Here is a 55258-nt window from a genome sequence, read left to right on the forward strand (position 1 = left end):
ACTTCCGGATGCAGCGCCTTGAAATCCTTCAGCAGCTTCAGCGAGTGATGATAATCCGAGCCCGGACGCGCTTCCTTATAGAGACGCGGCACCGTTTCAAGATTGTGGTTCATCACGTCGGGCGGCGCGGCGGTCAGAATGTTGATCGCGCGGTCCAGACGCCCGCGGAAATCGGGCGTCAGAATCTCGATGCGCGTTTCCGGCGACTGCTCGCGCACTTGCCGGATGCACTCCACGAAGTGCGCCGCGCCGCCGTCGCGCAGATCGTCGCGGTCCACGCTCGTGATCACGACATACTTCAGCTTCAGCGCGCCGATGGTGCGCGCGAGATTCAGCGGCTCCTCGGGATCGAGCGGATCGGGACGGCCGTGGCCGACGTCGCAGAACGGGCAGCGGCGGGTGCACTTGTCGCCCATAATCATGAACGTGGCCGTGCCCTTGCCGAAGCATTCGCCGATATTCGGGCAGCTCGCTTCCTCGCAAACCGTGTGCAGATTGTGCTCGCGCAGAATCTGCTTGATCTCGTTGAAACGCGAATTGCCGGTCGCCGTGCGCACGCGAATCCACTCCGGCTTCTTCAGCTTCTCGATCGGCACGACCTTGATCGGAATGCGCGATGTCTTCGCCTGCGCCTTCTGTTTCGCGGTGGCGTCGTAGGGCGCGGGGATCGTCGGGGAAGCGGGAGCGGTGTCGCCTGCCAGGTTTGCGGTTGCGTCAGTCATTCGGTTGATCCGGTAGATGCAGCGGGACGGCTCGCGCCGTCTTGCGGTTGAGCGGCGGCGCTCGGCGTGCCGTCGATCTGATGCGCCAGTTTTTCGGCGAGCGTGAGTGCGACATCGCGCCAGCCGGCCACGACGCCGAGCGTCGCCATGTCGACCGTTTCGAGTCCCGCGTAGCCGCACGGGTTGATCGCGAGGAACGGCCGAAGGTCCATCTTCACGTTCAGGCTGACGCCGTGATAGCTGCAGCCGTTGCGGATCTTGAGCCCGAGCGCGGCGATCTTCGCGCCCTGATGCCGTTCGTGCAAACGAACGTTCGCGCCCCGTTGCGCGTGTAGCGCTCTCGGCGCGGCGACGTAAATGCCGGGCGCGCCCGCCTTGCGGTCGGTCGCGAGATTATACGTGGCGAGCGTTTCGATCACGGCCTCTTCGATGCGCCGCACCAGCTCGCGAACCATCAGCTTTCGGCGGCGCAAGTCGATCAGCAGATACGCGACGATCTGCCCCGGCCCGTGATACGTGATCTGCCCGCCGCGATCCACCTTCACGAGTGGAATGCCGCTGTCGGCCAAGAGCAGATGCGCGGGATCGCCCGCGAGACCGAGCGTGAAAACCTGCGGATGTTCGACGAGCCAGATTTCGTCAGGCGTATCGGGCGTACGGGCGTCCGTGAACGCGCGCATCGCGTCGAAACTCTCGCCGTACGGCTCGAGCCCGCGCCAGCGCAAAATTACGTCGCCGGGCAAGTCTATGGCAGGCTCGGAGGAAAGCTCGGTAGAGAAGGCAAGCGGCGTGGCGGACATGGTTTCGGTAGTTTACCGAAATCGCTCCAAGCCCGCCCGCCGTGAAGACGAAGATAGACGGTCGCGCACGCTCACACGGTGCGCCAGCCGGCGCGAAAACGCAGCGCAAGGCGCTCGATGCGTGTGGACAGCCAACGAATCGCCCGTTCATCGCGACGCGGCACGATGGTGAACACGACGCGCGCGGGCTGGTCGCCTTCCGCCGAAAGCCATAGCCGTTCGCGCTCGCGCAGCTTCAGCCGGTCGCCGGGCGCGAGCCAGTAGTCCTCGATGTCGTTGCTGCGTGTCGCCCAGACCGGGCTACCGTGCACGGTGAGCCGCGTGCCGCGCGCAATGCGCATCGGCACGGTTTCGCCGGGATTGATTTCGAACGTGACGCTTGTTGATATTTCTCGCATGATCGACTCCGCCAACGGAACGTTTCGATGACTAGAATCGTAGGCGTAGCAAGGCATCGGACAAAACGATCAATTTTCACCGCTATGTGAGCCGAATTGACAAACGCACCCGTGAATATCCACATGGACCTCCGCCAGCTTCCCGCGCTGAACGCGCTGCGGGCGTTCGAAGCCGCCGCCCGTCACGAGAGCTTCTCGCGCGCCGCCGACGAGCTTTTCGTCACGCACGGCGCGGTCAGTCATCAGATACGCGCGCTGGAGGCGGAACTCGGCGTGGCGCTTTTTGCCCGCGACGGCAAGCGCGTTCGCCTCACCGACCGCGGCCGACAGTACGCGGCGGACGTGCGCGCGGCGCTCGTCGCGCTCGCGGAATCGACGCGGCGCATCCGCTCGGGCGACCGGGACCGGCGGCTCGTCGTGTCGATGCTGTCGTCGTTTTCGGCGCGCTGGCTCACGTCGCGCGTCGGCGGTTTCATCGAAAAACATCCGGAATTCGATCTCGAACTGCTGTCGACGAACGCGCTCACCGACTTCAGCCGCGACGACGTGGACGTGGCCATCCGCTTCGGCTATGGCAAGTATTCGGGCGTGCACGCCGAGCCGCTGCTCGACGAAGTGTTTTTTCCGGCGTGCTCGCCACGCTTCAACGGCGGCGCGTTGCCGCGCGCGCCAGCCGACCTTGCGAACATGCCGCTTTTGCGCTCCGGCGATGAGCTATGGCGCCCGTGGTTCGACGCGGCTGGCCTGCCGGACATGCCGGAGCCAAAACGCGGCGTCTTGTTCGAGGATTCGTCTAATTTGCTGCAAGCGGCCATCGACGGCCAGGGGATCGCGCTCGTGCGGCGCTCGCTCGCAATGCGGGAAATCATCGACGGGCGGCTCGTGAGGCTTTTCAACGTGGATGGTCCGAGTCCGTGGACCTACTACTTCGTGTGCCCGCCGGAGTTGCTCGCGACCAAACGCGTGCAGGCGTTTCGGGAGTGGATTTTCTCCGAAGCGGAGAAGTTCAGGCAGCTCTACGAGCGCACGCCCGCCGTGTGCGATGCGCCCGCAGCCTCAGGCAATCTCAGAGCACTACCTTGACCATCGGGTGCCCGGTGAGCGCGCGATAGATGTCGTCCAGATGCGCGCGGTTCTGCGCGCGCACCGTGCACGTGAGACCCGTGTAGTTGCCGCCGGACGAAGGCCGCGCTTCGACGCGCGAGACGTCGAATTCGCCGTCGAACTCGCGGATCACGGTGACGATGGTGTCCTGAAACTCGGGATGCGACTTGCCCATCACTTTGATCGGGAAATCGCAGGGGAAGTTGAACAGCTCGTCGGTGCTGCTGGCCTGCGTCGGATCGGCCGACTGCGGCTTGGAATCGAATGAATCGGACATGACTTTCTCCTTAACCGGCGCGGCTCGCCCATTGCGCGAACTCGCGCGACTTCGCCCGCTGGTAGGCGTCATACAGCGCAGCATAGACCGGGCCGGGACGGCCGTTGCCCACGGCCTGGCCGTCGAGCGTCGTGATCGGCATGACTTCCTTCGTCGCGGAACTGATCATGATTTCGTCGGCGGCGCGCAGTTCGGCCTCGGTGATGTCGCGTTCCTCGAACCGGATGCCCGCCTCGGCCGCGAGTTCTTCGACGAGTCCGTAACGAATGCCTTCGAGGATGCGCGGGCCGCGCGGCACGCCCAGCAGCGCGCCGTTTTTCACTATCCACACATTTGAGGACGAACCTTCGGTAAGCAAGCCGTCGCGCAACTGGATGGTTTCGAGCGCGTCGTTTTCCGCCGCGTGCTGCGCCATCAGCACGTTGCCGAGCAGCGAGACCGCCTTGATGTCGCAATGCAGCCAGCGCTTGTCCTCGGCCGTCACCGCGACCGCGCCTTGCGCGCGGCTCGCGGCACTCGGCAAGACGAGCGGGCTCAACATCACGAAGACGGTCGGCGTGATGCCGGCCGGAAACGCGTGCCCGCGCTTCTTTGCGACACCGCGCGTGACCTGAATGTAGACGAGCGCGTCGCCGGGGCCGGCGTTCGCGTCGATTGCGCGGGCGATGAGCGCGCGCCAGTCCGCGTCGTCGAACGGATTCTCAATGCGGATTTTGCCGAGGCTCCGGTTCAGCCGCGCCAGATGCTGCGTGAGCCGAAACGGCAGCCGCGCGCCGTCGCTTTGCGCGTAGAGCGGCACGACTTCATAGACGCCGTCGCCGAAGATAAAGCCCCGATCCAGCACGGGAATGCGCGCTTCGGAGAGCGGTCCCCACTCGCCGTTCAGATAGACCGTCGGGTTGAAGTCGTCGGCTTGGCTCTGGTTCATCGAAACCGCTCCGTTGGGACAGAAAGAACGCGATTACTTCTTCTTTTGCCACATCAGCAGCGCGGAATCCCACAGGCGGCCGAAGAGGCCGGCTTGCGGCACGTCCTGCAGCGCGACGAGCGGGAACTGCGCGACGTCCTTGCCGTCCGCCACCATGCGAACGGTGCCGATCTGCTGGCCCTTCTTGATCGGCGCGATCAGCAAGTCGTTGCGCGTGATAGTCGGCTTGACCTTGTCGCCCAGGCCTTTCGGCACGGTGATGTACTGATCCGTCTCGACGCCCGCCTGCACGTTGTCCGACGCGCCCTTGTACACGCGCGGCGATTCGATCACCTGATTCGCCTTGTAGAGGCGCAGCGCGTCATACGCGGTGTAGCCGTAGTTCAGCATCTTTAGGCTGTCCTGCACGCGCAGCGATTCCTTCGGCTCGCCCATCATGACCGCGACGAGACGCCGGCTCGCGTCCGGCGTGCCCGCCAGCGAACGCTTGGCCGTGGCGATCAGGCAGTAGCCCGCCGCTTTCGTGTGGCCGGTCTTGAGGCCGTCCACGCTCGGGTCCAGCCACAGCAGGCGGTTGCGGTTCGGCTGCTTGATCTTGTTGTACGTAAATTCCTTCACCGAGAAGATGCTGTAGTACTCGGGGAAATCGCGGATCAGGCGCGTCGACAGCACGGCGAGGTCGCCCGCCGTCGTGTAGTGCTGCGGATCGGGCATGCCGTTCACGTCGGCAAAGTGCGTGTGCTTCATGCCGATGCGTTGCGCCGCGCCGTTCATCAGCGTGACGAAGTTGGCCTCGCTGCCGCCGACGAGTTCCGCCAGCGCAATGGCCGCGTCGTTGCCCGACTGCACGATCATGCCGTACACGAGATCGTGGACCGTTACCGGCTTGTCCGCTTCGATGAACATGCGCGACTCGTCCGTCCGCACGCGGCGCACGGCCTCGCTCGGCGTGACCGTCTGGTCCATGTTGATCTTCTTGGACTTGAGCGCGTCGAAAACGAGGTACGCGGTCATCAGCTTGGTGAGCGACGCCGGCTCGACGCGTTCATCCGGATTGCCGGATGCGAGCACCTGATTGCTGGTGGCATCGACGAGCACCCACGAATGCGCCGTCACCGCGGGCGGCGGCACCTGCGCGAACGCGCTCGCGGCGGCGAGCACGGTCGGCAGCACGATGGCGGCCTTGATGGCGCGGCGTTGAATGGTGACAGTCGAATCGGAAGCGGAAACGGACGAGACAGAAAAGCCGGAAGGGAAAAAGCGCATAGGATCGGTCGGCAGAAAGAGCATCGGCGCCACGCCCGGGATGATCCGAAAGGCGGCGAAGCGCGGGTTGAACAGGCAGACCGTTCATGCCGGTCGCGCTCTTCGCCTCTGGTGGCAAACCGGCACCGGGGTGCCGCGGCGAAGGAGCGCACATTCGACAGACGGCCGCGCCATCGGTTCTCAAACGTTTGTTTTCGAACGTCGCGTGGGCCGGCATGGAGCCGGCGCGCTGGCGTCGGGCTTTTCGCCGCGGCGTCGGGTCACAGCGTGGGAAAGCAGCGTTGCAACACGAAGTGCGGCGAAAAAATTCTGCGCCATTATACGCGCGGCCAACAGCGCGATTGCGTCAAAACTGCGCGAATCCAGCGCCCATCCGCGCTTTTCAGGCGATGCCTTAAGCGAGAAGTCGATTTGGGGAGTTCGGTGCGTCCGCGCGCGGCGAAAGCCTTCGGAAGCCTAACGCCACGCGTCGACGATCACGCGCTTGAGGATATGCAGCTTGCGGTGAAAGAAATGCTCGCCGCCGGGAATGACGACGACCGGCAGTTCCTGCGGCCGCGCCCAGTCGTAGACGGAACCGATGGGCACGGTGTCGTCGACTTCGCCGTGGATGACGAGCGTGTTCTCGGGCACCGGCGCGACTTCCCAGCGGCTCGCGGCCGTGCCGACGAAAACCATGCGTTCGATCGGCTGCCCGCTTTCCTGGATGCGCTTCGCGACATGCGACAGCACGAAAGTGCCGAACGAAAAGCCCGCGAGGACGATCGGCACGTCGCGCTGGCCGGGCTGCGCGCGCATGTGTTCGATGACCGCGAGCAGGTCTTCGCGCTCGCCGATGCCGTTGTCGTGCTCGCCTTCGGTCTGGCCGACGCCGCGAAAATTGGAGCGGTACGTCGTATAGCCGAGTTGCAGGAAAGTGCGCGCGAGCGTCTGCGCGACCTTGTTGTCCATCGTTCCGCCGAAGAGCGGATGCGGATGCGCGACGAGCGCGATACCGCGCGGCGCGGACTCCGTGCGATCGAGCGCGACTTCGATCTTGCCCGCCGGGCCGTCGATGAGGAATTTTTCCGTTTGCGCGTTCATGAGGCGAGCGTCAGGCGGGTTGATCGATCAGAAGACGCTCGACGATTTTCCCGTTTGCGAGATGCGAATCGACGATTTCGTCGATGTCGGTTTCATCGACATACGTGTACCAGGTGCCTTCCGGATACACGACGACGACCGGCCCTTGCTCGCAGCGGTCGAGACAGCCTGCCTTGTTGATGCGCACCTTGCCTTCGCCTGCGAGGCCGAGCTTCTTCACGCGCTTTTTCGCGTGCTCCTGCATGGCCTGCGCGTTGCAGTTGGCGCAACTCGGGCGGGAGGCGTCGGGTTCGCGCTGATTCAGGCAGAAGAACACGTGGTACTTGTAGAAGGAGTCCATGAGCGTCCGGCGATGAGGGTGTCGGTCGATTATAGCGAGCGATGTGGTGGGGCGTGTCGGCGGGAGTTGGCGCTTCAGCGCCTTACTCCCGCCCCATGCAGAGCGGTCGGCGGGAGTTGGCGCTTCAGCGCCTTACTCACGCCCCATGCAGAGCGGTCGGCGGGAGTTGGCGCTTTAGCGCCCAACGTCCGCCCTATCTCCCCCACCTCCCCGCCTCCCCATCCAAGCCCTCTCCGCCGCCGACGCCAGCCACCCCAACGCCGCATACGGCCACACCCACGCGAGCCAGTGCAGCAACCCATTGAAGTGCAGATACCGCCCCTGACGCCAATCCGCGAGCACGATATCGAAATACGGATTCACTGGCAGCAGATTCACGAGCGCAAGCCCCACGACGAGCGCCGCGCCCGCCAGCGCCGCCCGCAGCGCACGCGGCAGCGATACCGCCAGCACGCCCGCCACGGCGCCGATCCCGATGCCTTCGAGCGCGCCGTCCGTCGCCCAGTCGAAAGTCAGCCCGGCGCGCGATTGCACGAACGACGCGGCCGCCTTCGCCACGAGCGTCGCCACGATCAGCGCCATCATCAGCCGGATGCGCGGCGCACGCTCGCGCGTGAGCAGCGTCACGAGCACGAGCGCCGCGAACAGATTCGACGACGTGATCATCGCCTCCCACGATTCGTCGGGCAGCAGCGCGCCCAGCCGGTCCGGCCACGTCTCCACGTCCCACGCGGCGGGCGTCCACGCGAGAATCGCGTCCTGCATCGCCGGATCGAGCGCGTCCCACAGCACGCGCGGCAAGTCGCCGCCGCCGAAGAGATACGGCGCGGGAAACATCGACGAGAACGGCCACAGCGCCGACAGTCCGATCACGTAGGCCGCGTGCCGCTCGAACCACGTGAAACGAATCCGCCGCAGCAAGCCGCGATCGAGCAGCGCGCTCGTCGCAGGCGCTGCGAGCACGCCGCCGATGAGCGCGCCGAGCGCATTCGCGGCGAGATCGAGGTTGGACGCGACGCGCGTCGGCAGATACGTCTGGATGGATTCCATCGCGCCGGACAACAACGCGCCGCCCGCGAACGCCGCGCCCACCGCGAGCGAGCCGCGCCAGCGCGGATACAGCGCGAGCACGATCAGCGCGCCGAGCGGCATATAGCCGAGCACGTTGGTGACGACATCGAAGGCCGTCAAATAGCGCGGGAGCGGATCGGTGAGAAACGCGAACGGCCCGATGCCGAGCGAGCGCCAGCCGGAAAACGGATACAGCGAGCCGTACACGACGAGCACTGCATACGCGACGAGCGCCTGCCGCGAAAACGCCGACGGGCGGCGCTGCCATTGCTTGATCGTCATGAGCCGCCCAAGCGCGTCCGTTCGAGCGGAAGTGCGATGAAACGCGACGTCATCGCGATGCGGTGAGCGGCTGCGCGCCGAGCCATGCGCCCAATTGCGCAATGAGATCGTCCGATGCCGCCGCGAGCGCGCGTGCGCCGCCCGCCGCATCGGCGCTCGGCGCGCCCGCGCTCGCCGTGAACATGCGCTGCGCGATCACGCGGCCTTGCTGCGTGAGCGTCGCGCGCACGGATACGACGCCGTGGCTGCTCGCCGGCGCGTCGAAGACCTGCTCGAAGCCGGTCAGCTCGATCTCCAGCAGCGGCGCGCGCACAGTGTCAGCGCCGGTCAGCACGGGGCCGCGCTGCGAAAGCGTGTCGCGCAATCGCTGCGTCAGCAGTTGCGCGGGCGGCATCGTCCAGTGGCTGTTCGCGTAGCTGCCGGTGCGCTGCGCATCGACGTAGCTCAAGCGATAGACGAACGCATCGGTTTCCAGATTGCGCGACGCGCTCACCGCCAGCACTTTGACCGGCGGCAGCGGCGTTGCAGTCGGAGGACTAGCGGCGGGCCGTGCGCCGAGGTCATAGCGCGCATCCGGCGTCGCGGGCGGGCTCGTCGTGCAGCCCGCCAGCATGGCGATGCAGGCGATCACGAGCGCCCGCGGTCGTTTGAACTCTGCAAGTGACATGGGATTCCTTCGTTGTCCTGTTCTCTGACTGCGCTCAGCGTGCCGGTTGCGCCGGCCACGCGAAGCCTGGCTCGCCCGGCCCCGGCGGCATGGACGGCGCGCCGAACAGCACGCTGCGCGGACTCGTGCTGAAGGTATCGGCGGCGCGGTCGACCGAGCGCGCGGCAGCGGCGAGATCGTCGGTGAACGAATAAAGGCGCGGCAGCGCCTCGAACCCGACGCGCGCCGATACATCGCGCAGCGATTCGTTCATGTCCGCGAGCGCGGCGGCCGCCTGCTGCGCCGCGTCGCCCGCCTTGTTCAGATTGCTCACGAAAGGTCCGTTCTCGCGATTCAGGTTCTGTATTAGCGCGTTCGTCGATGCCAGCGTGCGGTCGAGCTGACTCAACGTCTGCGGCAGATGCGCGGTCGCAGGCGCCGCCTGACTCGCGAGCGACGCAATGCCGTCCGCCGCGCCCTTCAGGCTTTTCGATGTGTCGAGAAGCTGGTCGCGCACATCGTCGGAAAGGAACTTGTCTGCGTCTTCGGAAAGACGTTCGAACTTGCGCAGGATCACATCGCCGCGTTCCTGCAACTGCTCGAAAAGGCCCGGACGCATGGGCACCTCCGCGACGTGCTGCGGCGACGACGCGAGCGCGGCCGTGTCCTTGCCCGTGTCGTCGAGTTGCACGAACGCGATGCCCGTCACGCCCTGAAAGCCGAGTGTGGCGAACGTGGAGTGCGTCATCGGCGCGTTCTGATCGACGAGAATGCGGATGCGAATCTGCCCCGGATGCGCCCGGTCGAAGCGGATCGACTCCACCTTGCCGACGCCGAGGCCGCGATAACGCACGGCGGCATCGGTGAAGAGGCCGGTCACGTTGGTCCGCGCGATCAGGTCGTACGGCACGCGCACCGTGCGGTCCACGTTGAAGAAGAACGCCGCGAACGCAATGGCCAGCACGAGCACGATGGTGAACAGCCCGGTCCAGAACGCGTGTGATTTGTTTTCCATCGGCAGGTTCCTTATCCCTATCGGGCCGGGCTACTTCACGGTGATGGTGGCGTCGTCGAGCGCGGCGGCGGGCAGCTTCGCGCGGCGTTCAGGCGGCAGCGCCTGAAGCGCGCGCCGTCCGCGCCGCCCGAGAAAATACTCGCGGATAAACGGATGATCGACCGCGACCGCTTCTTCCACCGGCGCTGCGACCAGCACGCGCCGGTCCGCGAGCACGGCGACGCGCGTGGAAAGCGCGACCATCGTATCGAGATCGTGTGTGACCATGACGACGGTGAGACCGAGCGCGCGATGCAGCGTCGCGATCAGATCGACAAATTCGTCCGATGCCTTCGGATCGAGGCCGGCCGTGGGTTCGTCGAGAAACAGCAGTTCCGGTTCGAGCGCGATGGCCCGCGCAATGCCGACGCGCTTGACCATGCCGCCCGAGAGCGCCGACGGCATCTTGGTCGCGTGCTTGCACGAGAGCCCGACCATTTCGAGCTTGAGCATCACGAATTCGCGGATCAGGTCTTCGGGAATCTTGCCCAGTTCGCGAAACGGCTGCGCGATGTTGTCGTACACCGAAAGCGACGAAAACAGCGCGCCTTGCTGGAACATCATGCCGGAGCGCGTGCGCAGCATCTTCGCGGTTTCGGCGTCCATGCGCGCCCATTCCTCGCCGAGCACTCGAATCACGCCCGAGGTCGGTGATTCGAGACCGAGAATCTGCCGCACGAGCGTGGTCTTGCCCGAGCCCGAGCCGCCCAGCAGCGCGACGATCTCGCCACGGCGCACCTCGAAATTCAGATGTTCGTGAATGACCGTGCGGCCGTAGCGTTTCGTGACGTCGCGCACTTCGATCACCGGCTCCGCGATCACGGGCGGCGGCTGATGGCGCACGGCGGTGGCGAGCGTCGTCGACATGGCGTCAGAGCCCCACGTTCTGGAAGAGGATGGCGAACACCGCGTCCGCGAGAATCACGACGGTGATCGACGTGACGACGGACGTCGTCGTGCCTTCGCCGAGGCTCTGCGAATTCGCCTTGATACGGAAACCGAAATGGCACGCGGCAAGCGCGATCAGCATGCCGAACACGACGCCCTTGCCGAGCCCGATCCACAAATTGGCGATCGGCACGACGGACGGCAGCGAGCGGATGAAAAACGAAATGTCGATGGACAGCACGAGCTTTGCCGCGAGCGCGCCGCCCGTCAGCGCGATGATATTCGTCCACATGACGAGCAGCGGCATCGCGACGCCGAGCGCGATCACGCGGGGCAGCACGAGACGCAGGCCGTGAGGAATGCCCATGACCTGCATGGCGTCGAGTTCCTCGGTGACGCGCATCACGCCGATTTGCGCGGTAATGGCGGAACCCGAACGCCCCGCGACGAGAATCGCGGACAGCACCGGCCCCAGCTCGCGAATCACCGAGAGCCCGAGAATATTCACGATGTACTGGTTCGCGCCGAACATGCGCAGTTGCTGCGCGGACAGATAACTGAGCACGATGCCGATCAGGAAGGCGACGAGCGCCGTGATCGCGAGCGCCTGTGCGCCGGCGCTATAGATGTTGGCGGAGATCTCCGTCCACGGCGTGCGCTGCGGGCGGCGAATCAGCCCGATGAAATCGAGCACGAAGCCGCCGAACATCGCGAGGCCGCCTTGCAGATGATCGAAGAACGCGAAGATCAACTGTCCGAGCCGCGTGACGGGACCGACGCGGTCGATGGCCTCCGGCTCCTCGCGCTCGGCATCGAGCAGCGCGACGCGCTCGAAGATTTCGCGTTGTGTGTCGGACAGCGCGACTGTCGCGGGCATCTTGCGGCCCCAGATGCGCCAGAGCGCCTGGCCGCCGACGTGATCGAGCCGCTCGATCGACAGCAGGTCCCACTGGCCGATGGCCTCGCGCCCGATGGCGCGCAGCCGCCGCGTGACGCCGGTTTTCGAGCGGTCACGCGCGAGCGCGAGCGCCGTCCACTGGCCCGAGAGACGGACCACCTTGCCTTGCTGACCGGCTTCCACTCGCAGGCGGGGCGGCGTGTCGAAGTTCAAGGATCGAAGGGGCGTTGGAACGCGGTTTGAGGGAGAGGGACATTGTAGCGAAGGATCGTTGCACGGCGGCGCGATCCCGAGCGCGAAGGTTCAACCACGCCCGCTACAATACTCCGATGACCCCGACCCCCTCCTTCGCCCCCGACGCGCCCTGGCGCATCGACCGCACCCGGCTCGCCACGCTCGCCGAGCGTCCCGTGCGGGACTGGACCATCGAGATCGTCGATGAAACCGGCTCCACCAACGCCGATCTGGTCGAGCGCATGCGCGCGCTTGCCCGCGACGTCGCGCAACGCACGCCGCCCGCGCCGGTCGCGCGCGTCGCGTATGCGCAGACGGCCGGGCGCGGGCGGCGCGGGCGCGCGTGGCTCGCCGAGCCGGGCAACGCGCTTCTGATGTCGGTCGGCTATGTGCTGCGGCGGCCTATCGAAGGGCTGTCGGGCCTGAGTCTCGCCATCGGCACCGCCGTGCTCGACGCGCTCGCGCGCCTGCCGCTCACGCCGTCCGCGCGGCCCGCGCTCAAGTGGCCGAACGACGTGCTGCTCGACGACGGCAAGCTCGCCGGCATCCTCATCGAGACGGCGTGGAATGCGCCGGGCGCGACGGCGGTGGTGATCGGCATCGGCATCAATCTGCACGGCGCGGAGCAGCTCGCCGCGCAAGTCGACGAGGCAAATCGCCAGTCGCCGTCCGCTGCCGCTCCCGGCGCGGCGCCCGCCGCGCTCGCCCGCGCGTGGCCCGACGCGAATCTCACGGACACGCTCGCCGCGCTGCTGAATGCGCTCGACACCGCGCTGCCTCGCTTCGAAGCGGACGGCTTCCGGCCGTTCCGCCAGCGCTGGACCGACGCGCACGCCTACGCGGGCCGCGAAGTCGTGCTGATGGACCAGGGGCAGGAAGTGACGCGCGGCGTCGCGAGCGGCGTCGACGACAGCGGACACTTGCTGATCGACGCGCCCGAAGGACCGCGCGCCGTCGCGACGGGCGAACTGTCGCTGCGGCTCGCGAAGGAGCGTCCGTGAGCGACGCGCCGATGCTGTTGATCGACGCGGGCAACAGCCGCATCAAGTGGTCGCTGGTGGATGAAAACGGCGCGGCCATCGCGAGCGGCGCGCTGGAACACGAACGTGAATCCGCGCCGGGCGATGCCGCCGATCCGGCGCTCGCCGCATGGTCGGCGCTGCCTCGGCCGGGAAGCGCGTGGATGTCGAACGTGGCGGGCGCGGCGGTGCAGGCGCGCATCGAACGCATGATCGACGCGCGCTGGCCGGCGCTGCCGCGCACCGTCGTGCGCGCGAAGCGTGCGCAATGCGGCGTGACCAACGGTTACACGGAACCGGAGAAGCTCGGCAGCGACCGCTGGGCGAGCCTGATCGGCGCGCGCGCTGCATTTCCCGGCGAGAACGTGCTGATCGCCACCTTCGGCACCGCGACGACGCTCGAAGCGTTGCGCGCCGACGGCGTCTTCACGGGCGGATTGATCGCGCCGGGCTGGTCGCTGATGATGCAATCGCTCGGCAGCCACACCGCGCAGTTGCCGACACTCGATGCCGCCGCCGCGCGCCGCGCGCTCGGTCACGCGCAAGCGCCTGCGCCCAGCTTCTTCGCCACCGATACCGCCGCCGCGCTCTCCGCGGGCTGCCTGCTCGCGCAAGCCAGCCTGATCGAACGCGCATGGCGCGATCTGCGCGCCGAGTGGCAGTCCGACGTGCGCCTCGTGCTCGGCGGCGGCGCGGCCAACGAGATTGCGGGCGCGCTCGCGGTGCCGCACACTCGCCACGATTCCCTCGTGCTTGCCGGCCTCGCGCTCATTGCGCGCGAATCGGCCGCGCATCGAACTGACTGATGATTACCGAATCGACTGACGGAGCCCCAAGAATGCTGCGCTGGCTCATTGCCTTTCTCGTTTTGGCCAACGTGCTGGTGTTCGCGCTCGTACACGGCATGTTCGGCTCGTCGCTGCCCGCCGCAGGCGCGCGCGAGCCGCATCATCTGTTGCAACAGGTGCGGCCGGAAACGCTGACCACGCGCCCGCTGCGCCCCGAAGATGCGGCCGATCAGCCTCAAGTCGGCGGTCCCGCGCCCGCCGCGAACGTAGAGACGAAGCCGCTCGGCCAGTAACGCGCGGCCCGTTCAGGACTGCGCGCGGACCTTCTTCAGCAGCGCGGTGGTCGAGCGGTCATGCTCGAACGCAATCGCCAGCGCCTTGCCGCCCCAGCCGCGCACGAGCGCCGATTCCGCGAGCTTGTCCATGTCGTAGTCGCCGCCCTTGACGAGCACGTCGGGGCGCAGCGCGTCGATCAGTTGCAGCGGCGTCGATTCCTCGAACTTCACCACCCAATCCACGCTTTCGAGCGCCGCGAGCAGCGCCATGCGGTCGTCTTCGCGATTGATCGGGCGATCGTCGCCCTTGCCGAGCGTGCGCACGGAGGCATCGCTGTTCACGCCGACGATCAGCGTCGCGCCGAGCGCCTTCGCGTCCGCGAGATACGTCACGTGTCCGCGATGCAGGATGTCGAACACCCCGTTGGTGAACACGACCGGCCCGGCGAGCGTCGGGCGGAGCGCGGCGAGCGCGTCGCGCGTGGTGATCTTGCGTTCGAAAGTGGCGGGCATGTCGGTGCTCTCGCGGATAGTTCGGAAAGCGCGCATTGTGCCACGGCGGTTTGCGCGCCAATCGTGATGAAAAGGCGGCCTGGAAAGCAAAACGGCCCGCCGCTGAAAGCCGGCAGGCCGTTTTTCATTCACGCGATACGCTTTTACGCAGGCTGTCCGCTTGAACCGCCGGACGCGGCTTGCAGACGCTGCACCACTTCCTTGCGATACCGGTTCAATTCCTGCGCCGTGACGAACGACCGCTCGAAAAGAATCGAGAGGTTGTGCAGAATGCGCTCGACGACCTTCTTCTCCCAGCTATCGTCGAAGCGGATTTGATCGTCCAGCCAGCGTTCGAGCCATTCCGGGTCCGGCAGACGCGATTGCACGGTATCGCGCGGAAAGAGCGCCTGATTCACGTGCAGGTTCGTGGGATGCAGCGGCTTCTCCGTGCGACGGGCGGAGGCCATCAGCACGCCGATTTTCGCGAATGCGGCGCGCGCGGTATCGCCCGCAGTCGAGAGCGCCTTCTTCATGTAGCGCAGATACGCGCCGCCATGACGCGCCTCGTCACGCGAAATGGTTTCGTAGATATGCTTGATGACCGGCTCGGTATGCCATTCGGCCGCGCGGCGATACCAGTGATTCAGGCGGATTTCGCCGCAGAAATGAAGCATGAGCGTTTCGAGCGGCGGCGCGGGATCGAACTCGAAGCGCACGGCGTGCAGTTCTTCTTCCGTCGGCACCAGTTCGGGCCGGAAGCGGCGGAGATATTCCATCAGCACCAGCGAATGCTTCTGCTCCTCGAAAAACCACACGCTCATGAACGCGGAAAAGTCGCTGTCATGATGGTTGTCACGCAAAAACATTTCGGTTGCGGGAAGAGCGGACCATTCGGTGATCGCGTTCATCTTGATGGTCCGGGCCTGCTCGTCGGTGAGCAGGGACGCATCGAACTTGTCCCAAGGGATGTCCTTCTCCATATCCCAACGGACGGATTCCAGCGATTTATAAAGTTCCGGATAAAGCATGGTGTTCATAGTCCACCCCTGAAGCCACTTATGCGACGTTATATCTGTATGACGTTCGGCCAAGCGTGCGCACGAACCGCTGCACACGAGCAACCAAGCTTTCAATTTTACGCGGGATTTGGGCGGCCGCTGGCGAAATCCGACAAGGAAGCGCCCGGTTTAGCGCCGTGGCAACGCGCCCGACGCGTTTTCGCGTCGAACGTCTTGCGCGGATGCCATGTAATGTGCGCCCTGTTCTTTCGTGCGCGAGAAGCGAAACGTATGCCTGAGCTTGATCGAGGCTTTCGCCGCACCGCCGGTGCTGTGGATCAGCAGGACGACGCTTACGCCGCGCGACGGTTTCCGGCCCACTGAGACCCACGTTCCGCCGATGCCGCGACGTTCGCAGGCCCGCTCGAGCCCGCGCTAGCAAGCCTTCTGGATCATAGCATGGCGCCTTCGCGCCAGGCCGCCACGAACTCTTCGATGGGCGTAAGGCCCTCGACGTGGTCGACCCCTTCGTTCGGTTTGCGGCGCAGCGCCGGGCTGCTCCCGCCGGCCCAGATGCGCATTTCCTGCGGCAACATGCTGCGCAGTTCCGTCAAACCGTTCGAGATGACCTGCGCGGGGAGCACCGCAGTGAACGACAGCGCGACGACATCGACCTTATGCGCGACCGCCGCGCCGACGATGTCGTGCAGCGGCGTTTGCAGTCCCAGTTGCACGCATTCGCACTCGCAAAGTGTGAACATGGCTTCGGCCATCAGAATGCCGAGGCCGTGGCCTTCACCGGACAGCGTCGTCAGCAGAACGCGCGGCCGGCCGCCGCGCCCGCGCAACGCCTCGGACAGCGGGCGCATCAGCGTGCGCAGCGTGAACTGGATCGACTCGCTGAACAAATGCTCGTGATAGACCTGAAGCGTACCTGCCGCCCACGCGTTGCCCACGCGCGCGGCAAGCGGCGCGGCGACATCGATGACGAAGCGTTCCAGGCCGTCGCGCGTCGCGCGTCTCAGGAGCCCGAAGCGGAAGTCCTCGTATGCGCCGTTGCGCAGCAGCGCGATGAAGTGGTCCAGTTCGGCGTCCGGCGCGTCCTGCCCGACGCCCGACGACTCCGCGAGTTGCTGAAGCGCCTCGATGGGCTGCGCGAGCACCTTGCTCGGCCGATGCCCCGCGTCCAGCAAGCGTTTGACGAGCCGCAGCTTCGTCACCTGCTCCTGCGGATACAGTCGCTCGCCGCCGGGCGAGCGCATCGGCTGCGGAAAACCGTAACGCCGCTCCCACACGCGCAGCGTGTCCTTCGTCAGACCAATCTCCTGCGCAATTGCGCCGATGCCGACGCCGCTCAGCCCCGAGCCCACGGGACGCACGGCCGCCGCTGCGGACGCCGCGTTTTCTGGTTCTTCTTGGCCCGGACTCACGTCGGAACCCAGATTATCTTCGGATGAATTTGTCATGGACAAAACGGTAATTGAACACGCAGACAGCCGCATTGCACAATGCGTGCCTGCGGCGGCAGGTGGACAAATTCGTCGCTAAATCAGCGCAACTGTTAGACAGGATAGATCAATACGTGGCGGTCAGGGACGCGGCGCGCGTGCAAAAGAAAACGCCCGGCGACCACGTGACCGCCGGGCGTTTCGTTCCAACCGATGCCGCACCCGCGCGACACCGGCCGCGATGCTCACTCGGGTTTCTTGCGCGCCGGCGCTTTGCGCGCCGCAGCCTTCTTCGCTGCTGCTGCGGCGGCGGACGTATCGTCGCCGGCGTTCCTGCCGGTGGCCGGCGCGGGCGCGGGTGCAGGCGGGCCCTCACTGGCGGGCGATGTCGCTTGCCCGGCGGGCGCGCCCGCCATGCCGGGCTGAATCATCGCCAGTTGGGCGAGCTGATTGAACTGCGATTGCAGCGCGTTCCACCAACCGCCCGGATCGAAGCCCGGCGGCAGCGGCGCATCCGGCTGCGCGCCCGGTTCCGGGTTGTCGCTTTCCGTGGGCGAGGCGCGTTCGCCCGGCGCGGCATGCGGCGCGTCGTTCTGCGCGGCGCCGCCCATCGGCCAGCGGCCCGCCGCCTTCGACGTTTCCGCCGCCGCATTCTGCGCGCTCTCCACCGACGTCTGCGCGAACGCGCCGAACGCGCGCAGCGTGGCGAGCGTGGCGCGCTGCACTTCGAGCGCCTGAATCGCGGATTGCAGCATGTTCAGATTGAGCTTCAGCCACTGCTCGACGGCGCGCATGTCGGTCACGCGCTTGTCCAGTTCCTCGATGTTCGTGAGCGGCGCGAGCATGTCCGACATCATCGAAAGCGACGGATTCGCGCCCTGCGCGCCGCCCGACATCGCGGCCGCGAACGGATTCAAGCGCATCATTTCCCACATCTTGCCCATCATGTCGGCCTGGCCCAAGCCGGAGAAACCGGGGAAACCGGGAATGGAAAACGGCGAGTTGCCGCCTGAGGTGTCCGTCATTCGTCGCTCCTCTTGATTGGTTGATCGCGCTTGGCTGCAAGCGCCGCGTTCGTCAGAACGGCGCGCCGCCGGGGAAATCCGGCGCGCGGCGCTCGCGCAGCGAACGCATGCCTTCGTGCACGTCGGGGCCGGCAAAGCCCATGAATTCCAGCGCGAGCGATGTGTCGAAAGTCGGCCCCGCCATGCGCAGCCAGTTGTTCAGCGCGTACTTCGTCCAGCGGATGGCCGTCTGCGATCCGGCCGCGAGGCGGTTCGCGACCTCGATCGCCTTCGGCATGAGTTCGCTTTCTTCCACCGCGAGCGATACCAGCCCGATGCGCTCCGCCTCTTCGCCGCTCACAGGCTCGCATAGGAGCAGATAGTACTTGGCCTTCGCCATCCCGCACAGCAGCGGCCAGACGATCGCCGCATGATCGCCCGCCGCGACGCCGAGCCGCGTATGTCCGTCGATGATGCGCGCCGACTTCGCCGCAATGGAAATATCGGCGAGCAAGCCCGCGACCAGCCCCGCGCCGACCGCCGGACCGTGCATGGCGGAGACGATCGGTTTGCTGCAATTGATCACGTTGTACACGAGATCGCGCGCCTCGCGCCAGACACGCGCGCGCACGTCGAAGTCGTTCGCCATCTCTTCGACGAGCGCGAGGTCGCCGCCCGCCGAAAAGCCCTTGCCTTCGCCGCGAATCAGCGCGACGCGCGTGTCCGGATCGCGGTCGATATCGCGCCAGATATCCGCGAGTTCGCGATGCATGCTGGCGTCGGCGGTGGAGAGGCCGCTCTTGTTCGCGCCCGCGCCCGGCATGACGACTTCCAGCACGCCATGCGCATGACGGCGCAACTGCAGCGACGTGTAGTGCGAATACAAGGAGAGATCGCTCATGTCGGTTCCATGTGGTCTAGCGCGGCTGATACGCCCACTTGCCGTCGCGGATCTCGACCATCACGCGGGCGCGCTGGTCGAGACCGATGTGATCGTTGGGCGTCATGTTGACGACGCCGTTCGTGTCCGCGAAGTTCTTCGTGCCTTCGAGCGCATCGCGAAGCGCGCCGCGAAACGCGGGCGTGCCGGGCGCGCCGGCTTTCATCGCAATGGGAACGGCGCGTTGCAGCAACATCCCCGCGTCCCACGCATACGAGCCGAATGCTGAGACCGTGCCCGCGCCCTGCTTCGCTTCGTACAGTTTGATGTAGTCGAGCGCGAGGCGCTTGGCCGGATGATCGTCCGGCAACTGGGCGGCGACGAGCACGGGGCTCGTCGGCAGGAAGGTGCCGTTGCAATCCGCGCCGCATACGCGCAGGAAGTCGCGGTTGCCCACGCCGTGATTGTGATAGACCTTGCCCTTGTAGCCACGCTGCGCGAGCGTCTTCGGCGGCAAGGCGGCGGGCGTGCCGGCCGCGCCGACCACCACTGCATCCGGCTTGGCCGCGAGAATCTTGAGAATCTGCCCGGTCACGCTCGGGTCCGTGCGATTGAACCGCTCGTTGGCGACGACCGTGATCTTGTGCAGTTGCGCGAACTTGGCGACTTCCGCGTAGAAGGTTTCGCCGAGCGCGTCCGCCTGGCCGATGTACGCGAGCGTCTTCACGCCGTGATTGCTCGCGTGCTCGGCAATCGCGGAGGCCATCATCGCGTCCGTTTGCGGCGTCTTGAAAACCCAGCGGCGCTTCTCGTCGACAGGCTCGATGATCTTCGCCGACGAAGCGAGCGAGATCATCGGCGTTTGACCTTGCGCGACGACGTCGATCATCGCGAGCGAATTCGGCGTGATCGACGAGCCGATAATCGCGTCGACCTGATTCTCGCTGATGAGCTTCTTCGTGGTCTGCACGGCTTGCGTGGTGTCGGAGGCGTCGTCGAGCACGATGTAGTCGACGCTCGCGCCGCCCATTTCCTTCGGCAGAAGCGCGACGGTATCGCGGGCGGGAATGCCGAGCGACGCAGCCGGCCCCGTCAGCGACAGCACGAGCCCGATCTTGACGTGCGGCGTTTGCGCGAACGCCGCCGTCGTCGCGGCAAATGCCGTCACCGCTGCCGCCACCCACTTGCTTATGCGCATCGAAGTCTCCGTTTGTATTTTTGTCGTCGTGCGGCGCGTGAGCCGCAACGCCCGGAGAGTGTACGGTCGCCGGCGCCCTCGACGCATCGGGCGAAACCCGTTGCGCCGTTTGTTTCATCGCGCGTGGTCAGTGCTCGAGTTGCACGACCGCCTGATCGATCGCGCCGAAGATGGACTTGCCCGCGTCGTCGAAGACTTCGATCTTCACGCTGTCGCCGAACTTCATGAACTCCGTCTGCGGCGCGCCGTGCTCGATGGTCTCCAGGCAACGCTTCTCCGCGATACAGCAGTAACCGCGCTTCGTGTCCTTGTTCGATATCGTGCCTGAGCCGACGATCGACCCCGCGCGCAAGTTGCGCGTCTTCGCGGCGTGCGCGATCAACTGGCCGAAGTGAAACACCATGTCCACGCCGCAGTCCGGCTGGCCGACCTTCTTGCCGTTCCAGTGCACGGTCATCGGGCGATGCACGCGGCCTTCGCGCCACGCGTCGCCGAGTTCGTCCGGCGTGACGGCCACCGGCGAAAACGCGGTCGCGGGCTTGCTCTGGAAGAAGCCGAAGCCCTTCGCGAGTTCGGCGGGAATCAGGTTGCGCAGCGAGACGTCATTGACCAGCATCAGCAAGCGCACGCTCTTCAACGCTTCGTCGGGCGTGGGCGCCATCTGCACGTCGGACGTAATCACCGCGACTTCCGCCTCGAAGTCGATGCCATACGATTCCGACGCACACACGATGTCGTCGGTCGGTCCGAGGAAGTCATCGCTGCCGCCTTGATACATGAGCGGATCGGTCCAGAACTCGGGCGGCATCTCCGCACCGCGCGCGCGGCGCACGAGTTCCACGTGATTCACGTAGGACGAGCCGTCGGCCCACTGGAACGCACGCGGCAACGGCGCCATGCACGACTTCGCATCGAACGAGAACGTGTGGCGCGCGCGGCCCTGATTCAATGCTTCGTAGAGGTCGAAAAGCTGCGGTGCGTAGAACGTCCAGTCGTCGAGCGCGCGTTGCAGTGTCGAGACGATTCCATCGGGAATGACCGCCGTGCGCAGATCGCGCGAAACGACGATGAGCTGGCCGTCGCGCGTGCCGTCCTTCAGCGTGGCAAGTTTCATAAAGCGGAGTCGGGGCTGAGATGACGTTGAGGGAAATGTATTTTACGATGGTGAATCCATCGCCTTCCCGCTTTCCATGCCATCCAACGCGCCCGCCACCGGCGACGAACTCGACCTCGACGCATCCGAAGAGAAACTGCGCTCGGGCATTCAGTCGATCGAAGTCGGCTTCCGTCTGCTCGATGTGCTGACGCACGAGCCGCGCGCCATGATGCTGCGCGATCTCGCGCAGCGCGCGGGCATGAGTCCGGCGAAAGCGCATCGGTATCTCGTGAGCTTCGTGCGGCTCGGGCTGGCGTCGCAAGACCCGCTCTCCGGGCGCTACGAACTCGGCGGTTTCGCTTTGCAGATGGGCCTCGCGAGGCTCGCACGTGTGGATGGCGTGAAGCTCGCGCGCATCGCGCTCGCCGAACTGCGTGACCGGATCGACCAGACGGTTGGCATCGCGGTGTGGGGCAATCAGGGTCCGACGGTCGTGCACTGGATGGAGTCGAGCTACCCGGCGAAGGCATCGCTGAAGCTGGGCGACGTGATGCCGCTTCTTTCGTCGGCCACGGGACTGCTCTTCGCCGCGTATCTGCCGCGCAGCAAGACGCAGCCGATGCTCGAACGCGAACTCGCTGCGAGCAAGCAGACGCTTGCCGGCGTCGAGCCGCTTTTCGCCGATGTGCGCGAACACGGCGCGGCGCGCGTCGAAGGCATGCTGCTGCCGTCGATACACGCGTTCTGCATGCCCGTTTTCGATTCGACCGGTGAAGTCGCGCTCGGCCTGATCGCGCTAGGACACGAAGGCGCATTCGATACGCGCTGGGGCGGCGAGATCGATGCGGCGCTTCGGGAATGCGCGCGCGCACTGTCGTATGAACTGGGATACAAGGCGGGCGAACGGTGATCGCCGGTCTTTGCGGAACATCGTTGCGAGCGCGGGTGTCATAACCGGTTCTGCTGTCGCGCACTTTTTTCTCCTCGTTCGATGCCCCTGTTTTCGTTTCATCGTCCGCCTGCTGCGCCGGGCGAGTCTCCCGCTGCCGCGTCCACGCCACACGCGTCTCGCCGATGGGGGCGCTGGGTCGCGGCCGCGTTGATCGTCGCGGGTCTGCATTGGGGCGCGATGCGCTGGATCGAACACGCGAGGCAGCCCGCGAATCAGGTTCCGGAGCAGAAGCCGCCCGTGCAAGTGGAATTGCTGACGCCGAAGCCTGTCGCGCCGCCTGCGCCTGCCAAACCGCCCGCGCCTGTCCACGCGGATCGGCCCGCGCCGCCCAAGGCCGTCCGCGCGCCAGCGCCGACTCCGGCCGCGGTCGCGCCGGTGTTGAGCGCGGCCACGCCGCAGCCGGGCGATCCTGTGGCGGCATCAAGCGTGGCGGCTTCCGGCGCGGCTTCCGGGAGCGCGTCCGCGCCGCCCGCCGCCGCAGCTGCGACGCGACCCGCTTCCGGCGACAAATTCAGCGTCCCGCCGACCGGCGACCTGCGCTACGACACGCTCGTCAACGGCGTGATGAACCAGACCGGCACGATCCACTGGACCAACGACGGCCAGCACTACGAGATGGTCGTTTCCATTCCGCTGCCGTTCGTCGGCCCGTATGTGTATTCGAGCAAGGGTCACATCGATGGCTTCGGCATCGCGCCGGAACAGTACTCGGAGAAACGCGGCCGCCGCGCCGCCGACATCGCCGTGTTCAATCGCGAAACGAAGCAAATCGTCTATACGCGCACGCCGAACAGCCAGCCGCTGGCGGACGGCGCGCAGGACCGCTTCAGCGTCGTCATGCAGTTGACGAGCCTCGTGCGCGGCGCGCCCGACGTCTACAAACCCGGCGTCACGCGTCAGTTCAGCGTCGCGGATAACGACAGCAGCGAAATCTGGCCGATGGAAACCGTCGGCGATGAAACCGTGCAGACGCGCGAGGGCTTCGTCACCGCGCGGCACTTCACGCGCCTGCCGCGCCGCGAAGGCGACCGCCGCAAGCTCGACATCTGGCTGGCTCCGGCGCTCGGCTGGCTGCCTGCCCGCATCCTCCAGACCGAGCCTTCCGGCATGCAGATCGAAATGCTCTGGGCGGGCAAGCTGCAAGCGCCTTCCGCCCGAACGGACGCGCCGGGCACGACGGATGCGTCAGAGGAAACCGCACCCGCCGCCGACGACGCCTCCGTCAGGCCGTAGCGGCGGCGCGTCCCACGGCCTCACGGGACGCACGGAATCTCAAAGCGACCTCCACGGAGCGGATATGCAGGTGAACATCAAAGGCATCGAAACCCGATACGTTCTTGACAACGAAGGCGGCGGTCCCTGGCTGACCTTCATTCATCAACTCGGCGGCGACTTGTCCGTGTGGGACCAGATGGCCGGTTACTTCCGCGACGATTTCACCGTGCTGCGTTACGACATGCGCGGTCACGGCTATTCGGCAGTGTCGCCCAATGCGTTTAGCGTGGACGATCTCGCCGACGATCTCTCCGAATTGCTAGACAAGCTCGGCGCGCCGACAACGCATATCGTCGGCTTGTCGCTCGGCGGCATGGTCGCGCAGAAGTTCGCCATCAACCATGCGGACAAAGTGGATTCACTGACGGTCGCGGGCGCACCCGCGTTCATTCGCGAAGAAGCGCGTCCGGCGTTTTTGCAACGCGCGGCTTCCGTGCGCCAAAACGGCATGGAGAGTATCTTGGAGTCGACGCTGGAACGCTGGTTCACCGAAGGGTTTCGCAAGGCACATCCCGAAGTGCTCGAGCAGATCGGCGAAACGATTGCGCGCACGCCTGCGGAAGGTTTCGCGATGGCGGCAGAAGCCCTCAGCCGTTTCGACGCGAAGAGCCAACTGGCGTCGATCCGGAAACGCACGCTCGTGGTGGCCGGCGAACACGACAATGGCACGCCGCATGCTGAATCTAAAGTGATCGCCGACACGGTGCCGGGCGCGCAATTCGAACTTCTGGATGCGGCACATCTGTCTCCGGTCGAGGCGTCGCAACGCTTTTGCGCATTGCTCGATGCGTTCTTGCGTGGGGCCGCCTGAGTACGTTTCACAGAAAAAAGCCTCGATAACACGGCATCACGTCGAGGCCACCCCTTGAATTCCCACCCAGTCGCTCCAACTACGATGCAGGTTGCGGGAGCAACAGGAATAAGGAGTGTCGCCATGCAAATGATCTACAACAGCCCTAACTATTGCGTCGTCGAATTTCCGCCTCAGGCCAATCATCTCGCCATGATGTCGGGCGGGTATGAAATCGTCGACAAGAACACGCAACGGGAGATCTTCATCGACGGTGAACTTGCCGCGAAGTTTCGCGAGCACGTGCAGAAGCTGATCGAAGAAGAGCCATCGCTCGAGGATGTCGATGAATTCCTCGGCCAGTTCGATATCTTGATGACCCAGCCCGTGGTGCTGCACTAAAGCTACGTTTCGCGCGGGCGCCCGGAGTCTCGAGCCCGCGCCGCCACGCTCACCGGCGAATGAGGCGAGCCACGCAAGACGGCAAACGAGCGACACGCCAGAAAAGACCCCGCCAGAACATTGGCGGGGTTCTTTTTTTGCGCGGGCGCATCGCCTCCGCGCCCCATGCGCCGGGAGCGACCGCCCCGCGCTGCGGCTACAATGACGGACTATTTCCTATCCGGTGCAGGGCCTGTCCGTCATGAACCAGAACGCCAATCCGAGTCTTTCGATCTCCGCGCGAGAATACACGCGCGGCGCCGCGCTTCCCGCGCTGTTGCAGCAGCGCATCCTGATCCTCGATGGCGCGATGGGCACCATGATTCAGCGTTACAAGCTGGACGAAGCCGCTTATCGCGGTGATCGCTTCAAGGACTATGGCCGCGATATCAAGGGCAACAACGAGTTGCTCTCCATCACGCAGCCGCAGATCATCCGCGAGATTCACGACAAATACCTCGCGGCCGGCGCGGACATCATCGAGACGAACACGTTCGGCGCCACGCGCGTGGCGCAGGCCGACTACGGCATGGAAGACCTCGCCGCCGAGATGAACTTCGCGTCGGCGAAGCTCGCCCGCGAAGCCTGCGATGCGTTCTCGACGCCGGACAAGCCGCGCTTCGTCGCGGGCGCCATCGGGCCGACGCCGAAGACCGCGAGCATCTCGCCGGACGTGAACGATCCCGGCGCGCGCAACGTGAGCTTCGACGAATTGCGCGACGCGTACTACGAGCAAGCGAAGGCGCTGCTCGATGCGGGCTGCGATCTCTTTCTCGTCGAAACCATTTTCGACACGCTCAATGCAAAAGCTGCGCTCTTCGCGCTCGACGAGTTGTTCGAAAACACGGGCGAACGCCTGCCGATCATGATCTCCGGCACGGTCACGGACGCATCGGGGCGCATTCTGTCGGGTCAGACCGTCGAGGCGTTCTGGAACTCGCTGCGTCACGCGAAGCCGCTGACGTTCGGGCTGAACTGCGCACTCGGCGCGGCGCTCATGCGCCCGTATATCGCCGAGCTGGCGAAGCTCTGCGATACCTATGTGTCGTGCTATCCGAACGCCGGCTTGCCGAATCCGATGAGCGACACGGGCTTCGACGAAACGCCCGACGTGACATCGGGACTGCTCAAGGAGTTTGCGCAAGCGGGCCTCGTCAATCTGGCGGGCGGATGCTGCGGGACGACGCCCGAGCACATCGCGGAAATCGCGAAGGCGCTCGCGCAAGTGAAACCGCGCGCCTTCCCCTCGCAATATCGCGACGCCGCCTAAGCACTGCCCGAATCGACCAAGAGAAACACAAGAGAAGCGAACGACCATGACCGATCACACGATGCGTCTTTCCGGCCTCGAGCCGTTCAACGTCACCGAAGGCTCGCTCTTCATTAACGTCGGCGAACGCACGAACGTGACGGGCTCGAAGGCGTTCGCGCGCATGATCCTGAACGGCCAGTTCGACGAAGCGCTGGCCGTCGCGCGGCAACAGGTGGAAAACGGAGCGCAGGTCATCGACGTGAACATGGACGAAGCCATGCTCGATTCGAAAGCGGCCATGGTGCGCTTCCTGAATCTGATCGCGTCCGAGCCGGACATTGCGCGCGTGCCGATCATGATCGACTCGTCCAAGTTCGAAGTAATCGAAGCCGGGCTCAAGTGCGTGCAGGGCAAGGCGATCGTCAATTCGATTTCGCTCAAGGAAGGCGAAGACGCGTTCCGTCACCACGCGAAGCTGATTCGCCGCTACGGCGCGGCGGCTGTCGTCATGGCGTTCGACGAGCAAGGTCAGGCCGACACGTTCGAGCGCAAGACGCAAATCTGCAAGCGTTCGTACGACATTCTGGTGAACGAAGTGGGCTTTGCGCCGGAAGATATCGTCTTCGATCCGAACATCTTCGCCATCGCGACGGGTATCGAAGAGCACAACAATTACGCGGTCGATTTCATCAACGCGACGCGCTGGATCAAACAGAATCTGCCGCACGGGAAGGTGAGCGGCGGCGTGTCCAACGTGTCGTTCTCGTTTCGCGGCAACGATCCCGTGCGCGAAGCCATTCACACGGTGTTCCTCTACCACGCGATTCAGGCGGGCATGGACATGGGCATCGTGAATGCGGGGCAGCTCGGCGTCTATGCCGATCTCGACCCCGAACTGCGCGAGCGCGTCGAAGATGTCGTGCTGAATCGCCGCGAAGACGCCACCGACCGTCTGCTTGAAATCGCCGACAAGTTCAAGACCGGCGCGGCGAAGAAGGAAGAGAACCTCGAATGGCGCAATCAGCCGGTCGAGGCGCGGCTTTCACATGCGCTCGTGCACGGCATCACGACCTTCATCGTGGAAGATACAGAGGAAGTGCGCGCGAAGATCGAGCGGGCGGGAGGCCGGCCGATCAATGTGATCGAAGGGCCGCTGATGGACGGCATGAATATCGTCGGCGACCTCTTCGGCGCCGGCAAGATGTTCCTGCCGCAAGTGGTGAAGTCGGCGCGCGTGATGAAGCAGGCGGTCGCGCATCTGATCCCGTTCATCGAAGAAGAAAAGAAGCGTCTCGCCGATGCCGGCGCGGACGTGCGCTCGAAGGGCAAGATCGTCATCGCCACCGTCAAGGGCGACGTGCACGACATCGGCAAGAACATCGTCTCGGTCGTGCTCCAGTGCAACAACTTCGAAGTGGTCAACATGGGCGTGATGGTGCCGTGCGCGACCATCCTGCAGAAGGCGAAGGAAGAAGGCGCGGATATCATCGGTCTGTCGGGGCTCATCACGCCGAGTCTCGAAGAAATGGCGTACGTCGCCTCCGAAATGCAGCGCGACGAATACTTTCGCGGCAAGCAGACGCCGCTTCTGATCGGCGGCGCCACCACTTCGCGCGTGCATACCGCCGTGAAGATCGCGCCGAATTACGATGGTCCGGTCGTGTACGTGGCGGACGCGTCGCGCTCGGTGTCGGTGGCGTCGAGCCTCTTGTCGGACGAGGGCGCGGCGAAATATCTCGACGAACTGAAGACGGACTACGAGCGCATTCGCACGCAGCACGCGAACAAGAAGGCGCAGCCGATGGTGAGCTACGCCGAGGCGCGCGCCAACAAGACGAAGATCGACTGGAGCGCGTACCAGCCCAAAAAGCCGAGCTTTATCGGGCGGCGCGTGTTCAGGAACTACGACCTCGCGGAACTGGCGAACTATATTGACTGGGCGCCATTCTTCCAGACATGGGATCTCGCCGGACCGTACCCGGCCATTCTGAACGACGAGATCGTCGGCGAATCGGCGCGGCGCGTGTTCTCGGACGGCAAGTCCATGCTCTCGCGCATCATTCAGGGCCGCTGGCTCACGGCGAACGGCGTGATCACGCTGCTGCCCGCAAATACGGTGAATGACGACGACATCGAAATCTATACGGACGAGTCCCGCTCGAAAGTGGCAATGACCTGGCGCAATCTGCGTCAACAGAGCGTGCGGCCGGTAGTCGACGGCGTCATGAGGCCGAATCGGTCGCTGGCCGACTTCATCGCGCCGAAAGAATCGGGCGTGGCCGATTACATCGGTCTCTTCGCCGTGACGGCGGGTCTTGGCGTCGACAAGAAAGAGCAGCAATTCGCCGCCGACCACGACGACTACAGCGCGATCATGCTGAAGGCGCTCGCCGACCGTTTCGCGGAAGCCTTCGCCGAGGCGCTGCATGCGCGCGTGCGCCGCGAACTGTGGGGCTACGCGGCAAACGAAACGCTCGACAACGAAGCGCTCATTGCGGAGAAGTACAGCGGCATCCGTCCCGCACCCGGCTATCCGGCGTGCCCGGACCATCTCGTCAAGCGCGATATGTTTCAGGTGCTTCAGGCAGAAGAGATCGGCATGAGCCTCACCGAATCGCTCGCCATGACGCCGGCCGCAAGCGTCTCGGGGTTCTATCTCGCGCATCCGGAAAGCACGTACTTCTCGGTCGGCAAGATCGGCGACGATCAGGTGCAGAGTTTCGCTGAACGCATGGAAATTTCATCGGCGGATGCGGAACGCGCGCTTGCGCCGTTGCGGTAAATGCGCAGCGCTCACGTTGCGGTCTACGTACGCTGCATGTGATACGCAAAAAAAGCGCCGTGCGATGGGCGCGAAATTTTTTATTTCCGTAGACTTGTCGCTGCGATAAGCCGCCATGACGGCGGCCACGCACTCGTTAGCCACGGAGAAAGTCGCATGAAGAAGATGACGTCCGCCGTAACCATCGCGATCGCCGCGGCAGTGCTCGCAGCGTCGAGTTCGGCTGCGTTCGCGCAGGCCAGCACCACGCAGGCATCGTCGTACTCGCCGCCGCAGGCCGAACACAAGAAGAAGCCGAAGACGCCGAAGAAGCCGAAGAGTCCGGGCAACGGTCAGTCGCAGTAAGCGGCGCGACCCGAGTGAGCCAGCAGGAAGACAACCCCGCATCGTCGCCGGTGCGGGGTTTTTCGTTTGAGCCGCGGGGTGCTCATACGCCCAATCACACGCCCCAGAGAATGTCCTTGTTCTCTTTCTGCGCGAGACGCAGCATGTCGAGGAACGGATACGCCCGTTGCGCGAGCCCAATGGGGATCTCGTGCGGATCGTGGCCGTCTTCGCCTTCGTGGAAATGGCCGTCGTGCTCGGCGCGCTCTTTCTTGTCGCTGACGACCGCCGCCTCGAGCTTTTCGATGGCGGCCGGCAATTCGTCATGCGTGATGACGCCGCGTTCGGTTAACTGCTTGCCGATGATCTGAAGCAGATACTCGGCGAGGTTGTCGAGCATCATGACATCCGGTGCAGCCATGGTCTTGAATGTGATCAGCATGGGAGAGTCCTTTTCCTTTTGTTGGATGACAGCCGGGGCGAATGCGAGACGCGCCGACAAGCCGATCTTTGCAGAACAACCACCCTGAATAGACAGTTTAGCACCTGCTAAAATCCCGGTTTCAGCCATGACCGGCCTAAGGCGGGTCGCGGCAAACGGCTCATCGGCCACGTCAAAATCGGCGCCCGCGTCGCCCGCACCTGTCGCGCATTACTCCGCACTCGCTCCACTGGATCACATTCAGCATGCTGCCTGCACACAAAGAAACCCTGGAAACGCTCCTCTCCGACGCGGTCAAAGAGGTCGCGCAAGCCACGCAAGGCGCAACGGAAGCCGCTTTCGTCGCGCCCGCGATCGTGCTCGAACGGCCGAAGGTCGCGGCGCACGGCGACGTGGCGTCGAACGTCGCAATGCAGCTCGCCAAGCCGCTGCGCGCGAACCCGCGTCAGCTCGCGCAGCAGATCGTCGATGCGGTGCTCGGTCATCCGTCGGCGAAGGGGCTGGTCGAGAGCGCGGAAGTCGCCGGTCCCGGCTTTATCAACTTGCGTCTCGCGGCGAAGGCAAAGCAAGACGTGATCCCGGCGGTGCTCGGTGAAGGCGCGGCGTACGGCCGTTCGGCGCGCGATGCAGGCAAGCGCGTGCTGGTCGAATTCGTGTCGGCGAACCCGACCGGTCCGCTGCACGTCGGCCACGGCCGGCAAGCCGCGCTCGGCGACGCGCTTTCGAATCTGCTCGCGACGCAAGGCTACGCGGTGCATCGCGAGTTCTACTACAACGACGCCGGCGTGCAGATCGGCAATCTCGCCATCTCGACGCAGGCGCGCGCGCGCGGCTTCAAGCCGGGCGACGCCGAGTGGCCGGAGGCCGCGTACAACGGCGAGTACATCGCCGACATCGCGCGCGACTACATGGCGGGCGCAACGGTGGCGGCCAAGGATGGCGAGCCGGTCAAGGGCAAAGGCGACGTCGACGACCTCGAAGCCATCCGTCATTTCGCGGTGGCGTATCTGCGGCATGAACAGGACATGGACCTGACCGCGTTCGGCGTGAAGTTCGACCAGTTCTATCTGGAGTCGTCGCTGTACAAGGAAGGGCGCGTCGAAGAGACGGTGAAGGCGCTGGTCGACGCCGGCAAGACCTACGAGCAGGACGGCGCGCTGTGGCTGCGCACCACCGACGACGGCGACGACAAAGACCGCGTGATGAAGAAGTCCGACGGCACGTACACGTACTTCGTGCCGGACGTCGCCTATCACGTGACGAAGTGGCAGCGCGGCTTCACCAAGGTCATCAACGTGCAGGGCTCGGACCATCACGGCACCATCGCGCGCGTGCGAGCCGGGCTGCAAGGGCTCGGCATCGGCATTCCGAAGGGCTATCCCGACTACGTGCTGCACAAGATGGTCACGGTCATGCGCGACGGCCAGGAAGTGAAAATCTCCAAGCGCGCGGGAAGTTACGTGACGGTGCGCGATCTGATCGAGTGGTCGGGCGGCATGACGCCGGGCAGCGAAGCCGCGCCCGATCAGCTCGACGAAGCGATGATCCGCCGCGGCCGCGACGCCGTGCGCTTCTTCCTGATCTCGCGCAAGGCAGACACCGAATTCGTGTTCGATATCGACCTCGCGCTCAAGCAGAACGACGAGAACCCGGTGTATTACGTGCAGTACGCTCACGCGCGCATCTGCACGATTCTCAACGACTGGAAGGAACGCTACGGCGGCGACCTCGCGCTGGCGGCGAAGGCGGATCTCGAACCGCTGTCGAGTCCGCGCGCGATGGCGCTGCTCAACAAGCTCGCCGAGTTCCCCGACATGCTCGCGCACGCCGCCGACGAACTCGCGCCGCACGCGGTCGCGTTTTATCTGCGCGACCTCGCTGGCGAATTTCACTCGTTCTACAATGCGGAGCGCGTGCTGGTGGACGACGAGAAAGAGCGCACGGCGCGCATCGCGCTGCTGGCCGCGACGCGTCAAGTGCTCGAAAACGGGCTCGCGACCATCGGTGTGTCGGCGCCGCAGAAGATGTGAACAAAGCGCTGCGTCGTGTGTGTTCCGTCGTGCGCGCGCCTGTAACTTTGTGAACCTTTCGGCGTGCGCGGACGGCAGCCTGGCGCGGGCTTGCATCACGCGGCGGCTATAATCGTCGGCCAACTCGAAGACTTTTTGCAGGTGATTCATACGATGGCAAAACCAAGCCGCACGTCGAAGCAATCGCAGTCGAAGCAAACGGGGGGAACCTTTCTCGGCATCGTGCTCGGTCTGATCGTCGGACTCGCGATCGCCGTGATCGTCGCGCTGTACATCACGCGTGCGCCCACGCCATTCGTCGCGAAGGTCGCGCCGCCAGCGGAGTCGTCTTCCGCGCCCGCCGCGCAGCCGTACGACCCGAATCGCCCGCTGCAAGGCAAGTCGCCGGGGCAAGCCGTGCCGCAAGCCGCGCAGCCCACGCCGCCGAATACCGCGCCCGGCCAGAGCACGAATCAGACGCAATCGTCGGGCGTGCTGGACGAACCGCAAATCGTCGAAGTTCCGCCGAGCGGCGGCACGGCGTCCGCGCCGCGCACCGCGAGTCCGACTATCGCGAAAAAGCCTGAAGCCGCGCCTGGCACGGCCGGTTCGACGAGTTCGACCACCGCCGCCACGCCGCCCAAGAACGGTTCCGCGCCGCCCGCCACCGCCAAGACCACGCCGCCCGCACCCGGCGACGTGAACACCGGCTATTTCCTGCAAGTGGGCGCCTATAAGACGCAAGCCGATGCCGAACAGCAGCGCGCGCGTCTGGGCTTCCAAGGGTTCGAATCGAAGGTGACGCAGCGCGACGCGGGCGGTGTGACGTACTATCGCGTGCGTATCGGTCCGTTCGCCAAGTTCGAGGACATGAATACGGCGCGGCAGCGTCTGTCCGACGCAGGCGTCGATACGGCGGTCATTCGTTTCTCGAAGCAATAAAGCGTGCAGGACGGCGCCCGCGTGCTCGCGGCGCGCCTTAAGTCTTGCTTAAGCGTCGTGTGTCCCACTTGAGGGCCGCCGCGCGTCCGCCACGCCAGCCTTCACGTTGCTCCTTCGCACTACTTTGATCATGAAAAAACTCTTTAGCGCCTTCGCCCTTTCCTTCGGCATCGCCGCCGCGTCGTTCAGCGTCGCAGGCACGGCAACAGCCGCGCCCGCCGCAGGCAAGGACTACACGGTCATGCAGGCGCCGCAGCCCATCGGCGCGCCGGCGGGCAAGGTCGAAGTCATCGAGTTCTTCTGGTACGGCTGCCCGCACTGCAACGAATTCGAGCCGTATATCGAGGCGTGGGAAAAGAAACAAGGGCCGGACGTCGTGTTCAAGCGCGTGCCCGTGGCGTTCCGCGACGACTTCATCCCGCATTCGAAGATGTACCACGCGCTCGTTGCGCTCGGCGTCGCGGAAAAGGTCACGCCCGCCGTGTTCAACGAAATCCACGTGAAGAAGAACTATCTGCTGACGCCGCAAGCGCAGGCCGACTTCCTCGCGACGCAGGGCATCGACAAGAAGAAGTACATGGACGCATACAACTCGTTCTCGACCCAGAGCGACGTCCAGCGCGACGCCAAGCTGCTGCAGGACTACAAGATCGAAGGCGTGCCGACCGTCGTCGTGCAGGGCAAGTACGTGACCGGCCCCGCGCAGACCAACAGCTTGCCGGGCACGACACAAGTGATGGACTTTCTCGTCCAGCAAGTGCGCGACAAAAAGATGTAATCGCCTGACGCCGGTATGAACGCAGTTCCGTTGAAGGTCTTCATTACCGGCGCGTCGAGTGGAATCGGCCTTGCATTGGCCGAAGAATACGTGAATCGCGGGGCCGTGCTCGGCCTCGTCGCCCGACGCGCCGAGTCTCTCGCGGCATTCGCCGCACGCCATCCCGAGGCGTTCATTTCCATCTATCCCGCCGATGTGCGCGACCCCGACGCGCTCGCCGACGCCGCGCGCCGGTTCATCGCGGAGCACGGCGCGGCCGACATCGTGATCGCCAACGCGGGCATCAGTCAGGGCGCGCTCACGGGCCACGGCGAACTGGATACGTTCCGCGCCGTGATGGAGGTGAACTACTTCGGCATGGTCGCGACGTTCGAGCCGTTCATCGCGTCGATGACGGCCGCGCGGCGCGGCACGCTGGTCGGCATTGCGAGCGTCGCGGGCGTGCGCGGGCTGCCGGGCTCGGGCGCGTACAGCGCGTCGAAATCGGCAGCGGCGAAGTTTCTCGAAGCGCTGCGCGTGGAGATGCGGCCGCAGGGCGTCGCGGTCGTGACCATCGCGCCGGGCTACGTGCGCTCGGAAATGACCGCGCACAATCCGTATCGCATGCCCTTTCTCATGGATGCGGACCGCTTTGCCGCGAAAACCGCCGACGCCATCGCGCGCAAAGTGCGCTACGCGACGTTTCCGTGGCAAATGCGCGTCGTCGGCATGCTGCTCCATGTGTTGCCGCGATGGCTCTACGATCCGCTATTCGAGCGCGCGCCGCGCAAGCCTCGCCCGACGCAGTGACACGCAAAAAAAAATCCGGCCGAGGCCGGATTTTTTTTCTCATCCATGCTGCGTGCGTCAGAAGGCGACGTACGGTGAGCTGCCGTAGCCGACGTACACGTGGCGCCCGTAGAAGAACGGCACGCCGAAATCGAACTGGCCGGTCAAACCCAACTGGCCGCCGAGGCTGTTGAACGCGTACTTTCCGGTGCCGGATGTCAGCGTGCGCGCGCTCACGAGACTGAACGGCACGGTCGCGGTATTTCCTTCGCTGCCGGAGACCGTCGCCGTGAGCGACTGCTTGGAGCTCGGGCAATAGAACACGCTCGTGCTCGAACACAGCGGGAAATTGTCCTGGAAGAAGTTGCCGTTCGAACCCGTGTCGAAGAATGTCTGGTAGCTCGTGCCCTTGTACGTGCCGGCGAGATTACCGTACGCGTCCGTGCCCAGCTGCGTCACGCCGCTGAGCGTGTTGTTGCTCTGCGTGCCGATGCCGAATATCAGCGTGCCGCTCGCGCTCGCCGCGCCGGTATCCGCAACCGGCGGCAACTGGACGATGACGCCGTTGTTGTCGACCGGGAATTTCTGCACCGGATTTGCCACTTGCTGCGCGACCGGCACCGCCGTGCCCGTGCAGTTAGCGCCATTGGTGCACGAGAAGTACATGCCGTTCGCGGCGGCCGTCGCGCAATTGGTGCCGCAATCCTGCGCCAGCGTGCCGATGCCGAGAATACCGTTGGCGCCGATTTCGCCCGTGGTGTTTTCGTCGTTGCCGGACGGACAGCCGTTCAGGCCGGTCGGGGCCGCGGACGCGTCCAGATCACCGACGATCTGCACCGGCAAGCCGCTCGCGACTTCAGACCCGATGCGCACGTCCGCCTGGCGCACGGTGCCCCACGTGTAGCCGTCCGCGAAGCCGGCGCACTCGGCAAGCTGCCCGCCGTTCGGCGCCTTCGCGACCGGCAGCGCGCCGATAACCGACTGCGCCGCCGAGCTCAGAATGCGCAAGCCGAAGGAAGCGGTGTCGATCTGAATGTTGTCGATGGTCTGGCAGACGTTCGAGTTGGGCGCACAAACCGTCACCGAGACATTCGGGATATTGACGAAGTTCGCGACGCCGCCGTTCACCGTAATCGGAACCGCGTTGGTGCCGTTGGGCGTGATCGGCTGGGCATTCGCGGTGCTGGACGAGCCGCTGGAACTGCTGCCGCCCGACGAGCCGCCGCTACTGGAACTGGAGTTGTTGTCGCTGCCGCCGCCGCATGCGGCAAGCGTGAGGGCGAGAAACAGCGCGCCGAACCAGCGCGCGGCGTTGCCGGTGGGCCGGGAAGATGCCGCGCCGAGGCCGAGTGTCGTTCTAAGCATTATCGGATTCTCCCGTCGCTTACTGGATGTCGCTGGCGGAAACGCCGGCGGGCAAAGACTGCGGCAGGTACGCGCTGCCCGAGAATGCGCCCATGTGGCCGCCCGAATGCACGACGAGTCCCGACGCTTCCACGCTCACCGGCCCGCGTCCGCCTCGTGCGGCGCGCTGCGCGAGCAGGCCTTGCTGATACTGCGGGAAATAGCTGCCGAGCAAGGTGGCGAGATCCGGCACGCGCGGCCCACGCCAGGCAATGCCGAACACCGTGCCGCCGGACGACACGTATTCGTTGATGACGGTGCCGCTCGCGAGCGTCGTCGAGCGGACGGTGAACGTCGATGCCGTGGATGCGCCGGACGCGCCGGACGCCCCGGTCGCGGCATGCACGACCGCATTCGCGGCGGTCGCGCCTTGCGGCGCGGTCAGCGGTTCGCCGCCGAGCGCCGCGCGCGCCGGTCCGGCTGTGCAGACGCTGAGCGCGCCTGCGAGAAAGGCCAACGATAGCCTGAGATGCCCATGACGGGGTTGCTTCGGTACCTTCACTGGGCCTCCTGTCGATTCCAATGGATGGTTGTCTGCCGGGGCCGCGCGCCGTTTTCGGGGCTGCGGCCCGCTTGCCGATTGAAGCATCATAGGGATGCTATAGCCATCAGTATGCCAAATCCCGAAAAACGGCCGCGTCACGCGCACGTCGCGCGCCGTTGGGACGGAAGAATCGAACAGTAAGTCAGGCAGAAGTTCCCAGTCGATAGATGCCTTGCTAAAACGGGAGTCGAGGAAGGAATTCGGCGCAAACGCAAACGCGGAACGCATCCGAAGAGGCGCTCCGCGTCTGTGCTGCATGCCGTCAGGAAGCCCGAAGGCTCAGAAGCCGAGGCTCGCGAGCAGATCGTCTACTTGCGACTGATCCTGCACGACGTCGCTGCGCCCTTCCGGATTGATCTGCGGTCCGTTGAGCAGACTTTCCGTACTGCCCGTCGATGACGACATCAGCGCCGCCGCCGACGCCGCGAACTGCTCGCGCCGCTCGGGCGCGATGTTTTCCAGCAGCACGCCCAGCAGTTGCTGTTCGATCAGATACACGACGTCCGTGATCTTCTTGATCACCTGACCGGTCAGATCCTGGAAATCCTGCGCGAGCATGATTTCCAGCAGTTGCGTGTTGGTCGCCTGCGTCTTTTCCGGCACGCTTTGCAGGAAGCTGCGCGTCTGCGCGAGCAACTCGCCCGCTTCGCCCTGCGCGAGCGGCGCGCCGTACCATTGCGCCCAACGATCGTCGAGTGCCTGCGCTTCGCGCTGCATCGCTTCCTGCATCGGCTTGGCGAGTTCGATCGCGTTGAGCGCGCGGTCGGCCGCCTGCTCGGTCATCGTCGCGACGTACTTCAGGCGGTCGCGCGCGTCGGGCACGGCCTGCGCCGCGGCTTCCACTTGCTTGTCGAGACCCAGTTCGCGCATCGAGTCGCGCAGCGTGCGCGTCAATTGGCCGATGCGCGCGAGAATGCGGTCGCTCGAGAAATCGTTATCGGCCTCGGCTGCGACAGCGGAAAGTTCAGTGGTCAGATCGTTCACGATCAGCTCCCGGCTTTAGCCATCTTCTCGAGAATCTTGGTGAGCTTCTCGTCGAGCGTGGCGGCCGTGAAAGGCTTCACCACGTAACCATTCGCGCCCGCTTGCGCCGCCGCGATGATGTTCTCCTTCTTCGATTCCGCCGTCACCATCAGCACCGGCAGATGCGACAGCGTCGCGTCCGCGCGAATCTGCTGCAGCATCGACAGGCCGTCGAGGTTCGGCATGTTCCAGTCGGAGATCACGAAGTCGAAGCCGCCGCCGCGCAGACGCGCGAGGCCCGCCGCGCCGTCTTCTGCTTCGTCGACGTTCGAGTAGCCGAGCTCCTTCAGCAGATTACGCACGATACGTCGCATCGTCGGAAAATCGTCGACGACGAGGATCTTCATGTTCTTGTCCATCATTGCTCCCGTGTGTTCTCAGTGCGGCGTGACACCGCGTAATTCAATTCAGTTAAATCAGACGCGCTGCACGCGTTCGCCCATCGATGCCAGCCGCGCCATCACGCGCCGGCTCATTTCAGAAAGCGGCGCGATCTCGCTCGCACCGCCCATTGCAATTGCTTCGCGCGGCATGCCGAACACCACGCAACTCGCTTCGTCCTGCGCGAGCGTGTAGGCGCCCGCCTGCTGCATCTCGAGCAGCCCCGCCGCGCCGTCGCGGCCCATGCCGGTCAGAATCACGCCGATCGCGTTCTTGCCTGCATGCTGCGCGGCCGAATGGAACAGCACATCCACCGACGGACGATGCCGGTTCACCGGCGGCGCATCCGACAGATGCGCGACGTAGTTCGCCCCGCTACGCGCGAGCACGAGGTGCGCGTGGCCCGGCGCGATATACGCATGGCCCGGCAACACGCGCTCGCCGTGCTCCGCTTCCTTCACCGTGATGCGGCACAGCCCGTTCAGGCGCTGCGCGAACGACTTCGTGAAGCCCGGCGGCATGTGCTGCGCGATCAGCACCGCAGGCGCGTCCGGCGGCAGCGGCACGAGCACTTCGCGGATCGCTTCCGTGCCGCCCGTCGATGCGCCGACGATCACGAGCTTTTCCGTCGACACGAGCGGGTTGTTGATGAGCGGCGCGGGCTTCGCGCCAGCGTGACCTTGCGCGCTCGGCGCGCTCGCCGCGTGCGCGATTTGCCGCACGCGCGCCCGGGAAGCGGCGCGAACCTTGTCGGCGAGCTTCTCGGCGTAATCCAGCATGCCCTCGCGGATGCCGACTTTCGGCTTCGTCACGAAGTCCACCGCGCCCAGTTCCAGCGCGCGCAGCGTGATTTCGTTGCCGCGTTCCGTCAGCGACGACACCATCACGACCGGCATCGGCCGAAGGCGCATCAGCTTCTCCAGAAAGTCGAGGCCGTCCATGCGCGGCATTTCGACATCCAGCGTCAGCACGTCCGGGTTGTGCAGCTTGATCAGTTCACGCGCGACGAGCGGATCGGGCGCGGTCGCGCACACGTGCATGTCGGGCTGCGAGTTGATGATCTCGGTCATCAGGCTGCGCACGAGCGCCGAATCGTCGACGCACAATACTTTGATCTTCGGCGCGGCTTCTTTGCCGCCATTCGATGCATTCAACATGCTCACGCCTCCTCCACCGTCTTCGCGATGCGCGCCGTCCGCGCCATCGCGCTGGTCGCACGCGCCGCGGCCGTCGATCCCGACGCGCCGAACAGCTCGACGCGCGGCTTCGTCGCGGGCGCCGCGGTTTTCGCGCGCTCCACGCCGAACAGTTCCACACGCGCACGCGCCCTTGCGAGCCGTTCCGCGCGCTCTTCCGGCGTGCGCTGCACGAGCGCCTGCTCGCGCTCGACGACGACCGGATCGTGCTGCGTCTTCAGCTTCTTGACCATCACCTGTCCCGTGCGCGGCATGAACGCGACCTTACGCGGATGCATACCCTGCAAGTCCTCGGCGACGATGCGAATCTTCTCCAGCGCGAGATAGCGCCGCACGAACTCCGAATTGCGATCGCCGATGTTGATCGTCGTCATGCCGGCGAGCACCGCGCCGCCGCCGAACACCTTCGCTTCGAACCGCTCGCGGCGTCCGCCACGCTTGATGAGCTCGTTGATGAGCACTTCCATCGCGTAGGCGCCGTAGCGCATGGAGTCGGACGACGCGTGCGACGGGTCCGAGCCGTCATCGGGCAGCATGAAGTGATTCATGCCGCCGATGCCCGCCGTGCGATCGTTGATGCACGCCGCCACGCACGATCCGAGCACGGTCACGAGCACCATGTCTTCGCTCGTCATGTAGAACTCGTTCGGCAGCAGCTTCACGCCGGGCTTCTTGAAATGGTTGTCGAAATACAGGTTCGACGCGATCGGCAGTCCGCTCATGCAGGCTCTCCCGCGAGCGCGCGCTTCGGCGCGCCCGCCGCCTTCGTGTCACGCGTGAGTTCGTACACCGTCTGACCGCGCAGCCGGAACGCCTGCGACACATACGTGAAGTTCTCCGAATGACCGGCGAACAGCAGGCCGCCCGGCTTCATCAGCGGCTCGAAGCGCGAGAGCACTTGCCCTTGCGTCGGCTTGTCGAAATAGATCATCACGTTGCGACAGAAGATCACGTCGAACGGGCCTTTCACGTCGTAGCGCGCATCCGTCAGATTGACGCGGCCGAAGCTCACCAGCGAGCGCAACTCCGGGCGCACCTTCACAAAGCCCGCGTGCGAGCCGGTGCCCTTCAGGAAGAACCGCTTCAGGCGTTCCACCGGTATTCCCTTCACCTGATCGAGCGAATAGACGCCCGCGTCCGCCTTGGCGAGCACCTGGCTGTCGATGTCGCTCGCGAACACCGTGCAGTGACGCGCGGCCTGCTCGCCGAGCGCCTCGACGAGCGTCATCGCGATGGAATACGGCTCTTCGCCCGTCGATGCCGCCGAGCACCACACCGACACCGGCTGCTGGCGGCGCTTCACGAAGTCCGCGAGCAGCGGGAAGTGATGCGACTCGCGGAAGAACGCCGTCAGGTTGGTCGTCAGTGCGTTGACGAAGGCTTCCCACTCGGCGTTGTCGTCGTTGGCTTCGAGACGGTCGAGGTACTGCTTGAACGTGTCCATGCCGCAGGCGCGCAGGCGTCGGGCGAGCCGGCTGTAGGCCATGTCGCGCTTGTGGTCGGACAGCGAAATTCCTGCGCGCCGATGAATCAGCTCGCGGATCCGGGCGAAGTCCGCCACGGTGAATTCGAAATCGCGCTCGACTTCCGGACCGCGTATGCCGCCGGCCAGTTCGACGCGTGCGGTGGTTGCATTACGCGTTGCCATTCTGGTGCCTCTTGCTCTATTTGCGCCTGCTTGCGTGCTTGCTTTCGCTGCTGCGCCGGTCGTGCGCCGGGTTGTTTCGGAGTCCGCGCGCTCGACCGGTGCCGGCCGATGCGCTTAGAACGTTTCCCAGTCGCCGTCGTCGGCGGTCGTGGCCTTCGCGCGCGCGGCGGGTGCCGCCGCCGGTGCGCTCACGCGGGGCGCGGCTTTCGCTGCGCTTGCCGGCTTCGCTGCATCGCGGGCCTTATCCTTGATAACGGCCGTTTCCGGCGCGACGTTAGGCTGCTCTGCAACTTTCGCTGCGCTCGCGGACGATGCGCGCGACGACGGCTCGACGCGCGTGTCCTTCGCCACGGCGGGCGCAAGGCGCGCGACCGCGACCGCCGCGCTCGGCTTGGATGCCACCGCAACCGTGCCCGCGATACGCCATTGCCCGACGATCTCCTTCAACTGCCGCGTCTGGTCTTCGAGCGATGCCGCCGCCGACGCCGCCTGCTCGACGAGCGCCGCGTTCTGCTGCGTCACGCTGTCCATCTGCGTGACCGCGCGATTGACCTGCTCGATGCCGTCGGACTGCTCCTCCGAGGCCGCGCTGATCTCGCCCATGATGTCGGTCACGCGGCGCACCGCCTGCACGATTTCGCCCATGGTTTCGCCCGCGCGTGTCACGAGGTGCGAGCCGCTTTGCACCTTCTCGGCGGAATCGCCGATCAGCGTCTTGATCTCCTTCGCCGCCGCCGCGCTACGCTGCGCGAGCGAGCGCACTTCGCCTGCCACGACCGCGAAGCCGCGTCCTTCCTCGCCCGCCCGCGCCGCTTCCACGGCCGCGTTCAACGCGAGAATGTTGGTCTGGAACGCAATGCCTTCGATCACGCCGATGATGTCCACGACCTTGCCCGAACTCGACGCAATCGCGTTCATCGTATCGACGACCTGCTCGACGACCTGGCCGCCGCGCGACGCGATATCCGATGCGTTTACCGCGAGCTGGCTCGCCTGGCGCGCGTTGTCCGCGTTCTGCTTCACCGTGCTCGTGAGCTGTTCCATGCTGGAAGCCGTTTCTTGCAGCGACGCCGCCTGCTCTTCCGTGCGCTGCGACAGATCCGTGTTGCCGCTCGCGATTTCATGCGCGCCGACATCGATCGATTCCGCGCCGCGATGCACCGCGCCGACCATCGCGGTCAGGTTCGTGCGCATGCGCTCGATGCCCGAGAACAAACGGCCGATTTCGTTCGTGCTGTCCGTGTGCGCCGACTTCGTGAGATCGCCGCGCGAGATGCGCTCGAAGTGGTCCACCGCGTCGTTGATCGGCAACACGATCAGGCTGCGCAACGCGAAGCGCGTGGCGATCAGGAGCAGCACGGAAAGCGCGAGCAGTCCGCCGATGACCACGCTCAGCGTCGCGTTCTGCGAGGCGGCGCTGGCGCGCGATTGCTCCGCGTGCTTCTGCTGGAACGCGACCGCCGCCGTCACCGCCTGATCGAACGAGACGAACATCGGGCTGATCTTCGTGTCGGCAATGGCGTGATACGCGGCCATGTCGTTCGCGCGCATCGCGGCGAACTCGGGCTCGACGCCGGTCTTCATCAGCGTGTCGTGCTGCGCGACGAGCGTGTCGAGCGTCGCTTGAGGCAGCATCGGCTTCTTGGTGTCCAGATAGAGCTTCCAGTTCTCGTAGCTCTTGTCGAGCAGGAACTGGCCGCGCTCCATCGCCTTCTTCGCTTCGTCGGCGCTGCCCGCTTCGGTGAGCGACCGCACGCGGTCAAGCGTGATGCGCGAGCGCAGCAAGTACGACGACGTATCCGTCAGCGCGCGCATCGCCACCATGTCCTCGTCGGCGAGCGACGTGAGCGAGGCGCTCGCGGAATTCAGGCCGACGAGCGAAAGCGCGCCGATGACAGCCGCGCAACCGACGAACAACAGACCGACGAGCGTGAGCGCCGTGCGGATCGACAACTTTTTGAACATGGCTTCCTTTCCTTGGCTCGCGACGCGTGCTTGGTGCTTCTGCGCGCCTGTTTAAGCGGCAACCGAGTCGATCAGCTCCATCTCGCGGCTGGTCATGAGCTTCTCGATGTCCATCAGAATCAGCATGCGGCCATCCACCGTGCCGAGGCCCGTGAGATATTCCGACGTGAGCGTCGCGCCGAATTCGGGCGCGGGCATGACCTGATCCGTCGTCAGCGTGAGCACGTCGGACACGCCGTCCACCACCATGCCGACCACGCGATGCGCCACGTTCAGGATGATGACGACCGTCTGGTTGTCGTACTCGACGCGGCCGAGATTGAACTTGATGCGCATATCCACGATCGGCACGATGATGCCGCGCAGATTGATCACGCCCTTGATGAACGCGGGCGCGTTCGCGATGCGCGTGACGCTGTCGTAGCCGCGAATTTCCTGCACTTTCAGGATGTCGATGCCGTACTCTTCGGCGCCGAGCGTGAAGACGAGGAACTCTTGTCCGGCGGCTTCGGCGTGCTGCGCATCGCGGCGCGACAGTGTTGCGTTTTGAATCGATTGGATGTCTGCCATGAGAAACCCCAGTTTCGGTCGATGTGTTTAATGGGTGTGCGAGTGCTGCACGCGCGATTCGCGGTTGAGCGCGGCCACGTCGACGATCAGCGCGACGCTGCCGTCGCCGAGAATCGTCGCCGCCGAAATGCCGTGCACTTTGCGGTAATTGGTTTCGAGGTTCTTCACGACCACTTGCTGCTGGCCGACGAGTTCGTCGATCAGCATGGCCATGCGGCGGCCTTCCGTTTGCAGGATCGTGACGATGCCCTGCGTCGGCTCCGTGCGCGCACCTTCGACTGAAAACACCTGGTGCAGCGCGATGAGCGGCAGATATTCGCCGCGCACGCGCACCACGCGCTCGCCGTTGGCGACCGTGTAGATATCCTCGGCGACCGGTTGCAGCGACTCCATCACGAAGTTGAGCGGCAAAATGAAGATTTCGTTGCCGACCTTCACCGACATGCCGTCGAGAATGGCGAGCGTGAGCGGCAGCACGATCTTCGTGGTCGTGCCCGCGCCCTGGCGCGACATGATCTCGACGTGGCCGCCCATCGACTGGATGTTGCGCTTCACCACGTCCATGCCGACGCCGCGGCCGGAAATGTCCGTCACCTGTTCGGCGGTCGAGAAGCCCGGCATGAAGATGAGTTGCCAGACTTCCTCGTCGGTCATCGATTCCGAAACCTGCATGCCCTGCTTCTGCGCCTTCGCGAGAATCTTGTCGCGGCGCAGTCCGGCGCCGTCGTCGCTCACTTCGATCACGATGTTGCCGCCGTGATGCGCCGCCGACAGCACGAGCTGGCCGGTCGCGGGCTTGCCCGCCGCGCGGCGCGCTTCCACGGTCTCGATGCCGTGATCGAGCGAGTTGCGCACGAGGTGCGTGAGCGGATCGATGATGCGCTCGATCAGGCTCTTGTCCAGTTCGGTCGCCTGACCGAACGTGACGAGTTCCACGTCCTTGCCGAGCTTGCCCGCGATATCGCGGACGAGTCGCGGGAAGCGGCTGAATACGTAATCCATCGGCATCATGCGGATGGACATGACGGCCTCTTGCAGGTCGCGCGCGTTGCGCTCGAGCTGCGCCATGCCGTTGAAAAGACGGTCGTGCAATGCAGGATCGAACGTGCTCGTGGTTTCGGCGAGCATCGCCTGCGTGATGACCAGTTCGCCGACCAGGTTGATGAGCTGATCGACCTTCTCCACGCCGACGCGAATGGAGCTGCCTTCCGCCGATGCTGCTGCGGCCGGGCGCGCTTTCTTCTCGGCGTCGCCCGTGGCGGCCTTCGCTTGCGTGTCGCGTGACGGGATGGCGGCAGCAGCTTGCGTTTCCGCATTCGCCGCCGCCTTCGCCGCTTCTTCTTTGTGCTGCGCCGCGGATGCGGGCGCTTCCTGCGCCTGCGATACGGGCGGCTCTGCCTGTAGCGTGTGTTGCTTGACCTGCGCCGGCTCGGGCGCTGCCGACGGCGCAATGTGATGCGCGTCGCCGCGGCCGATCGTGATTTGCGATTCGTCGATCACGAAGCAGCACACGGCCACGATGTCGTCGGATGAGACGTCCGAATCGAGCCAGAGCACGAGTTCGGCGTCGGTCTTTTTCTCTCCGACGATACTGCCCAGGTTCCCCAGCTCCTCGGTCAAGGTCGCCAGGTCCTTCTCGCCCACCCCCCGTAGCGTAATTTTCAGGTGGGGTCCTGCTTCCGCCGCCGGCGTGCCGGCCGCGGTTCCCGCATTCGTTGCATTCGTTGCGCCGTCGGTGACTTCGAAGGCGCCGTCCCAGTTGCCGTCGTCCTCGATGGCTTCGGCGGCTTGCGCGATCACGTGCGCGGGCGGCGCGTTCGGGCCTTCGTAGGCCGGCGTCACGTCCACTTCGCCGACGACCGGCAGCGTGACCGGCTCCTCGACGACAGGCGCGCTCGCCGGCGCGGCGTCTTCGTTCTTCAGGCGTTCGAGCTTCGCGCAGATCGCGGCGGCGGCGGCCGCATCCGGCTCGGCGCTCGCGCGATACGCGGCGAGCTGGTCCGAGAGCACGTCCTTCGTCGCGAGGAACGTGTCGATCATGTCGCGGCGAAGCACAAGCTCGTTGTTGCGCGCGCGATCCAGCAGCGATTCGAGAATGTGCGTCGTCTCGGTGAGCGCGGTGAAACCGAACGTCGCGGCGCCGCCCTTGATCGAATGCGCGGCGCGGAAGATGGCCGCGAGATCTTCGGGGTCCGGATTCGCGATATCCAGGACGAGCAGCAGTTGCTCCATCTGCGCGAGCAGTTCATCCGCTTCGTCGAAGAAGGTTTGATAGAACTGGGTAATGTCGAGTGTCATGCTTGATTCACCGTCGGCGCGTGCGCGCGAGTTATCTTGGCTTTGGCTGTTCGCTTCAGTGCTGCGTATCTTCGGAGAGCGCGGCGACCACTTCGGTCAGCAGGTCCGGATCGAGCGGTTTCTCGATCCAGCCCGTCGCGCCCGCTGCGCGCGCCGCTTCCTTGAACGGCTCGCCGTCTTCCGTGGTCAGCACGAGAATCGGCGTCGCGCGGTAGGCGTGGTTCGCGCGCAGCTCCGCGATCAGGTCGAGGCCGCTCTTTTGCGGCATGTGCTGATCCGTGAGCACGAGATCGAAACGCTCCGCGAGCGCCCATTCGAGCCCTTCGTTGCCGTCGGACGCCACCGTCACCTCGTAGCCCGCCGTCGTCAGCGTGGCGGAGAGGATCTGCCGCATGGCTGCGGAATCGTCGATTGCCAGAATGTTCTTGATCATGTGTCGCCTTTGGGTCTGCGCGTCGCTGCCTCTTGTCCGGATGACGGCGCAAACGTGTGGAGTCTTGAGCGTTTTTTATGCGGATTTGCGCGGCACTTGCTTATTGCTTCGACGCGCCGGGCACGATCCGGCCCAAAAGCGGCTTCGCACCGGGCGAGAAGTCGTCCGTCGCGTTGTCGAGCGTGGCGGCCGAGCCGCCGTCGTCGCGCAGCATCGACGCTTCCGCGCGGTGATTCAGCACGATGATGCTGATGCGCCGGTTCTCGGGATCGAGCGGGTTTTGCTTGTTCAGGTTTTGCGTGGACGCGAGGCCGAGCACGCGCAGCACTTTGGCTTCGTCCATGCCGCCCGCGACCAGTTCGCGCCGCGACGCGTTCGCGCGGTCCGCGGACAGTTCCCAGTTGCTGTAGCCCTTCTCGCCGCCCGCGTACTTCACGGCGTCGGTATGGCCCTGCACCACGATGCGGTTCGGCACGTCGTTCAGCGTCCGGCCGATTTCGCGCAGGATGTCGCGCATGTATGGCTGCACGCTATTGCTGGACAGCGCGAACATCGGGCGCTTCTGCGTATCCACGATCTCGATGCGCAGGCCCTGCTGTGTCGATTCGATGCGAATCTGCTGCTTGAATTGATGCAGCGTCGGATTGGCTTCGAGCGCGGCCATCAGCTTCACCTGAAGGTCGTGAAGACGCGCCTGTTCGCGCCGCTCAAGCTCGCCCTGCGCGGCTTTCAGCAGTTCCTCGTCGGCTTTCGCGGTCGGGCTCTGCGCGAATTGCGTCGTGCCGTCGGAACCGCGCGCCGTGCCCGGATCGTTGCTCGAAATGTCGCGCCCGCCGCCGGTGATGATGCTGTTGTCCATGCCGACGCTCTTGCCGCCGACCATCGCCGCCTTGAGCGGCATGTTGAAGTATTCCGCGATGCCGCGCCGCTGCACGGGCGAAGTCGACGAGAGCAGCCACATCAGCAGGAAGAACGCCATCATCGCGGTCATGAAGTCCGCGTACGCCAGCTTCCATGCGCCGCCGTGGTGGCCCTTGCGGCCCGCCACGATGCGCTTGATGAAGATGGGACGGTCTTTTTCGCTGCTCATCGCAGGGCTCCGGTCGGGGTCGCGAAAACGAGGCGCGTCACTTCGCCTTCACCCGGCGCACGTGCTCTTCGAGTTCGGAGAACGACGGGCGCTCCGTGGAGAACAGCACCTTGCGGCCGAACTCGACGGCAATTGCCGGCGCGTAGCCGTTCAGGCTCGCGAGAATCGTCACCTTGATGCACTGGAACATCTTCGTCTGCTCGGCGACGCGCTGCTCCGCGACGCTCGCGAGCGGTCCGATGAAGCCGTACGAAATCAGAATGCCGAGGAACGTGCCGACGAGCGCCTGCGCGATCATCTCGCCCAGAATGGCGGGCGGCTGGTCGGCAGAGGCCATCGTGTGCACGACGCCCATCACCGCCGCGACGATGCCGAACGCGGGCATGGCGTCGCCGACCTTTTGCAGCGCCAGCGCGGGCGCTTCGCCTTCGACGTGGTGCGTCTCGATCTCTTCGTCCATGAGACTTTCGATTTCGAACGCATTCATGTTGCCGCCGACCATGAGCCGCAAATAGTCGGTCATGAACTCGACGATGTGATGGTCCGCGAGCAGCTTCGGGTACTGGCTGAAGATCGGGCTCTTGTGCGGATCTTCGATGTCGGATTCGAGCGTGAGCGTGCCTTCCTTGCGCGCCTTCGCGAGCAGCACGTAGAGCAGGCCCATCAGCTCCATGTACACGTCCTTGTTGTACTTGGAGCCTTTGAAAAGCGTGGGAATGACGAGCAGCGTCGACTTGATCGTCTTGACGCCGTTGCCGAGTATGAAGGCCCCGATGCCCGCGCCGGCGATCATCAAGATTTCGACCGGCTGTACGAGCGCGCCAAGATGGCCGCCTTCGAGCGCGTAACCGCCGAAAACGGACAGCAATGTCACGAGCGTTCCAACGAAAATCAGCACTGTCGGGTCCTCAGGGTTCGAATGCGGAAATGACCGGCGTCGATGCGCGGTTATGTCTGTTTACGGCACCCGGCTGGAAAACTTTGGCGGGGGCTTTGGGACGTGGGGCGACGTGCGGCTCGCAGCGAATCTGGCTTGTTTGTCGCGAGAGCGAGCCGTTTTGCGTCTTTGCTCGGGCGGGGGCGGCGCCCTCAGCCGATCTGTTCGACGGGCGCGTCGGCGAGCAGCATCGCCGCGAGCGCCGGGCTCTTGTCCTTGTCGGAGAGCGAAGCGAGGATCGTGTGGTCGTCGAAACGAAAGCGGCACAGCACATGGCTCGACGCCGCGACCTTCACCGCCTGCGCGAGTGTCAGCGACGACACGAGAGCGGCCACTTGCTCGGACAAACCGAGCCGATGCATCGCCGTAACGCGGTCTTCCTGAAGCAGCCGCTGCGCGAGCAGCACGTACGACAGATTCACCTCGCGAATTTCCGCGAGCGTGCTCATGGTAGTGGCCGTCATCTTTCCCCCGAGTCGTTGCGTGGCTGGTCAGGCCTGGCGGGAAACGTTTGCCCGAATACGCCTGCTGGCGACACTTCCGGCCCCGCTCGTGATGTCGGGCGATTCTCCCGCAATGCGCCGGGCGCGACTATCGGACAGACCTGCCGACGCGACGACGGCGTTTCGCCCGAATTTCTGTAGGAAGAATTCGTACATGCGAGGCCGTGGCCCCTGCGCGGCGACAAACGCTGTTATCGGCAGCGGCATCCCGGACTTTAGCCAGCGCCGGGCACGCGGCCTGCTATGGGGTGCCTCGCCGCTCGCATTACCTGCCGGAATGGTCCCCTTCGACCGCTTGGCTGCAATTTCTGACTTCGTAACAGCCGGTGTTTCGCGCTGTAACAAGGTTAAGCGATTGAAAAATGACGTGAAATGCCGCTCTCGATCCCGATAATGAACGTAAGGGATAACCCGGTCGAGAGCCGGATCGATCTTTGGGCGGCGTCAGCGACACACCGCAGCCCGCCCGACTGGCAGCGCGCCATGCTCGACCCGAGCCTGCGCTGCCCACACAACAGCTTGCATGACCCGCAACCGGCGCCGACCGCGCCGCGACGGGCCACTCAGGAGAGTCACGTTATGCGAATCGCACAAATTGCACCGTTGCACGAAGCAGTTCCCCCGAAGTTTTACGGCGGCACTGAGCGCGTGGTGTCCTACCTCACGGACGCGCTCGTCGACCTCGGCCACGATGTAACCTTGTTCGCAAGCGGCGATTCGCAAACCCGCGCGACGCTCGATGCGGCCTGGCCGCGCGCCCTGCGACTCGATCCCACGATCCGCGATCCGCTCGCGCCGCACATGCTGCTGCTCGAAACGGTCCGCCGCCGCGCGCACGAGTTCGACGTGCTGCACTTTCACCTCGACTACATGCCGTTCCCGCTGTTCACGCAACTGGACACGCCGTTCGTGACGACGCTGCACGGCCGTCTGGACTTGCCGGAATTGCAGCCGATCTTCAACACGTTCACGAAGGCGAACGTCGTTTCGATCTCGGACAATCAGCGCGGGCCGCTGCCCCAGGCCAATTGGCTCAACACGGTTTATCACGGGCTGCCGGACGATTTGCTGACGCCGCAGCCGCACAAAAAGCCCGAATATCTCGCGTTTCTTGGCCGCATTTGCCCGGAAAAGCGCGCGGATCTCGCCATCAAGATCGCGGCGCAAAGCGGTCTGCCGCTGAAGATCGCGGCGAAGGTGGACAAGGTCGACCAGGATTATTTCAAGTCGACTATCGAGCCGCTGCTGTCGCAGGCGCACGTGGAGTTCATCGGTGAGATCAACGAGGCGCAGAAGCCTGAGTTCCTATCGGGCGCGAAGGCGCTGCTCTTCCCGATCGACTGGAACGAGCCGTTCGGCCTCGTGATGATCGAAGCAATGGCGTGCGGCACGCCGGTGATCGCGTTCAACCGCGGTTCGGTGCCCGAAGTCATCGATCACGGCGTGACCGGCTTCATCTGCGAAGACGTGCCGGGCGCGGTCGGCGCGCTGCATCGCATCGACGAGCTGTCGCGCACCGAGATTCGTGCGCAGTTCGAGCGCCGCTTCAGCGCAAAGACGATGGCGCAGAACTACGTGGATACGTACACGGCCATGCTTCAGGCCGCTAAGCGCCCGGTGCTGCGTCAGGTCGCCGTTGGCTGACTCTGCGCGCCTTGTCGCTTCGAATGCCGCCCGAGGGGCGGCATTTTTTTCGCCTTGTTCTTTGCGCCGTGTGCTTTTGAACAAGGAGAAATCCGAAGATCGCTGCTTTCGGCATGCAATGCCCGTGAATCGACTAATTTTGACAGTTTGGAAAAACAGCCGCCCTTAAACTGCGCTCGGCAAGGGCAATCGGCTTTCTTGCGTCAAATCAAAGGTCTCTCACATTTCACGAAGGCAGAATCATGCATTTGTCGAAGCGTCTCGGCGCTGAAATTTTCGGTACTTTCTGGCTCGTGCTGGGCGGATGCGGAAGCGCCGTGCTGGCCGCAGGCTTCCCTCACACGGGCATCGGCTTCGTGGGCGTATCGCTCGCGTTCGGCCTCACCGTGCTCACCATGGCTTACGCGATCGGCCACGTGTCCGGCTGCCATCTGAACCCGGCGGTGAGCATCGGGCTGGCAGTCGCGGGGCGCTTTCCCGTGCGCGACCTCGGGCCGTACATCGTGGCTCAGGTGGTGGGCGCAACGCTCGGCGCATTCGCGCTCAAGCTGATCGCCACTGGCATGCCTGGCTTCGATCTGATCGCGAGCGGTTTCGCGGCGAACGGCTTCGGCGATCATTCGCCGGGGCACTACACGATGTTCGCGGCGCTCGTCTGCGAATTCCTGATGACGTTCTTCTTCCTCTTCGTGATTCTCGGCGCAACCGACGACCGCGCGCCGAAGGGCTTCGCGCCGATCGCCATCGGCCTGTGCCTGACGCTCATCCATCTGATTTCGATTCCCGTCACGAACACGTCCGTGAACCCGGCGCGCTCCACCGGTCCGGCGTTCTTCGTCGGCGGCTGGGCGCTGGATCAGCTGTGGCTGTTCTGGATCGCGCCGATTGCGGGCGCTATCGTCGCGGGCATGTTGTATCCGCTGCTGGCATCGGATTCCGAAGCACGCAAGATGGCGGCCGTCGCGCAGTAAGTCGCTGGGTCGGTCATGTAAAACGGGCGCTTCGGCGCCCGTTTTCTTTTGCACTCGACGCGCGCGGATTGCAAGCGCGCGACAGTTGTAATGGCGAATTACGCAGCATGCTTATTATTTCTCCCGCGAGCGTGCGCTCCAGAGCGAAAAGCCTCGCCGGACAAGGCCTTTGCGTATGGTACCGGCGTGGAAAACGGCTTACGCGCCCCTTGCACACGGTAACAAGTCGTCGAAGCGTGTAAGACAGCCGGCGCTTACATTGGACTCATGCGACACACGTCGCCTTCCAGGAGAAACACCATGAAGCGCATCGTCACTCAATTGCTCGTCGCGACCGGCCTTGTCATCGGTGCTGTCGGCGCGGCAGAGGCCCATACCGACCTTCACGTGGGCGTTTCGCTCGGCGCGCCGGCCTATGCTGCTCCCGCGCCCGTGTACGTGCGGCCCGCCGCGCCGGCGTATCGCGCGCCGTACTGGCGCCATGAGGAACCGCGCTGGCATCGCGACTACGGTCACGACAACGGGCGCTGGAATCGCGCGGGCTGGGACCATGGTCACTCGAACGACTGGGGCCGCCGCGGATAACAGATCGCGCCGCGCGAGGCTGTGAGATAGTTAGCGCGGCGACGCAATGTCGTCGCGTAGATCGAACAGCTTGCGCAGCTGATGCGCGACGCCCGCCTCGAAGTTGTTCCCGATGCGCGGCACATTCGGCAGACGCGTGATCAGATCCGGATTCGCGTTGTTCATCATGAACGGATGGCCGGCCGTCTCCAGCAAGTCGATGTCGTTCATGTTGTCGCCGAACGCGACGCATTGAGCCGGATCGATATCCAGCCGCTCCAGCACGTAACGCAGCGCGCGGCCCTTCGACACGTCGGACGTCATGACTTCGAGGCAATCCGCCAGCGAATAAGTGACATACAACGCATCGCCGAATTCGCGCTCCAGGTTCGCGGCGACGTGCTTCAGGTCCGCCGGCTCGCCGATGTACAGCACTTTCGCAATGTTCTCGCCGTCGTGCTCACGTAAGTCCATGACTTCGTACTTGAAACCGGAGTCCTGATGAAACACGAGCAGTTCGGGCGCGTGACGGTCGATGAGCCACGCGTCGTCGGCGAAAAGGTTCACGATCACGCGGCCATGCGCGCCCGCGACGTCCGGCTGCACGAGGCGTCGCACGGCCGCTGGCGCGAGATCGCGCGAATAGATGCGCTCGTCGCCGGGCGCATGCACGCGCGCGCCGTTGGACGTGATCAGGTAAGCGTCGATGCCCAGCAGATCGCGGATGCCCGCAACATCGCGATAATGCCGCCCCGTCGCGATGATGACCGGCACGCCGCGCGAGGCCAGCGTGCGCAGCGTCTCTGCGGTGAACGAGTCCAACTGGTGATCGCTGTTGAGAAGCGTACCGTCGAGATCAGTTGCGATGACCGAATACATGGCTGCCCTATTTGAGCGGATGGAAACGCCCGCGAAGCTGGCTATTTTATCGCGGCTCTTTTGCAGACCGCGCCGCCGCGGCACCCGACGCCGCCGCGCGCCGCGCCAGTTCCAGCGCGCCTGCGGCCGAATCCGCGCGAGGCCGGCAAAGGCGCGTGTGCAAGGAAACCGGCACGAAAGGCTCGTAGGGCGCGCCGAGTCCGCCGCACAGGGCCACCGGCAGTTCGCCCGCCGGGTCCAGCGCCGCCACGAGGAGTTCGATCTCGCGCCCCGCCTGCTCCAGCAACTGCGCCGCCGCCGGATGATCGCGGTATTCGAACACGCTCGGCGCGAGCGTGGCGTACGCGGTCTGATTCGACGCGCACAGCCACACCACGAGACTGTCGCGATCCGTCGCGCCCGTGAGCCGCAAGAGCGCGCGCGACCAGTCATCGGCGGGCAGGCGGCCGTCCAGCACGCGCTGAAGGTGAACCACCGCGCGCAGGCCGAGCCACGCGCCACTCGCTTCGTCGCCGCTCGGAAAGCCGTAGCCGCCCGCGATACGGCAGACGCCCTCGCCGTCCAGCGACGCCGCGATGCTGCCCGTGCCGAGCGCGACGATCACGCCCGGTCCGCCGCCGTGCGCGCCCAGGACCGTCGTGTATGCGTCGCTTTCCACGCTCAACGCATGAACCGGCGGCGCCATGCCCAGAAATGCCGCGAGCCAGTCCGCGTTGTTGACGCCCGCGAGGCCGCAGCCGAGCGAACAGGCGCGCCAGTCGAACGCGAGGCCGGCGGCATCGAACGCGCGCTGGCAGGCATCGCCAATGGAACGCCATGCTTGCTCGACGCCCAGCGCCAGCCCCGAAGGACCGCCGCTCGCGCGGGCCAACTCGACGCCGTGCGCGTCCGCGAGAATCACGCGCGTGCCGCTTCCGCCGCCGTCGATGCCGAGCAGATAGCCGTTGAAGTCGGGCTGCGTGAGAGTGCTAGTGAAAGTGTTCATGGCCGCAAGCATAGCGGCGACGGCTCCGCGCGCCAATTAGCCGAATGGCAGAGGCGGCGCGGCATTCGCGTTCGGCTATGCTGGCGCGATCGAAACAGGGATTCGCAATGGCAGACACCGAACCGACCCGCTGCGCCTGGGCCAGCACCGGCGCAATGGCGCATTACCACGACACCGAATGGGGCGTTCCATCGCGCGACGACCGCCATCTCTTCGAGATGCTGGTGCTCGAAGGCGCGCAGGCTGGTCTCTCATGGTCCACCATCCTGAACAAGCGCGAAGGTTATCGCGCGCTGTTCGCAGGCTTCGACATCGACCGCGTGGCGCGCTTCACGGACGGCGACATCGAGCGGATCGTCGGCGATGCGCGCGTGGTCCGCAATCGGGCGAAGATCACGTCCGCTGTCGTCAATGCGCGCGCGGTGCAGCGCATTCAGGCCGAGCACGGCTCGTTCGCGGAGTTCGTGTGGTCGTTCGTGAACGGCTCCCCTATCGACACGCCGCGCGACGCGAACAATCCGACGCCCGCCTCGACGCCCCAATCTGACGCGTTGAGCCGCGCGCTCAAGCAATACGGCTGCAAGTTCGTCGGCACGACAATCTGCTACGCCTTCATGCAGGCAACGGGCATGGTGAACGACCACGTTGCCGGCTGTGTGGCGCGCGGCAAGACTAAGCCAAAACGGAAAACCGCCGAGAAAAGCAGCCGTTCAGCTTAGTCCGATACGGCGCGCTTTTGCTTTTTGGCAACATTTCTCCGCCAAACGGCGTTGATCAGGGAAAGTCCTGATCGCATGCGGTTTTTTGCAGTGAAGCATGCCGCCAGCCGCGCCGCATAAGGCGCCGACAACGCTTCTGCGGCGCTGCACGAACGTGCGTGTCGTGTAAAAATGGCGTTCTCGCGTGCGTTACCGCACCTTTTTACCGAGCCGTGCCGTTATAACTAGTGGCGTGCGGATCGTTCACTGAGTGGAGAGATCCGCCGCGAGTACACGGACACGGGAGAAGCGCGTGTCCCAAGCCGGGAAAACCATCGTGCTCGAAGCTGTATACGGTCGGCGTGCGCGCCGTCCGATGCCGCAGGTGCAGGTTGCTCGAAATCCAACGCATGGCCGCTGCGCAGGGGCGCAGGGGAGAAATATGATGAAAAGCTTGAACTTCCTGACGCATCAGGAGATTTTTGACAACGCGGTGCAGCATCTCTTCACGCAGGGACAAGCCGCTTTGCTGCCTCACGGCGGCGGCGCTTATCGCGGATTCTGCGGCGGCTGCCCCATCGGCAGTCTCATCAAGCCGCGCGACTACGTGACGGCAATGGAGGGCGTGCCGATCCGCTATATCGGGAAATCGCCCGAAGCGGTGCCGGCGTACATGGATGTCGGCGTCGCGGCGCTCAAGCGCGCTCTGCTGCGCGCGCGCATCAATGTCTTCGATCCGACCACGGTCGAACTGCTTTCCTGTCTGCAAAACGTGCACGACGTCTTCGGCAAATGGGAATGGCGCGAGCGTCTGACGTCGATTGCGCGGCAATTCGGGCTGTCGGCCGAACTGCTGAAAACGGCTGCGTAACGGTGCGGGTGCCGTATGTTGAGCCCTGTCACGATGTTGAGCCCGAGCGAGATCTTCCATCGCGTGAGCGCGCATTTGCTGGCGCAGCGCGCCGTTTCGGAAGATGACAACGGGTCGTGCCGCCTGAGAGGCGCGCACGGCCGCAAGTGCGCAATCGGATCGCTGGTGCGCGACGATCTCTACGAATGGGAGCTCGAAGGCGTCGGCATTTCGTACTATCGACATGCGCAGGACGGCAAGCTGCTGCGCGCACTGTATGCGTCGAACGTGAATGCTTACGATCCGTCGATCATCGATCTCTTGATCGAACTGGAGCAGATTCACGACGACGCCAGCGTCGACGAGTGGCCGCATCTTCTGGACGCGCTCGCCAGACGGCACGCGTTCGCCTGAGCGAACTGGTTCGTTGCAAGGACGGACCAAAAAAAAACGGCGGTGCGCCCATACGGGCTGCACCGCCGTTTTGCCTTGCCGCACCGGAAAACAACCGGCCCGGCACGAAGACGCTTAGTGCATCTTCTTCGGCAGCATCTGGCTACGCAGGCGCTTGCGCAGGCGGGCAACGGCCGCGGCCTTCTTGCGCTTGCGCTCGGTGGTCGGCTTTTCGTAGGACTGGCGCTCGCGCAGTTCTGCGATCAGGCCGTTCTTTTCGATGGTGCGGCGGAAGCGCCGAATCGCGACATCGAACGGCTCGTTTTCTTTGAGAA

59 protein-coding genes (2 of these 59 only partly in view) are annotated in these 55258 nt (G+C 64.9%); 21 read left to right on the forward strand and 38 right to left on the reverse strand.

All coding sequences use genetic code 11. The features are described from left to right. From lipA to P9239_RS16940, 3 genes are all read right to left on the reverse strand, one after another. Positions 1 to 722: the 5' portion of a lipoyl synthase gene (gene lipA, locus P9239_RS16930; protein ID WP_309752899.1), read on the reverse strand. Its footprint begins 283 nt before the window's first position; only the first 722 of its 1005 coding nucleotides appear in the window; the start codon lies at positions 720 to 722; the stop codon falls past the left edge of the window. Next, on the reverse strand, positions 719 to 1522 hold the full coding sequence (gene lipB / locus P9239_RS16935) for a lipoyl(octanoyl) transferase LipB (protein WP_309752901.1): 804 nt from the start codon (positions 1520 to 1522) through the stop codon (positions 719 to 721). The genes lipA and lipB overlap by 4 nt, the downstream gene beginning before the upstream one ends. Before the next feature lie 71 nt (positions 1523 to 1593). Further along, positions 1594 to 1920 (reverse strand): DUF2917 domain-containing protein, encoded by a 327-nt coding sequence (locus tag P9239_RS16940; RefSeq protein WP_309752903.1) that lies wholly within the window; start codon positions 1918 to 1920, stop codon positions 1594 to 1596. A 123-nt stretch (positions 1921 to 2043) separates the two neighbouring features. On the opposite strand from P9239_RS16940, the gene P9239_RS16945 reads away from it, so the two are divergent. Then, the gene (locus P9239_RS16945) at positions 2044 to 3003 is read left to right on the forward strand and encodes a transcriptional regulator GcvA (RefSeq protein WP_309752905.1); all 960 of its coding nucleotides are present in this window, start codon (positions 2044 to 2046) and stop codon (positions 3001 to 3003) included. On the opposite strand, the gene P9239_RS16950 is transcribed toward P9239_RS16945, so the two are convergent. The 10 genes from P9239_RS16950 to P9239_RS16995 all read right to left on the reverse strand — a co-directional run bounded on the left by P9239_RS16950 (position 2987) and on the right by P9239_RS16995 (position 11970). Then, positions 2987 to 3301: a DUF493 family protein gene (locus P9239_RS16950; RefSeq protein WP_309752907.1), complete on the reverse strand. Its 315-nt coding sequence runs from the start codon at positions 3299 to 3301 to the stop codon at positions 2987 to 2989. The genes P9239_RS16945 and P9239_RS16950 overlap by 17 nt on opposite strands. 10 nt (positions 3302 to 3311) lie before the next feature. Continuing rightward, positions 3312 to 4229 carry a D-amino acid aminotransferase gene (locus P9239_RS16955; protein WP_309752909.1) on the reverse strand — a complete coding sequence of 306 codons (918 nt, stop codon included), beginning with the start codon at positions 4227 to 4229 and terminating at the stop codon, positions 3312 to 3314. Positions 4230 to 4262: 33 nt separating this feature from the next. Further along, complete coding sequence (locus tag P9239_RS16960; protein WP_309752911.1) at positions 4263 to 5495, reverse strand: D-alanyl-D-alanine carboxypeptidase family protein; 1233 nt, start codon at positions 5493 to 5495, stop codon at positions 4263 to 4265. A gap of 456 nt (positions 5496 to 5951) precedes the next feature. Further along, positions 5952 to 6578, reverse strand: coding sequence for a serine aminopeptidase domain-containing protein (locus P9239_RS16965; protein WP_309752913.1), 627 nt, complete (start codon positions 6576 to 6578; stop codon positions 5952 to 5954). Positions 6579 to 6588: 10 nt separating this feature from the next. Then, complete coding sequence (locus tag P9239_RS16970) at positions 6589 to 6918, reverse strand: NAD(P)H-dependent oxidoreductase subunit E (RefSeq protein ID WP_309752915.1); 330 nt, start codon at positions 6916 to 6918, stop codon at positions 6589 to 6591. Positions 6919 to 7092: 174 nt separating this feature from the next. Next, positions 7093 to 8271, reverse strand: coding sequence for a VanZ family protein (locus tag P9239_RS16975; RefSeq protein WP_309752916.1), 1179 nt, complete (start codon positions 8269 to 8271; stop codon positions 7093 to 7095). A gap of 49 nt (positions 8272 to 8320) precedes the next feature. Next, positions 8321 to 8938: an ABC-type transport auxiliary lipoprotein family protein gene (locus tag P9239_RS16980; protein WP_309752918.1), complete on the reverse strand. Its 618-nt coding sequence runs from the start codon at positions 8936 to 8938 to the stop codon at positions 8321 to 8323. Positions 8939 to 8972: 34 nt separating this feature from the next. After that, a complete protein-coding gene (locus tag P9239_RS16985) occupies positions 8973 to 9932 on the reverse strand; it encodes an MlaD family protein (RefSeq protein WP_309752920.1) in 960 nt (319 codons plus the stop codon). Between the two features lie 30 nt (positions 9933 to 9962). Then, positions 9963 to 10838, reverse strand: a complete 876-nt coding sequence (locus P9239_RS16990) for an ATP-binding cassette domain-containing protein (protein ID WP_309752922.1) — start codon at positions 10836 to 10838, stop codon at positions 9963 to 9965. A gap of 4 nt (positions 10839 to 10842) precedes the next feature. Next, positions 10843 to 11970 carry an ABC transporter permease gene (locus P9239_RS16995; RefSeq protein WP_309752924.1) on the reverse strand — a complete coding sequence of 376 codons (1128 nt, stop codon included), beginning with the start codon at positions 11968 to 11970 and terminating at the stop codon, positions 10843 to 10845. 116 nt (positions 11971 to 12086) lie between these two features. Between P9239_RS16995 and P9239_RS17000 the strand changes: the two genes are divergently transcribed. Genes P9239_RS17000 through P9239_RS17010 form a run of 3 tightly spaced genes read left to right on the forward strand, consistent with a single transcriptional unit; the run spans position 12087 to position 14091 of the window. Continuing rightward, positions 12087 to 12992 carry a biotin--[acetyl-CoA-carboxylase] ligase gene (locus P9239_RS17000; RefSeq protein ID WP_309752925.1) on the forward strand — a complete coding sequence of 302 codons (906 nt, stop codon included), beginning with the start codon at positions 12087 to 12089 and terminating at the stop codon, positions 12990 to 12992. An 11-nt stretch (positions 12993 to 13003) separates the two neighbouring features. Then, the gene (locus tag P9239_RS17005) at positions 13004 to 13816 is read left to right on the forward strand and encodes a type III pantothenate kinase (protein ID WP_309754113.1); all 813 of its coding nucleotides are present in this window, start codon (positions 13004 to 13006) and stop codon (positions 13814 to 13816) included. Between the two features lie 32 nt (positions 13817 to 13848). Next, positions 13849 to 14091 carry a hypothetical protein gene (locus tag P9239_RS17010; protein WP_309752927.1) on the forward strand — a complete coding sequence of 81 codons (243 nt, stop codon included), beginning with the start codon at positions 13849 to 13851 and terminating at the stop codon, positions 14089 to 14091. 12 nt (positions 14092 to 14103) lie between these two features. Here the strand turns inward: P9239_RS17010 and rfaE2 are convergent, their stop codons facing one another. The 7 genes from rfaE2 to P9239_RS17045 form a co-directional block, all read right to left on the reverse strand. Further along, positions 14104 to 14586 (reverse strand): D-glycero-beta-D-manno-heptose 1-phosphate adenylyltransferase, encoded by a 483-nt coding sequence (gene rfaE2 / locus P9239_RS17015; RefSeq protein ID WP_175939096.1) that lies wholly within the window; start codon positions 14584 to 14586, stop codon positions 14104 to 14106. A 143-nt stretch (positions 14587 to 14729) separates the two neighbouring features. Next, positions 14730 to 15605 carry a ferritin-like domain-containing protein gene (locus P9239_RS17020; RefSeq protein ID WP_159837792.1) on the reverse strand — a complete coding sequence of 292 codons (876 nt, stop codon included), beginning with the start codon at positions 15603 to 15605 and terminating at the stop codon, positions 14730 to 14732. 413 nt (positions 15606 to 16018) lie between these two features. Then, complete coding sequence (locus P9239_RS17025) at positions 16019 to 17032, reverse strand: MerR family transcriptional regulator (RefSeq protein ID WP_309752932.1); 1014 nt, start codon at positions 17030 to 17032, stop codon at positions 16019 to 16021. 227 nt (positions 17033 to 17259) lie between these two features. Then, a complete protein-coding gene (locus P9239_RS17030; protein ID WP_309752934.1) occupies positions 17260 to 18039 on the reverse strand; it encodes a PhaM family polyhydroxyalkanoate granule multifunctional regulatory protein in 780 nt (259 codons plus the stop codon). Between the two features lie 52 nt (positions 18040 to 18091). After that, positions 18092 to 18919, reverse strand: a complete 828-nt coding sequence (locus P9239_RS17035; RefSeq protein ID WP_309752935.1) for an enoyl-CoA hydratase/isomerase family protein — start codon at positions 18917 to 18919, stop codon at positions 18092 to 18094. Between the two features lie 16 nt (positions 18920 to 18935). Beyond that, positions 18936 to 20096 (reverse strand): ABC transporter substrate-binding protein, encoded by a 1161-nt coding sequence (locus P9239_RS17040; protein WP_309752936.1) that lies wholly within the window; start codon positions 20094 to 20096, stop codon positions 18936 to 18938. Between the two features lie 127 nt (positions 20097 to 20223). Beyond that, positions 20224 to 21210 (reverse strand): fumarylacetoacetate hydrolase family protein, encoded by a 987-nt coding sequence (locus tag P9239_RS17045; RefSeq protein WP_309752937.1) that lies wholly within the window; start codon positions 21208 to 21210, stop codon positions 20224 to 20226. Positions 21211 to 21286: 76 nt separating this feature from the next. Here P9239_RS17045 and P9239_RS17050 point away from each other — a divergent pair, with 76 nt between their 5' ends. From P9239_RS17050 to P9239_RS17080, 7 genes are all read left to right on the forward strand, one after another. Further along, positions 21287 to 22102: an IclR family transcriptional regulator gene (locus P9239_RS17050; protein ID WP_309752939.1), complete on the forward strand. Its 816-nt coding sequence runs from the start codon at positions 21287 to 21289 to the stop codon at positions 22100 to 22102. An 81-nt stretch (positions 22103 to 22183) separates the two neighbouring features. Then, the gene (locus P9239_RS17055; protein WP_309752941.1) at positions 22184 to 23377 is read left to right on the forward strand and encodes a DUF3108 domain-containing protein; all 1194 of its coding nucleotides are present in this window, start codon (positions 22184 to 22186) and stop codon (positions 23375 to 23377) included. A 64-nt stretch (positions 23378 to 23441) separates the two neighbouring features. Continuing rightward, positions 23442 to 24230 (forward strand): alpha/beta fold hydrolase, encoded by a 789-nt coding sequence (locus P9239_RS17060; protein ID WP_309752943.1) that lies wholly within the window; start codon positions 23442 to 23444, stop codon positions 24228 to 24230. A 123-nt stretch (positions 24231 to 24353) separates the two neighbouring features. Then, complete coding sequence (locus P9239_RS17065) at positions 24354 to 24611, forward strand: DUF3567 domain-containing protein (RefSeq protein WP_159837774.1); 258 nt, start codon at positions 24354 to 24356, stop codon at positions 24609 to 24611. A gap of 241 nt (positions 24612 to 24852) precedes the next feature. Continuing rightward, complete coding sequence (locus tag P9239_RS17070) at positions 24853 to 25920, forward strand: homocysteine S-methyltransferase family protein (RefSeq protein WP_309752944.1); 1068 nt, start codon at positions 24853 to 24855, stop codon at positions 25918 to 25920. Continuing rightward, a complete protein-coding gene (metH, locus tag P9239_RS17075; RefSeq protein WP_309754115.1) occupies positions 25904 to 28684 on the forward strand; it encodes a methionine synthase in 2781 nt (926 codons plus the stop codon). The genes P9239_RS17070 and metH overlap by 17 nt, the downstream gene beginning before the upstream one ends. A gap of 156 nt (positions 28685 to 28840) precedes the next feature. Then, entirely contained in the window at positions 28841 to 29029 is a 189-nt protein-coding gene (locus tag P9239_RS17080) for a hypothetical protein (RefSeq protein ID WP_309752946.1), read from the forward strand. A 94-nt stretch (positions 29030 to 29123) separates the two neighbouring features. Here P9239_RS17080 and P9239_RS17085 read toward each other — a convergent pair whose 3' ends face one another. Then, a complete protein-coding gene (locus tag P9239_RS17085; RefSeq protein WP_309752948.1) occupies positions 29124 to 29450 on the reverse strand; it encodes a DUF1840 domain-containing protein in 327 nt (108 codons plus the stop codon). A 245-nt stretch (positions 29451 to 29695) separates the two neighbouring features. Between P9239_RS17085 and argS the strand changes: the two genes are divergently transcribed. From argS to P9239_RS17105, 4 genes are all read left to right on the forward strand, one after another. Then, entirely contained in the window at positions 29696 to 31480 is a 1785-nt protein-coding gene (argS, locus tag P9239_RS17090; protein ID WP_309752950.1) for an arginine--tRNA ligase, read from the forward strand. A gap of 153 nt (positions 31481 to 31633) precedes the next feature. Beyond that, positions 31634 to 32401 (forward strand): SPOR domain-containing protein, encoded by a 768-nt coding sequence (locus P9239_RS17095; RefSeq protein WP_309752952.1) that lies wholly within the window; start codon positions 31634 to 31636, stop codon positions 32399 to 32401. 130 nt (positions 32402 to 32531) lie between these two features. Beyond that, positions 32532 to 33179: a thiol:disulfide interchange protein DsbA/DsbL gene (locus P9239_RS17100; RefSeq protein ID WP_309752955.1), complete on the forward strand. Its 648-nt coding sequence runs from the start codon at positions 32532 to 32534 to the stop codon at positions 33177 to 33179. Between the two features lie 15 nt (positions 33180 to 33194). Continuing rightward, complete coding sequence (locus P9239_RS17105) at positions 33195 to 33968, forward strand: SDR family oxidoreductase (protein ID WP_309752957.1); 774 nt, start codon at positions 33195 to 33197, stop codon at positions 33966 to 33968. Positions 33969 to 34025: 57 nt separating this feature from the next. Here P9239_RS17105 and P9239_RS17110 read toward each other — a convergent pair whose 3' ends face one another. The 14 genes from P9239_RS17110 to flhD form a co-directional block, all read right to left on the reverse strand. Further along, entirely contained in the window at positions 34026 to 35312 is a 1287-nt protein-coding gene (locus P9239_RS17110; protein WP_309752959.1) for a DUF3443 domain-containing protein, read from the reverse strand. Between the two features lie 19 nt (positions 35313 to 35331). Then, complete coding sequence (locus P9239_RS17115) at positions 35332 to 35853, reverse strand: DUF2844 domain-containing protein (protein WP_309752962.1); 522 nt, start codon at positions 35851 to 35853, stop codon at positions 35332 to 35334. Between the two features lie 321 nt (positions 35854 to 36174). Continuing rightward, on the reverse strand, positions 36175 to 36879 hold the full coding sequence (gene cheZ / locus P9239_RS17120) for a protein phosphatase CheZ (protein ID WP_309752964.1): 705 nt from the start codon (positions 36877 to 36879) through the stop codon (positions 36175 to 36177). 2 nt (positions 36880 to 36881) lie between these two features. Beyond that, positions 36882 to 37277 carry a chemotaxis response regulator CheY gene (gene cheY / locus P9239_RS17125; RefSeq protein ID WP_159837744.1) on the reverse strand — a complete coding sequence of 132 codons (396 nt, stop codon included), beginning with the start codon at positions 37275 to 37277 and terminating at the stop codon, positions 36882 to 36884. A gap of 57 nt (positions 37278 to 37334) precedes the next feature. Next, a complete protein-coding gene (locus P9239_RS17130; protein ID WP_309752967.1) occupies positions 37335 to 38456 on the reverse strand; it encodes a chemotaxis response regulator protein-glutamate methylesterase in 1122 nt (373 codons plus the stop codon). Positions 38457 to 38458: 2 nt separating this feature from the next. Beyond that, entirely contained in the window at positions 38459 to 39217 is a 759-nt protein-coding gene (gene cheD / locus P9239_RS17135) for a chemoreceptor glutamine deamidase CheD (protein ID WP_309752969.1), read from the reverse strand. Further along, positions 39214 to 40143 carry a CheR family methyltransferase gene (locus P9239_RS17140; protein WP_309752972.1) on the reverse strand — a complete coding sequence of 310 codons (930 nt, stop codon included), beginning with the start codon at positions 40141 to 40143 and terminating at the stop codon, positions 39214 to 39216. The genes cheD and P9239_RS17140 overlap by 4 nt, the downstream gene beginning before the upstream one ends. 114 nt (positions 40144 to 40257) lie before the next feature. Continuing rightward, positions 40258 to 42108 (reverse strand): methyl-accepting chemotaxis protein, encoded by a 1851-nt coding sequence (locus P9239_RS17145; protein ID WP_309752974.1) that lies wholly within the window; start codon positions 42106 to 42108, stop codon positions 40258 to 40260. A 51-nt stretch (positions 42109 to 42159) separates the two neighbouring features. Beyond that, positions 42160 to 42678 (reverse strand): chemotaxis protein CheW, encoded by a 519-nt coding sequence (cheW, locus tag P9239_RS17150; RefSeq protein ID WP_309752976.1) that lies wholly within the window; start codon positions 42676 to 42678, stop codon positions 42160 to 42162. A 27-nt stretch (positions 42679 to 42705) separates the two neighbouring features. Then, the gene (gene cheA, locus P9239_RS17155; RefSeq protein ID WP_309752978.1) at positions 42706 to 44976 is read right to left on the reverse strand and encodes a chemotaxis protein CheA; all 2271 of its coding nucleotides are present in this window, start codon (positions 44974 to 44976) and stop codon (positions 42706 to 42708) included. Between the two features lie 55 nt (positions 44977 to 45031). Then, entirely contained in the window at positions 45032 to 45409 is a 378-nt protein-coding gene (locus P9239_RS17160; protein ID WP_175939044.1) for a response regulator, read from the reverse strand. Between the two features lie 100 nt (positions 45410 to 45509). Then, positions 45510 to 46499: a flagellar motor protein MotB gene (motB, locus tag P9239_RS17165; protein WP_309752981.1), complete on the reverse strand. Its 990-nt coding sequence runs from the start codon at positions 46497 to 46499 to the stop codon at positions 45510 to 45512. 37 nt (positions 46500 to 46536) lie between these two features. After that, the gene (motA, locus tag P9239_RS17170; protein WP_309752983.1) at positions 46537 to 47397 is read right to left on the reverse strand and encodes a flagellar motor stator protein MotA; all 861 of its coding nucleotides are present in this window, start codon (positions 47395 to 47397) and stop codon (positions 46537 to 46539) included. 191 nt (positions 47398 to 47588) lie between these two features. Next, positions 47589 to 47900 carry a flagellar transcriptional regulator FlhD gene (flhD, locus tag P9239_RS17175; protein WP_309752985.1) on the reverse strand — a complete coding sequence of 104 codons (312 nt, stop codon included), beginning with the start codon at positions 47898 to 47900 and terminating at the stop codon, positions 47589 to 47591. Positions 47901 to 48518: 618 nt separating this feature from the next. On the opposite strand from flhD, the gene P9239_RS17180 reads away from it, so the two are divergent. The 3 genes from P9239_RS17180 (at position 48519) to P9239_RS17190 (ending at position 51139) form a co-directional block, all read left to right on the forward strand. Then, the gene (locus P9239_RS17180; protein WP_175939037.1) at positions 48519 to 49583 is read left to right on the forward strand and encodes a glycosyltransferase family 4 protein; all 1065 of its coding nucleotides are present in this window, start codon (positions 48519 to 48521) and stop codon (positions 49581 to 49583) included. Between the two features lie 242 nt (positions 49584 to 49825). Continuing rightward, complete coding sequence (gene aqpZ / locus P9239_RS17185) at positions 49826 to 50554, forward strand: aquaporin Z (RefSeq protein WP_309752988.1); 729 nt, start codon at positions 49826 to 49828, stop codon at positions 50552 to 50554. 300 nt (positions 50555 to 50854) lie between these two features. Continuing rightward, positions 50855 to 51139: a hypothetical protein gene (locus P9239_RS17190; RefSeq protein ID WP_309752991.1), complete on the forward strand. Its 285-nt coding sequence runs from the start codon at positions 50855 to 50857 to the stop codon at positions 51137 to 51139. Positions 51140 to 51169: 30 nt separating this feature from the next. Here the strand turns inward: P9239_RS17190 and P9239_RS17195 are convergent, their stop codons facing one another. Together P9239_RS17195 and P9239_RS17200 are read right to left on the reverse strand one after the other, a co-directional pair. Next, positions 51170 to 51997: a Cof-type HAD-IIB family hydrolase gene (locus P9239_RS17195; protein WP_309752993.1), complete on the reverse strand. Its 828-nt coding sequence runs from the start codon at positions 51995 to 51997 to the stop codon at positions 51170 to 51172. A gap of 46 nt (positions 51998 to 52043) precedes the next feature. Next, a complete protein-coding gene (locus tag P9239_RS17200; protein ID WP_309752995.1) occupies positions 52044 to 52982 on the reverse strand; it encodes a BadF/BadG/BcrA/BcrD ATPase family protein in 939 nt (312 codons plus the stop codon). Between the two features lie 107 nt (positions 52983 to 53089). Between P9239_RS17200 and P9239_RS17205 the strand changes: the two genes are divergently transcribed. The 3 genes from P9239_RS17205 to P9239_RS17215 all read left to right on the forward strand — a co-directional run bounded on the left by P9239_RS17205 (position 53090) and on the right by P9239_RS17215 (position 54944). Next, on the forward strand, positions 53090 to 53701 hold the full coding sequence (locus tag P9239_RS17205; RefSeq protein ID WP_309752997.1) for a DNA-3-methyladenine glycosylase I: 612 nt from the start codon (positions 53090 to 53092) through the stop codon (positions 53699 to 53701). A gap of 424 nt (positions 53702 to 54125) precedes the next feature. After that, positions 54126 to 54551 (forward strand): hypothetical protein, encoded by a 426-nt coding sequence (locus tag P9239_RS17210; protein WP_309753000.1) that lies wholly within the window; start codon positions 54126 to 54128, stop codon positions 54549 to 54551. Positions 54552 to 54566: 15 nt separating this feature from the next. Beyond that, entirely contained in the window at positions 54567 to 54944 is a 378-nt protein-coding gene (locus P9239_RS17215) for a hypothetical protein (protein WP_309753001.1), read from the forward strand. 114 nt (positions 54945 to 55058) lie between these two features. Here the strand turns inward: P9239_RS17215 and rpsU are convergent, their stop codons facing one another. Continuing rightward, on the reverse strand, positions 55059 to 55258 hold the 3' portion of the coding sequence (rpsU, locus tag P9239_RS17220; protein ID WP_159837708.1) for a 30S ribosomal protein S21. It continues 13 nt past the right edge of the window; the window shows 200 of its 213 coding nt (coding positions 14-213); its start codon lies off the right edge, out of view; it ends in the stop codon at positions 55059 to 55061.

The sequence above is a fragment of the Caballeronia sp. LZ062 genome, assembly GCF_031450785.1.
In the GTDB taxonomy this organism is placed as follows: domain Bacteria; phylum Pseudomonadota; class Gammaproteobacteria; order Burkholderiales; family Burkholderiaceae; genus Caballeronia.

What these genes read in the sequence shown, in the direction of transcription:
- lipB (WP_309752901.1), bottom strand. Translation starts at nt 1,522, where the DNA reads ATGTCCGCCACGCCGCTTGCCTTCTCTACCGAGCTTTCCTCCGAGCCT.
- P9239_RS16940 (WP_309752903.1), bottom strand. Translation starts at nt 1,920, where the DNA reads ATGCGAGAAATATCAACAAGCGTCACGTTCGAAATCAATCCCGGCGAA.
- P9239_RS16945 (WP_309752905.1), top strand. Translation starts at nt 2,044, where the DNA reads ATGGACCTCCGCCAGCTTCCCGCGCTGAACGCGCTGCGGGCGTTCGAA.
- P9239_RS16950 (WP_309752907.1), bottom strand. Translation starts at nt 3,301, where the DNA reads ATGTCCGATTCATTCGATTCCAAGCCGCAGTCGGCCGATCCGACGCAG.
- P9239_RS16955 (WP_309752909.1), bottom strand. Translation starts at nt 4,229, where the DNA reads ATGAACCAGAGCCAAGCCGACGACTTCAACCCGACGGTCTATCTGAAC.
- P9239_RS16960 (WP_309752911.1), bottom strand. Translation starts at nt 5,495, where the DNA reads ATGCGCTTTTTCCCTTCCGGCTTTTCTGTCTCGTCCGTTTCCGCTTCC.
- P9239_RS16965 (WP_309752913.1), bottom strand. Translation starts at nt 6,578, where the DNA reads ATGAACGCGCAAACGGAAAAATTCCTCATCGACGGCCCGGCGGGCAAG.
- P9239_RS16970 (WP_309752915.1), bottom strand. Translation starts at nt 6,918, where the DNA reads ATGGACTCCTTCTACAAGTACCACGTGTTCTTCTGCCTGAATCAGCGC.
- P9239_RS16975 (WP_309752916.1), bottom strand. Translation starts at nt 8,271, where the DNA reads ATGACGATCAAGCAATGGCAGCGCCGCCCGTCGGCGTTTTCGCGGCAG.
- P9239_RS16980 (WP_309752918.1), bottom strand. Translation starts at nt 8,938, where the DNA reads ATGTCACTTGCAGAGTTCAAACGACCGCGGGCGCTCGTGATCGCCTGC.
- P9239_RS16985 (WP_309752920.1), bottom strand. Translation starts at nt 9,932, where the DNA reads ATGGAAAACAAATCACACGCGTTCTGGACCGGGCTGTTCACCATCGTG.
- P9239_RS16990 (WP_309752922.1), bottom strand. Translation starts at nt 10,838, where the DNA reads ATGTCGACGACGCTCGCCACCGCCGTGCGCCATCAGCCGCCGCCCGTG.
- P9239_RS17000 (WP_309752925.1), top strand. Translation starts at nt 12,087, where the DNA reads ATGACCCCGACCCCCTCCTTCGCCCCCGACGCGCCCTGGCGCATCGAC.
- P9239_RS17005 (WP_309754113.1), top strand. Translation starts at nt 13,004, where the DNA reads ATGCTGTTGATCGACGCGGGCAACAGCCGCATCAAGTGGTCGCTGGTG.
- P9239_RS17010 (WP_309752927.1), top strand. Translation starts at nt 13,849, where the DNA reads ATGCTGCGCTGGCTCATTGCCTTTCTCGTTTTGGCCAACGTGCTGGTG.
- rfaE2 (WP_175939096.1), bottom strand. Translation starts at nt 14,586, where the DNA reads ATGCCCGCCACTTTCGAACGCAAGATCACCACGCGCGACGCGCTCGCC.
- P9239_RS17020 (WP_159837792.1), bottom strand. Translation starts at nt 15,605, where the DNA reads ATGAACACCATGCTTTATCCGGAACTTTATAAATCGCTGGAATCCGTC.
- P9239_RS17025 (WP_309752932.1), bottom strand. Translation starts at nt 17,032, where the DNA reads ATGACAAATTCATCCGAAGATAATCTGGGTTCCGACGTGAGTCCGGGC.
- P9239_RS17030 (WP_309752934.1), bottom strand. Translation starts at nt 18,039, where the DNA reads ATGACGGACACCTCAGGCGGCAACTCGCCGTTTTCCATTCCCGGTTTC.
- P9239_RS17035 (WP_309752935.1), bottom strand. Translation starts at nt 18,919, where the DNA reads ATGAGCGATCTCTCCTTGTATTCGCACTACACGTCGCTGCAGTTGCGC.
- P9239_RS17040 (WP_309752936.1), bottom strand. Translation starts at nt 20,096, where the DNA reads ATGCGCATAAGCAAGTGGGTGGCGGCAGCGGTGACGGCATTTGCCGCG.
- P9239_RS17045 (WP_309752937.1), bottom strand. Translation starts at nt 21,210, where the DNA reads ATGAAACTTGCCACGCTGAAGGACGGCACGCGCGACGGCCAGCTCATC.
- P9239_RS17050 (WP_309752939.1), top strand. Translation starts at nt 21,287, where the DNA reads ATGCCATCCAACGCGCCCGCCACCGGCGACGAACTCGACCTCGACGCA.
- P9239_RS17055 (WP_309752941.1), top strand. Translation starts at nt 22,184, where the DNA reads ATGCCCCTGTTTTCGTTTCATCGTCCGCCTGCTGCGCCGGGCGAGTCT.
- P9239_RS17060 (WP_309752943.1), top strand. Translation starts at nt 23,442, where the DNA reads ATGCAGGTGAACATCAAAGGCATCGAAACCCGATACGTTCTTGACAAC.
- P9239_RS17065 (WP_159837774.1), top strand. Translation starts at nt 24,354, where the DNA reads ATGCAAATGATCTACAACAGCCCTAACTATTGCGTCGTCGAATTTCCG.
- P9239_RS17070 (WP_309752944.1), top strand. Translation starts at nt 24,853, where the DNA reads ATGAACCAGAACGCCAATCCGAGTCTTTCGATCTCCGCGCGAGAATAC.
- P9239_RS17080 (WP_309752946.1), top strand. Translation starts at nt 28,841, where the DNA reads ATGAAGAAGATGACGTCCGCCGTAACCATCGCGATCGCCGCGGCAGTG.
- P9239_RS17085 (WP_309752948.1), bottom strand. Translation starts at nt 29,450, where the DNA reads ATGCTGATCACATTCAAGACCATGGCTGCACCGGATGTCATGATGCTC.
- argS (WP_309752950.1), top strand. Translation starts at nt 29,696, where the DNA reads ATGCTGCCTGCACACAAAGAAACCCTGGAAACGCTCCTCTCCGACGCG.
- P9239_RS17095 (WP_309752952.1), top strand. Translation starts at nt 31,634, where the DNA reads ATGGCAAAACCAAGCCGCACGTCGAAGCAATCGCAGTCGAAGCAAACG.
- P9239_RS17100 (WP_309752955.1), top strand. Translation starts at nt 32,532, where the DNA reads ATGAAAAAACTCTTTAGCGCCTTCGCCCTTTCCTTCGGCATCGCCGCC.
- P9239_RS17105 (WP_309752957.1), top strand. Translation starts at nt 33,195, where the DNA reads ATGAACGCAGTTCCGTTGAAGGTCTTCATTACCGGCGCGTCGAGTGGA.
- P9239_RS17110 (WP_309752959.1), bottom strand. Translation starts at nt 35,312, where the DNA reads ATGCTTAGAACGACACTCGGCCTCGGCGCGGCATCTTCCCGGCCCACC.
- cheY (WP_159837744.1), bottom strand. Translation starts at nt 37,277, where the DNA reads ATGGACAAGAACATGAAGATCCTCGTCGTCGACGATTTTCCGACGATG.
- P9239_RS17130 (WP_309752967.1), bottom strand. Translation starts at nt 38,456, where the DNA reads ATGTTGAATGCATCGAATGGCGGCAAAGAAGCCGCGCCGAAGATCAAA.
- cheD (WP_309752969.1), bottom strand. Translation starts at nt 39,217, where the DNA reads ATGAGCGGACTGCCGATCGCGTCGAACCTGTATTTCGACAACCATTTC.
- P9239_RS17140 (WP_309752972.1), bottom strand. Translation starts at nt 40,143, where the DNA reads ATGGCAACGCGTAATGCAACCACCGCACGCGTCGAACTGGCCGGCGGC.
- P9239_RS17145 (WP_309752974.1), bottom strand. Translation starts at nt 42,108, where the DNA reads ATGTTCAAAAAGTTGTCGATCCGCACGGCGCTCACGCTCGTCGGTCTG.
- cheW (WP_309752976.1), bottom strand. Translation starts at nt 42,678, where the DNA reads ATGGCAGACATCCAATCGATTCAAAACGCAACACTGTCGCGCCGCGAT.
- cheA (WP_309752978.1), bottom strand. Translation starts at nt 44,976, where the DNA reads ATGACACTCGACATTACCCAGTTCTATCAAACCTTCTTCGACGAAGCG.
- P9239_RS17160 (WP_175939044.1), bottom strand. Translation starts at nt 45,409, where the DNA reads ATGATCAAGAACATTCTGGCAATCGACGATTCCGCAGCCATGCGGCAG.
- motB (WP_309752981.1), bottom strand. Translation starts at nt 46,499, where the DNA reads ATGAGCAGCGAAAAAGACCGTCCCATCTTCATCAAGCGCATCGTGGCG.
- flhD (WP_309752985.1), bottom strand. Translation starts at nt 47,900, where the DNA reads ATGACGGCCACTACCATGAGCACGCTCGCGGAAATTCGCGAGGTGAAT.
- P9239_RS17180 (WP_175939037.1), top strand. Translation starts at nt 48,519, where the DNA reads ATGCGAATCGCACAAATTGCACCGTTGCACGAAGCAGTTCCCCCGAAG.
- aqpZ (WP_309752988.1), top strand. Translation starts at nt 49,826, where the DNA reads ATGCATTTGTCGAAGCGTCTCGGCGCTGAAATTTTCGGTACTTTCTGG.
- P9239_RS17190 (WP_309752991.1), top strand. Translation starts at nt 50,855, where the DNA reads ATGAAGCGCATCGTCACTCAATTGCTCGTCGCGACCGGCCTTGTCATC.
- P9239_RS17195 (WP_309752993.1), bottom strand. Translation starts at nt 51,997, where the DNA reads ATGTATTCGGTCATCGCAACTGATCTCGACGGTACGCTTCTCAACAGC.
- P9239_RS17200 (WP_309752995.1), bottom strand. Translation starts at nt 52,982, where the DNA reads ATGAACACTTTCACTAGCACTCTCACGCAGCCCGACTTCAACGGCTAT.
- P9239_RS17205 (WP_309752997.1), top strand. Translation starts at nt 53,090, where the DNA reads ATGGCAGACACCGAACCGACCCGCTGCGCCTGGGCCAGCACCGGCGCA.
- P9239_RS17210 (WP_309753000.1), top strand. Translation starts at nt 54,126, where the DNA reads ATGAAAAGCTTGAACTTCCTGACGCATCAGGAGATTTTTGACAACGCG.
- P9239_RS17215 (WP_309753001.1), top strand. Translation starts at nt 54,567, where the DNA reads ATGTTGAGCCCTGTCACGATGTTGAGCCCGAGCGAGATCTTCCATCGC.